A 57,671-nucleotide genomic window follows, 5' to 3' on the forward strand; every position below is an offset into this window, starting at 1 on the left:
CTTCAACCGCGACGCGACTGGCGCGGCCCGATTTTAGTGCAAGTTGGCGGATGCGATTAGCCGCGGAAGAGCGACAGGATCGACTGCGACGAACCGTTGGCGATCGACAGCGCCTGGATGCCGAGCTGCTGCTGGACCTGCAGGGCCTGGAGACGGGTCGATTCCTTGTTCATGTCGGCATCGACGAGCTGGCCGACACCGCGATCGATGGAGTCCATCAGGTTCGAGGTGAAGGTCTTCTGCAGGTCGATACTGCTCTTGGCGGCGCCGAGCGTGGTGGCGGCGTTGGTCATGGCCTTGAGCGCGGCATCGACGACGTTCATCTGCTGCGCGATCTGGCTATCGCTGGCGGCCGTGCCACCCGAGAAGATAGTCAGCGAGGCAACCGAATAGGTGTCGGTAACCGCTGCGGCAGCGCCCAACGTCGGTGCCGAGGCCGTGGCAACAGCAGCGCCCGTGGTGCCGAGGCGGGCCGTGTCGAGAATGCCCTTGGCGGTTGGTGCCGCGCCGGCATCGTACAGCTTGATGCTTTCCACATTGACATCGATCGTGGAGATCGAAGCCGCGCCGGTCGCGTCGCGGTTGAAGGCCGAAACAATCTTCACGTCGGCCGCGGTGCCTGTCGCAGTGGACACCGAAAGCATGTTGGTGCCGGAGAAGGTGGCGCCATCGGCGTAGGCCTTCAACTGGTTCTGAAGGGCGGCGATTTCGACCTGGGTCTTTTCCTTGGAGGCGTCCGTCTGGCCGTAGGACGCGACCAGCTTAGTCTTGATCTGGTTGATCGTATCGATCGCGCTACTCATGCCGGTATAGGCTGTGTCGACCTTAGAGGCGCCGAGGCCGAGAGCGTCCGAAACGGTGGACATTGCCTGGTTGTCGGAGCGCATCGTGGTGGCGATCGACCAGTAAGCGGCGTTGTCCGAAGCCTGCGAGACCTTGTAGCCGGTCGAGATGCGGGCCTGGGTGTCGGTGAGGGATTTGCTGGTGGCGTTGAGGCTCTGCAGGGCCGTCAATGCGGCGCTGTTCGTCATGATGCTGGACATGGTACTCGGACCTTGATTTTACAGGTATTTTTTACATACCGGCTCTACCGGTATGACGGTGCGGCATCATGCCCATGATCTCTCAAAATTGATCACCCGCCATCTGCGAGCGAATATGCGGGCAAGTCCCTACCAAAGGGCTAAACCGGACGGTTAATCGAAAATATATTGCTGGGATTTCGAGCCGGCGCCGCAGGGTCAGTTGAAGGAGCGCACCAGGCTGCCGACAAGCAGGTTCCAGCCGTCGATCAGGACGAAGAACAGGATCTTGAACGGTAGCGACACCACTGTCGGCGGCAGCATCATCATGCCCATCGCCATGGTGATGGTGGCGACGATCAGGTCAATGACGAGGAATGGCAGCACGATCAGGAAGCCGATCTCGAAACCGCGCCGGATCTCCGAGATCATGAAGGCCGGCACCAGGATGCGCAGGTCGACGGTGTCACGCGAAACGGTCTGTCCGCGCTCGCGGGCAAGGTCGGCGAAGAGGTCGAAATCCTTGTCACGCACATTGTGCAGCATGAAGGTGCGGAACGGGTCCGAAATCTTGTCGAAGGCTTCGGTCTGGGTGATCTGGTTGTCCATCAGCGGCTTGACGCCGGTGTTCCAGGCCTGATCGAAGGTCGGCGCCATGACATAGAAGGTCATGAACAGCGACAGCGAAATCAGGATGAGGTTCGCCGGTGTCGACTGCAGGCCGATGCCGGCGCGCAGGATCGAGAAGGCGATGACGAAACGGGTGAAGCTGGTCACCATGATCAGCAGGCCTGGCGCCACCGACAGAACGGTCAGCAGGCCGAACATCTGGATGATGTAACCGACGGTGGTGCCGTCAGCCTTGCCGATGCCGCCGAGATCGAGTTGCTGGGCCGTCGCGATGGAGGTGGCGGCGGCGATCATGGCCGTGGCGAGAAGGAACTTTCTCATTCGAGCAGCAATGTCCTGATGAGTACCTGTTTGGCGTGACCCTGGCTGCGGATCGCGGCGCGTTCTTCGAGGTCGGCCTTCAGGTGCTGGTAGCCGCTGGCCCCCTCGATCTGATGCATCTTCAACGTGCGCACCAGGGCCAGAAGGTCCTGGTGGATGTCATCAGACATTGCCTGTGGCTGCGGCCCGTCATAGACGACGGACACCTCCATCCTGATCCAGGTATCGGCAGGCGAGGCGATGTTGGTGGTGATCGGCGCCAGCACGACAAGCATCGGGCCCAGGCCTGGCTGCTCGGCCGCGGCGGGCTGCATGATCTTGCCTTCGTTCTCAGGCGCGACCGGTACCGACGCCGGTGCGCCGACGCCTTTGAGATAACCGCCGGACATCCAGCCCATGCCAATGGCGGCCGCCGTCACAAGCAGCAGCAGGCCGGCCTGGATGGCAGGGGAGGGACCCTTGCGTGGCTGAACCTGTTCGATATTTGCCACGGCGCCCTGCTCCGATCCTAGAACGGAAGAACCTGGTCGAGAATCTGCTGGCCGTAGGCAGGCTGCTGGACCTCGGTGATGCGACCGCGTCCGCCGTAGGAGATGCGGGCCTCGGCGATACGTTCGTAGGGGATGGTGTTTTCGGCGCCGATATCGGCCGGCCGCACGATGCCGGCGAGCGTCAGCACCCTGAGCTCGGCGTTGACGCGCACTTCCTGCGATCCGGTGATCATCAGATTGCCGTTGGGAAGCACATCGGTGACGATCGCCGCGACATTGAGCTCAAGCGTCTCCGAGCGCTTGATCTCGCCGTCGGCAGTCGTGTCCGTGGTGGAGCTGAGAGCCCCAGCGCCCTTGCCGGCGGTGCTCCACTTGTCCCACTGCGCGCTGAGGTCGTAACCGAGTTTGCGATTGGCGGTGCGGCTCCTGTCGTTCTGGTTCTTGAAGTTGGCCCGATCGTTGATCTTGATCTTGACCGTCAGGATGTCGCCCTGGGACAGCGCCCGCGGGTCGGTGAACAGCCGGCTCTGGCGGTCGTCCCACAACGAGAATTTCTTGACTGGCGCGGGCGGCGTTTGCGGATAGCGATAGAGGGAGCCGGTACTGCCGCCATCGATGCCGGAGCCGACCGGGGACAGAGCCGGCTCCCTGCCGACCTCCTTGAGGTTGGTTCCGCAACCCGACAGCACGGTGACCACGCACAGGACAAGCATTTTCCGGATCATGACGGATCTACCCTTCGGGCTGCGCTGGCCATAATGCCGGTGAGCGTCGCCGCCGCCTTCTGGTCCATTTCGTTGAGGATGACGCTCGCCTTGCGTGTATCGAGCTTCATCAATATGGCCGCAGCCAGATCGGCGTTGACGATGGCCAGCCGCTCGGCGGCGGCGTCGGGCTTCATGCCGGCGTAGATCTGGACGACGCCGTCCTCTGCCCGGGCCAGGAAAACCTCGCGTCGCTTCAGCCAGGTCTCGTATTCAGCTTTCTTTGCATCGAGAGCTTTCATGCGCTCGTCAATGCCGGCCTGGAGCTGCTTCAGTTCCTCCGCCTGCAGGACATAGCGGCGGTCGCGGGCGGCGTCGGCGATGTTTGAGCAGAAGCGCTCGATCTCGCTTTGGTCCGGCGCCTTTTCCCGCGTCAATTGCTGCGGCGCCGCTGCCACCGGTGCCCCCGGCAGGACCTGGCGGACCGTCTCCTCGCCGCGCGCAGTGTCGCCGGCAAAGGGCAGCGTCGCGAGAATAGCGGTCGCGAGCAGGATCGCGGCTTTGCGGTGTCTGCCGTCATGGCGTGGGAAGGAGCGCGTCATCGGCATCGCCTATTGCAGAACCAGGTCGGCCTGCAGAGCCCCGGCCGATTTGATGCCCTGCAGAATGGCGATGATGCCATCCGGCTTGACGCCGAGGCGGTTGAGGCCGGAAACGAGGGTCTGGAGATCGGGTCCGTCAAGCACGGCAACGCGGGCGTCGGGTCGGCTGGCGTCGATGGCGGTGAATGGTTCGATGGCGGTCTCGCCCTTGGAGAAGGGCTCGGGCTGGACGACGCGCGGCGCTTCGGTGATGCGTACGGTGAGCGTGCCGTGGCTGATGGCGACCCGTGAGATCTTGACGTCATTGCCGATGACGATGGTGCCGGTGCGCTCGTCGATCACGACACGGGCCGGCGTGTCGGATTCGACCACCAGATTCTCGATTTCGGCATAGAAGCGCGCCGCCGAGACACCCTTCGGCCTTCTGATCTGAACGGTGCGCGAATCGCGCTCGGCCGCCACCCGCATGCCGAAGCGCTGGCCGGTGTAGTCGTTGATGGCGTCCGCGATGCGGATAGCGGTCGAGAAATCGGGATTGCGCAGTTGCAGCGTCAGGACCGCCTGATCGTCGAACTCGGCCTGGACAGCACGCTCGACGATGGCGCCGTTCGGCACGCGGCCGGAGGTCGGCACGCCTTGCGTCAGCTGCTCGGCCTGTCCCTGGGCGGTAAAGCCGGACACGATGACCGAGCCCTGGCCGACGGCATAGATCTCGCCGTCCGCCGCCTTCAGCGGCGTCATGATCAGCGTGCCGCCGGAAAGCGAGGTCGCGTCGCCCATCGAGGAGACGTCGATGTCGATGCGGGCGCCCGATTGCACGTAGGGCGGCATGTTGGCGGTGACGATGACGGCGGCGACATTCTTGGCGCGCGCACTGCCGCCTTCGGTGGCGATGCCGAGATTTTCGAGCATCGCGCGGATCGACTGTTCGGTGAATGGCGAGTTGCGCAGGCTGTCGCCCGATCCGGCAAGGCCGATGACCAGGCCGTAGCCGACGAGCTGATTGTCGCGCGAACTCTGCAACTGGGCGATGTCCTTGATGCGCGCGGCCACCTGGCCCGGCGGCAGCGAACTCGGCCCGGTCGAAACCCGGAACATGCGGCTGGTGGTGGCCGGATCATATTCGGGATCGTTGTAGACGCCGCCATTCTTGGCGGCGAGCTCGCGCTTGGCCTTCGACGTCAGGCCGTCGGCCAGCGCCGGCTGCAGGCCAAGCACGGCTGCCAGCATCAGGGTAAGCCCGCGTATCATGACGCGCTGACCTGGATGGTTCCGTCCGCCATCACCGTGCCGGACAGGATTTTGCCGCTGTCGATGTTGCGAACCTTGACGAGGTCGCCCGGGGCTCCCGGCTGCAGCGTCACGGCGGTGGCCGAGATCGTCAGCCCGCCGGCGATGAAGAAGATCTGCACGGAAGCACCCTGTTCGACCAGCCAGGCCTCGCGGATGGCGGTGGAAGGAATGTAGCGGCCGGGCAGCAGCGTGCGCTTGGCGACCTTGCCATCCAGTTCTTCGGCCCGCGTGGCGACCGCCTCCGGCTTGTGCTTGCCGACGATAAGGGTGACCTGTTTCAGGGCAGCCAGGTTGATGGTCTCGCCGGGATAGATTACCCGGCTCGGAATAAGCACCACCTCGCCGCCAGCTTGATTGCTGGCGATCCGGGTGGCCGATTGGTTGGCCGACTCCTGGGCAAAAGCCGGCATCGTGCCGGTCACCAGCGCAAGGATGAGCGCGGTGCGGCGGAATGCGGACAGAAGGCCGGGCGTCGACATCATGCGTTACCTGATGTTCTTGGAGACCACGGAGGCCATGTCGTCGGCGGCCTGGATGACCTTGGAGTTCATCTCATAGGCGCGCTGCGCCGAGATCAGCTCGGTGATTTCCTTGACCGGGTCGACGTTGGAGGCTTCGAGATAGCCCTGCTGGATGGTGGCAAAGCCGGGATCGCCCGGCACGCCGACATTCGCCGGCCCCGAAGCCGTGGTTTCCTGGAACAGATTGTCGCCGAGCGGCGCCAGGCCGGCCTCGTTGGCGAAGTTGGCGATCTGAAGCTGCCCGAGGTTCTGCAGGTCGGTCTGGCCGTCGATGCGGGCGAAGACCTGGCCGGTCTTGTTGACGATGACCTCGACGGCATCCACGGGAACATTGATTGCCGGAATGACGGCAGCGCCGTCGACCGTCACGAGCTGGCCGGTGGCGTTGGTGTTGAGAGCTCCGGCGCGGCTGTAGAGCGTGCCGCCGTCGGCACCCTCGATCTGAAACCAGCCCCTGCCGGTCAGCGCCAGGTCGAAACTGTTGCCGGTGCTGGTCAGTTCGCCCTGGGTGTGCACGTTGCGCACGGCCGTCGTCTTGACGCCGAGGCCGATCGAGACGCCCTCCGGCACCAGCGAGGCGTTGGAGCGGTTGGGCACGCCTTGCGTGCGGTCGACCTGATAGAGCAGGTCGGAGAATTCGGCACGGGCGCGCTTGTAGCCGGTGGTGTTGATGTTGGCGATGTTGTTGGCGATGACTTCCAGATTTGTCTGCTGGGCATTCATGCCGGTGGCGGCGATGGCGAGTGCTTTCATGGCGGAATTCCTCAGATGCCCATTCGGCTGACTTCGAGATAGGCGGAAACCACCTTGTCGCGGATGGCGACGGCGGTCTGAAGCGCCTGCTGCGCGCCCATCACGGCGTCGACCACCTGACGGGTGTCGGCGTCGCCCTTGAGCGCCTGCAACGATACCTGCTCGGCATTCTGCAGCGTGTTCACGGTCTTGGAGGCTGCCTGGCTCAGCGCCTCGGCGAAGGAGGTGCCGATGGTGCCGCCGGCCGAAGGTGTCGCGCCGCCCTGGAGCAGGCTTGTGGCCGCGTCGTCGCCGCCGATCGACGGCTTGAACTGAAGCGCTCCGATACCGCTGATCATTACTGGTTCCTCATCAGGTCGATGGTCATGGAAATCAGGTCGCGGGCCTGCTTGACCACCTGAAGGTTGGCCTCGTAGGAGCGGTTGGCCTCGGTCATGTCGGCCATTTCGATCAGCACGTTGACGTTGGGCATCTTGACGTAGCCCTTCTCGTCGGCGGCCTCGTTGCCGGGCTGGAACTCGACTGGAAAGTCACTGGGATCTCGATCGATCGAGTTCACTGCAACCGTTGAACTGCCGGAGGCCCGGTCAAGCTCAGAGACGAAGCTGATGGTCTTGCGGCGATAAGGATCGGAGCCGGGCGCGGTGCCGGTCGACTGGGCGTTGGCGAGGTTTTCGGAAACCACGCGCAGGCGCTCCGACTGGGCGCCGAGGCCGGATGCTGCGACTTTGAGGGCTGCGGTCAGTGCGTCCATGGTCAGCTCTTCACCGCCATCATCATCATCGTATGAAACGCCTTGACGATCGCTGTGTTGAGCTCGAAGGAGCGGCGCACCTCGCCGGCTTTCAGCAACTGGTCTTCCAGAACGACCGAGTTCTTGGACGGCATGACGACGCCGTCATTCTCCTGCGGCTTGATGGTGAAGCCGGCATTGGTCGCCGCATTGCCGAGATGGCCGGCCTGGGTCGCCTGCAGCGATACGGCAGCGCGGTCGAGCACCTTTTCGAATGGCTCGACATCGTTTGCCGTATAACCTGGCGTGTTGGCATTGGCGATGTTGCCGGCGACTGCCGACTGGCGCACGGCCAGCCATTGCGCTTGCTTGGCGGCGAGGTCGAAAAGGGAAACGGGCTCCATGGGAATCTCCGAGCAGGTACCCAGAGACTAGGCCGCCAGTCTTGCGCGGGCCTTGCGGATGGCGGGAGCCGGAGATCGTTTATCTGGAGAGTTCGATCACCCGGTCGGCACTGGTGACCATGACCCATTTGCCGTTGCGCTGCTCGATGGAGGACACCTGACTGGAGTCAGGCAGTATCGAGCCGCGCTGGACGATCCAGAGGCCAGCGTCGTCCTGGATCATGGCACGGCCGTTAGCGACATGAACCATGCGGAATTTCGCCGCGTCGGCCGGAAACGGTTGCTCGTCGGGTGCGGCTGCGGGATTGACATCGTCCCGCACCGTCCCCGTGGCAAGAAGATCGAGATTGGCCGCGGGAATATCCTTCGCCGTCAGCGGCGCGCTGCGTTCCGCGACCACGCCGCCGCCCGCTCGCCCGGAATTGGAGCCGGTGCCGCCGAACTTCATCGCCTGGACGCCAAACTGGTCCTGGTTGAAGAAGATGTACCAGGGAAACAGGGCGCAGATCAGGCCGAGCGTGATGCCGAGCGCGGCTATGACGAAATCGCTGCGTCGGTCGGACTTCTTCTTCAGTCGGGGAAACGGTGCCTTTGGCGGCTGCGGCCATTCGGTGCGCGGGAACAGCCCGTCGATCAGCGAGTCGCGGCTGGCCTGCGTCATCTCGGCAGCCACCGCCTGGGGAGCCCGGGGCAGAGCGGGTTCGACGGGCCTGGCCAGATCAGGATCGGCTTTGCCAGCCCGTGGCAGGATTGGCTTGACGGCTCTGGCCAGAACGGCCTCGGCTTTGGCTGCGATGGCACGGGCAGCCTTTGCCTTGGCGGTTCTCGTTTCGTCAGCCTCGGCTTGCTCCACGGCGTTGGCCTCGGCGATCATGTCGCGCAGGATGCGCTCGGTATATTCGCGTTCAGTCTCCGGCATCGGCGTTCAGCTTGCTCTTGAGGTGGCGGGCGAGATCGGAGAACGGGTCGGTCGACGGGCGATCCTTCGGCGCTTGCGTCAGCGCCTCATAGATCAGCGGCACCTGGCGCACGGCGATGTCCAGTTCGGCATCGGCGCCCCCCTGATAGGCCCCAAGCAACCGGATATCGCGCGTGTCCTCGAAGCGCGAGATCATCGACTTCAGCCTTGTCACCAGCGCGCGCTGTTCTACGCTCCAGGCCTTTCCGGCCAACCGCGATATGGACGACAGCGGGTTGACGGGGGGATAGCGACCCTGTTCGGCGATCGTGCGATCGAGCACGACATGGCCGTCGAGGATGCCGCGCACGGAATCGGCGACCGGATCGTTGTGATCGTCGCCGTCGACCAGCACGGAAATGATGGCGGTGATGGATCCTTTGCCTTCCCCGCCCGGCCCGGCGCGTTCGAGCAGCTTGGGCAGTTCGGTGAACACCGAGGCCGGATAACCGCGCGCGACCGGCGGCTCGCCGGTCCCCGTCGCCACCTCACGCAGGGCGTGGGCGAAGCGGGTGATCGAATCCAGCACCAGCAAAACGCGATGCCCCTGGTCGCGGAAATGCTCGGCGACGCGCATGGCGGTGTCCGGCGCACGCCGGCGCATCATGGCGCTTTCGTCGCTGGTGGCGACGACGGCGACGGTCTTGGCCATGCTGTCGCCGATAGTATCCTCGAGGAATTCACGGACTTCTCGGCCGCGTTCGCCGATGAGCGCCACCACGACAGTATCGAATGCGTCGGCGCCGGCGAGCATGGCGAGCAGCGTCGACTTGCCGACGCCGGAGCCGGCAAAGATGCCGAGGCGCTGGCCGAAGCAGAGCGGCGTGAAGATGTCGATGACCTTGACGCCGGTCATGAAGGCAGTGCCGACGCGTTGCCGCGCCATGGCTCCTGGCGTCGTCTGGGCGCCGCGCGATGTGTCGTCTCCCCGGGCGAGCGGCGGGCCGCCATCGATCGTCCTGGTGAGTGCGTCGATGGTGCGGCCGCGCCACGAGGCATGCGGCGCCACCACGAGCGGACCTCGGCGGAAAACGGCATCACCGATGCCGGAATCGGCGCTGCGTTCGAAGGGTGCCACGACGGCCTCGTCGCGGCCGATCTTGACGATCTCGCCGCGCCGCGCACCGGCATCGCCGCGCTGCTCGACGATGTCGCCCAGCCTGGCGAAGCCGGAAAGGCCGTGCACCTTGTAGTGCGTGGGCGTGACTTCGATGACGCGGCCGCCGCGCTTGAGCAGCGCCTCGGCGTCGGCGAAACGCCGCCAGACCCGTTCCAGCGCGGCAAGCCGGTCTTCCGGCGCCGGCTGGAGTTGTCTTTCGAGTGCGCGCAGGGATGGCTGGTCGAGCGACATGGATTATTTCGAGCCGAGCGTCTTGATCGCCTCGTCGGTGGAGGAGTCGGTCTGCCGCATCAGGGCGGCGGTGTTCTCGAAGGCGCGCTGGACCATGATCAGCCTGGTGATCTCCAGCACCGGATTGACATTGGACTCTTCGAGAAAACCCTGGGCGACGCCGATATCCGAGCGATCGGTGACAGGCTCCGGGGTGCGTGCCGGAACGATGCCGGAATTGCCGTAGCGGACGAAGTTCGGGCCTGGGTCGAAATTGTAGAGTCCGATCGAGCCGACAAGCTGATCCTTCTGGCGCAACGAACCATCGGCCCCGGCCTTGGGTGGGCCGTTGCGGGGATCAAGCTGGATCGGCGAGCCGCCGGCATCGAGCACCGGGTGGCCCTCGATCGACATCAGCTCGCCGTTCTCGTTCATCGAAAAGCGGCCGTCGCGGGTCATGACGGTGCCGACCGGCGTCTCTATGGCAAACCAGGCATCGCCCTGGACGGCGAAATCGAAGGGATTTCCGGTCTCGCTCAAGGCACCGTGGGCGCCGGAAAGGTAGGTCTTGCCCGGGGAGGCGAAGGATACCGATTTCTGCCCGGTGCCGGAGACGACGTCCTCGAACTTCACGCCGGTAGCGCGAAAGCCGATCGTCGAGGCGTTGGCGACGTTGTCGGCGATGGTGTCGAGGCGCCGCTCGAGCGCGATCTGCGACGAAAGGGCGACGTACAGGCTGTCCCGCATGATGGTCTCAGAACCTCAGTTTCTGCATGGCCATCATCAGGTCGGTGGAGATGCCGACTGTGAGTGGCTGGGCAAACAGCACGCTGACCGAGGTGACGGCCGATGAAGTCGGGTGGTTGATCTCGTACATGCTGGTGAAGCGGGTCAGGAACTTGCCGAGTTTTTCGGGGTCGGAGAAATCCGAGATGTCGAGTTTTTGCTCGAACAGCTGCGCCTGCTTGTCGACATCGGCGGTGGCGAAGGAATCGGGCAGGCCGAGCACGGTGCGCACGACACTGGCAAGCGCGGTGTCGGCCAGCACGTCATACCAGCTGGTGATGGTTGGGGCCTTGCGATCGAAGTAAAGCGCCAGCCGCACACCCTGGTTGGCCTGACCGGCATCCTCTTCGAGGGTCTGGCGCATGTATTTGTCGACGGTCGGCTGCTGCGCCGGATTGATGGTGGTGGTGTTTTCGCCATAGGCCTCGAAGTTGAAGGCGGAGGCAAGCGCGGCATAGGTCTTGTCCGTCATCTTGTTGGCGAGGCTGTCGGGATCGCGGACGCCGCCCTGCAGAACCCGCTTGATGAGATCCTTGTCCTCCGTCGCCGAGTCGAGACCGAATGACGCCAGCGCGTATGTGTAGAGCCGGTTGTTCGACATCAGATCGTCGATCGACTTCACCTTGGTGATGTTGGCGAGATAGTATGTCGTCTCGCCCTTCACATAGGCCGAATTGGGATCGAGGCCGGCGATCTGCGCCTGGATGGCATAGTTCTTGGTCACCAACTGCTGTGTCTTGTTGTAGATGGTCGCATCGGCGCCGTTGGCGGCGAAGTTGAAGGCGCTGACGAATTCGGCGTAACGCTTGTCGGTCAGCTTGTTGGCGAAGCTGTCGGGATCGGAGACGCCTTCCTTGAGTGCCTTGACCATGAAGGCCTTGGCGTAGTCCATGTCCTCCAGCCCGTAGGCCTTCATGGCATACTTGAACAAACGGTCGTTTTTGACGAAATCGTCGATCGATTTCACCTTGGTGATATTCGCGAGATAATATTTGGTGTCGCGATCAACCACGGGCTGCTGCTCGATCCTGTCGATCGATTTTGAAATATCCTTGGTGATGAGCTGGTAGCTGGTAAAGGTATTGAGCAAAGACGTGCCTCCGGCCGAAGCTATGCCGGCACAATACCCCTACTTCCTTGCGCGAAACTGAATCGCTTCCAAGCCCTCGATTCAAGCCTCACACAAGGCACGGGGACTATCCCTAGCTCCTGATGTGAAATGCGGAAGGACCTGTCGTGGGCATTCTGATTGGACTGGTGGTAACGCTCGGCTGCGTCCTTGGCGGCTTCATGGCCATGGGCGGCCATCTTCACGTGCTGATCCAGCCATGGGAGGTCGTGATCATCTGTGGTGCGGCTTTTGGCACCTTCCTCGTTGCCAATCCGATGAAGACGGTCAAGGACACCGGCAAGGCCATTCTCGAAGCCTTCAAGCAGGCGGTGCCGAAGGAACAGGACTATCTCGAGACGCTCGGCGTGCTGCACTCGCTGATGCGCGAGCTGCGCTCGAAATCCCGCAGCGAAGTCGAGGCGCATATCGACAATCCGGAAGAGTCAGCGATTTTCCAGGCGTTCCCAACCGTGCTGCACAATCATGACCTGACGCATTTCATCTGCGACTACTGCCGTATCATCATCATCGGCAATGCCCGCTCGCACGAGATCGAGGCGCTGATGGACGAAGAGATCCAGACCATCAGGTCCGACAAGATGAAGGCCTATCACGCGATGGTGGCGGTGGGCGATGGCCTGCCGGCGCTCGGCATCGTCGCCGCCGTGCTCGGCGTGGTCAAGGCGATGGGCGCGCTCGACCAGTCGCCGGAAATCCTCGGCGGTCTGATCGGTGCCGCACTTGTCGGAACGTTCCTCGGCATCTTCCTGTCCTATTCGGTGGTCGGGCCGGTCGCCACCAAGATCAAGACGGTGCGCGAGAAGAAGAACCGCCTCTATATCATCGTCAAGCAGACGCTGCTGGCCTACATGAACGGCGCGCTGCCGCAGGTGGCGATCGAGTTCGGCCGTAAGACCATCTCGTCCTATGAACGGCCGACGATCGATGCCGTCGAGCAGAGCACGATGAATACCGGCACCGTCGAAAAGAAGGCCGCCTGAACGATGCGCGATAGATCGGTCCCAGCACTGTCATGACCAGTCCGGGCAGCCCAGCGGAAGCGCGTTCGCTGATCATCGAGCGTCTGGTCGGCGACAGCGGCGAGGCCGCGCAGGTCATCGACGCAGGCCGCGCCATGGCCGAACGCGCCGTACCGCTGTTGCAGAAAAGCCTGACCAGCGAGCTTGGCGTTCCGGTCGTCGTCGACCTCAAAGCGATCGAGGTCAGCCGCGTTCCCGAGGCGCGTTCGCGTGCCGGCGACACGTTTGCCATGACCGTGATCGGCTCGTCGGCGTCCTCCGATGCGATGACCCTGGTGATCGATGCTCCGGCGATCGCGATCATGGTCTGCACGCTGTTCGGCGGCGACCCGGATCTGCCGGCATCGCCGATCGAACGCGATCTGTCGCAGATCGAAATCGATGTTTCGACCATGGTGTTCCAGCAGGTCGCGCAGGCCCTCAACGGATCGGGAAAGCGCTCGCTCGACCTGCGCCTGCCCGCGCCGCGAGCAATGTCCGGCACCGAGGCGAAGCGGTATGTGCTGCGCGATGGCGCGGCAATCCGCATCGTGCTTGGCATCTCGACGCCGGCCGATAGTGGCACCGTCACGGTGACGATGCCGCAGCGCGTCGTGCTGGCCAGCCGCGACGGAGCCGTGCCTGTCAGCGACGACGATCACGGCCCCAGCTGGCGCGCCCGCTTTTCGGAAGAGGTGATGCGCTCCACCGTGGCGCTCGAGGCCACGATGCCGCTGGCGCGGCTGACGCTCGGCGATCTCGCCGGTTTCGAAATCGGCGACGTCATCGAATTCGAGGAGACGGCCCAGTCCCAGGCGCGTCTCAGCGCACGGGGCAAGACGCTGTTCGTATGCGAGTTCGGCAAACTGGGACAGAATTACACCGTCCGGATCAGGCATCCTTACGACGCCGGGCAGGACTTTATCGACGGGCTGATGCCGGCTGCCGCCGGACGCGCCTGAGCATTTGGAGACGATCATGGCCAAAACCAAGGCGGAAGCCGACCTCGACCAGCCGGACGAGCAACTCGATCGCGCCATCGAAGAGTTGCGCGGTGTCCTGCATGAAGAGGAGCAACGCCCCGATGCGGCCTTCAGGGCGGCCTCATCAGCCAATTCGAGCGTGATCATGAACATCCCCGTCGATGTCCAGATCATCCTCGGCAGCACCGAGATGCCGGTCTCCGATCTGATGGCGCTGCAAAAAGGGTCGACCGTGGCGCTCAATCGCCGCATCGGCGAACCTGTCGACGTCGTGGTCAACGGCCGCAAGATCGCGCGCGGCGAGATCACCGTGCTGGAAAGCGATCCGTCGCGGTTCGGCATCAGGCTGACCGAAATCATCGCCGGCACGAAGGGCGCCTAGACATGGTTTGCGGGGCTTGCCGGTGGCAGCGGAGGCGAGTGGCATGACGACGCCGGTGACCTTGACCCGCGCGCAGAAGGCGGCCGCCATACTTGTGGCGATGGGCAAGCCGTCGGCCAGCCGCCTGCTGAAATTCTTCAAGCAGGAAGAACTGAAGGCCCTGATCGAGGGCGCCCGCCTGCTGCGGACGATTCCGCAAAGCGATCTTGAGCGCATCGTCGCCGAGTTCGAGGCCGAGTTCACGGAAGGGGCGGGATTGCTCGATTCCGCCGACAGGATGGACACCATCCTCAACGAATCGCTCTCGCCCGAAGAGATGAGCGCGATCATGGGCGACAAGAAATTCGAGGTCGCACCGGAAGGCCCGCCGCCGATCTGGCCCGAACTCGAAAAGCTCGAACCGGCGCGGCTTGGTGCCTTCCTGGCCGGCGAGCATCCGCAGACGGCGGCCATGGTGTTGTCGAAGCTGGCGCCGCAGGTGGCGGCCAACGTGCTGCTGACACTGACCAAGCCGATGCGTGGAGAAATCATCAAGCGCATGGTGACGATGGCCAATGTTCCCGACGCTGCCGCCAGGATCGTCGAAAACCGGCTGCGCACCAGCGTGCTGGCGGAAACCTCGACCAAGGACACCTCGGCCGGGCAGGCGCGTGTCGCCAGCGTTCTCAACGAACTCGACAAGCCGCTGCTCGAGGAAGTCATGCAGGATCTGGAAGCCGCCGGCACGCCTGATCTCGACGGTGTGAGGGCCCGCCTGTTTGCTTTCGACGATTTGCCGCTGCTCACCCAGAAAGCGCGGGTGCTGCTGTTCGACGGGCTGTCGACGGAGTTGGTCACGCTGGCCCTGCGCGGCACTTCGGCCGCACTCGCAGAATCGGTGCTGTCGGCCATCGGCGCCCGCTCGCGGCGCATGATCGAAGCCGAACTCGGACAGGGCTCGGACGGGGTCCCTCTCGCCGACATCACGGCGGCCCGCAAGACGATCGTTACGACGACGATCCGGCTGTCGCGCGAAGGCGCCTTCGAACTGCCCTCGACCCAAGACGCCGCCTAAGGCCGCGCCATGGCTGACGCGGTCGACAAGGATTCGAAAACCGAAGAGGCGACGGAAAAGAAGATCCGCGACACCATCGAACAGGGCAAACTGCCCCATTCGCGGGAGACAGCGCTCCTTGCCTCGTTCGTTGCCATCCTGGTGTTCACCGTCTTCTACGCCAAGGATGCGATCATCGATCTCGGCATGTTCCTGTCGATGTTCCTGGAGAAGCCGGAAGCCTGGCCGATGGATACCGAGACCGACGTCATCGCGCTCTACAAGATCGTCCTCCTCGAGGTTGGCCGCGCCGTCCTGAGCCTGATGGTGCTGCTGACCGTCGCCGGCATCGGCGCCTCGGTGTTCCAGAACATGCCGCAATTCGTAGGCGAGCGGATCCGGCCGCAACTCTCGCGCATTTCGATCGCCAAGGGATGGAACAGGCTGTTCGGCATCCAGGGTTGGGTCGAGTTCCTGAAGTCACTAGGCAAGGTCGGGTTTGCCATCGTCGTGCTGAGCTTCACGCTGTCGGAAGACCACCGAAAGCTGCTCGCCGGGATGATCACCAATCCGGTCGCCTTCGGTCTCGTCATCCGCGGCATCGCCGTCGACATCCTGGTGGCGATCGTCTTCGTCATGGGGCTGATCGCGGCAATCGACATCGTCTGGTCGCGCTTCCACTGGAAGCAGGATCTGCGCATGAGCAAGCAGGAGGTCAAGGACGAGTTCAAACAGTCCGAGGGCGACCCGATCGTCAAGTCGCGGCTGCGCTCGCTGGCGCGCGACCGGGCCCGCAAGCGGATGATGACGGCGGTGCCGCGCGCGACGCTGATCATCGCCAACCCAACGCACTTCTCGATCGCGCTGAAATATGTGCGCGACGAGGACTCGGCACCCATGGTGCTGGCCAAGGGGCAGGATCTGGTGGCGCTGAAAATCCGCGAGATCGCGCGGGAACACAACATCCCGGTCTTCGAGGACGTGGCGCTCGCCCGCTCCATGTACAAGCAAGTTTCGGTCGATAGTGTGATCCCGTCACAATTCTACCAGGCCGTCGCCGAACTGGTGCGGATCGTCTACTCGAAAAAGGCTGAGCGCAGACAGATTTCATGAACCGGCAACCACACGCAAAATCTCGCGAGATCATCGTCGCCAGCGCCATCGAGCAGGTGGTGGGGGAACTCAGGCTGATCGATGTCGCCGACTACATCGCCTTTATCCGGCTGGAGCATTTCGCGTGCCTGTCGGACCTGGTCGATTCAGCGGTCGAGTTGTTCTTCATGCCGGGCACTCTGCGGCTCGGCCATGGCGGCGAGGCGCATGTCGACTGGAGCGGCAGCCCGCGCATCGTGCTCGATCTGGAACTGAGGCCGCCCGGCGTCACCGTCTATTTCCAGCTGACGCTGAGCGAGCTCGGCGCTTCGGTGGCGGTCAACTACGTGTCGTTCGAGAAGCCGGGCGAAGACCCGGAGCACAATACGGCGCTGCTCGAGGCGGTGATCGAACAGGCGCGCATCCGCAAGGTCGAGCCGCTCGCCTATCGCTGACGTCGGTCGCTATCGAGCTGCCTGTCGAAAACCCCTATTCGATCAAGCCCAGCCGCAGCGCCTTGGCCACGGCCTGGTTGCGATTGACGGCGTTGAGCTTCTGGGTCGATTGGGTCAGATACTGGTTAGCGGTGTGCACCGATAGTTTCAGGAGCCGCGCGATCTCTTCGCTGGTGTTGCCGTTGGCGGTCAGCTTAAGGCATTCGAGCTCGCGCTTGGAGATTGCCCGCATGCGGCCGGTATCGCCCGGACGGATGCGGGCGACGGCGGCGAACAGCGAAAAGCAGCGGGCGTGTATTTCGTAGAGCGCATCCTGCTGCAAGGTCATCTCCGAGCCCAGGAATACGACAAGACCGCATTGGCCGCGGTCGGCGTGCACGGGAAAAGCGATGCCGCTGGTTCCGGGCACCAGCGCCGCCATCTGCTCGGTCCAGGCGAGAGTGGTAAACAGCTCCGCCATGGCAAGGACGCCGTCATCCGTCCACCAGCGCGGTTCGGTCGAGAGGCGGGTGTGGCGCACGATCTCCTCGCCGTTGGCGCCTGAGATGAACTTGGTCGCCACGGCAATGCCCGGATAGTCGGAATCAAAGCATGGCACGAGCCGCGCCCGCTCGGGCGAGGGGCTTACGAAGAAGAGGCCGAAAGCCGAGGCATTCATGTCAACGGCGATCCAGCGGCAGCGGCGCACGGCATCGGGAATGGTGACCGCGTGATGGGTTTCGGAGCCAAGGGTGAAGGCTCCGAACGGGTTGCGCTGCTCGTTGAAAAGGGCTTCGGCCGTTTCCTTGATATCGGCGTGTTTCAAATGATGCCGCTCCTGATCGCCGTGGCGATGGCCATCGCGCGGTTGCTGGCCGCGAATTTCTGGATGGCGTGGGTGATGTAGCTGTTGACGGTGTTGGAGGAGACGCCAAGGATGACGGCGACCTCGTCGGTGGTCTTGCCTTCGGAAACCCAGAACAGGCATTCGCGCTCCCGATCCGACAACGGATCCTGCATGGCGGCAGCGGCAATCAGTTGCGGGATGTGCGAGAGCGCGTAGCAGCATTTCAGTTGCGCCCGCATCAACGCCGGCTGGTCGATGCTGCCGGCGGTCGCCGCAGAGAACAGGGCGAACAGGCGCTGGCGACCGACATTAAGGCGCAGCGAATAGATTTCGGCATGGCCGAGCACGTCGAGAAGGCGGGCTTCCTCTCCGGTGATCAATCCGTCTGTTTCTGGTGCCCGGGATGCCACGAGCGGATGTGGACGGATACCTGGCGCGACGGTGAGCGCGCCTTGCGCGAGCCCGGCGATCAGCCGCTTGCCGATCAGCTCGATGGCATCGAAAATCCAGTTGGAGGAGACGATGCGCGCATCGTTGCGGTCCTGGTCGTGGACAATGGCGACCAACATGTAGCTGTCGGCCCCGATCTCGGCGGTCAGTTGCATGAAAAAGCTGGTGAGATCGCCGCGCGACGTCAGGCGCGAGCCCAATGTGTCGGATTGAAGAAGTGCGGCGGGACTGCTCATTCTTGTTGCTTTTGGCCGGAATCGTTTCTGCTGTCCGGATGCTGGGAGCCAGCCGCCGAACCCGAATACGCATTACTTTGACGAAGACACACGCGTGGCGCAGGGCTGCGCCGAACCAAATCCCGAATCCATTCAGGGAACGCGAAGCCGTCCGCGTCTGGTGCCGGAAAAGCTCCGGAACAAGAGACTTTGGGTGGTCGCCGCGCCCCCCAAGGACCGGCTGATTCGGTTCTAATCTACCCGCAGTTGAATCTGACATCAAACGCGATTTGACAAAATCGAATCCGGGGGACTCAGGTGCGACTCAGAGGTCGGTCTTCGCGCCTCGGACAGAAGACCGGACGCGAAAATCTTCGGCGGCCATTTCGGCGGCCGGTCGATTTCGCCAGGCTCGGGAGCATTGAACAGATGGGCGCGCCGGTTGCCGTGCCGAAGGCTGGTGCCTTGGCCCGATAGTGGGAACCGGGCGATATTGCCGCCCGGTCCCGGCCGTCCCTTGCTTATGCCTGTCGTTGTCCCAAAACCGCTAGATGCTCCTGGACGACAGGCATTTACCGATCCTCGAACCCGGTCAGCACGCCGACCGCGTTGATGCCGATCTCCTCGACGGCATAGCCGCCTTCCATGACGAACAGCGTCGGCAGGCCGAGCCCGGCGATGCGGCGGCCGATCTTGGGATAGTCCGATGTCTTCAGCTTGAACTGGCTGATCGGGTCCTTCTCGAACGTATCGACACCCAGCGAGACGATGACGACATCCGGTGCATAAGCGGTGAGCCTGGCGCAGGCATCCTCGAGCGAGGCGTTCCATGCATCCCAGTCGGTGCCGAAGGGCATCGGATAGTTGATGTTGAAGCCTTCGCCGGCATCCGCGCCGCGTTCGTCGGCATGGCCGAGGAAGAACGGGTACTCGACCATCGGATCGCCATGCAGATTGAGCACCTGGACGTCGGCACGGTCGTAGAAGATCTCCTGCGTGCCGTTGCCGTGGTGATAGTCGACGTCGAGGATCGAGATGCGTCTGGCGCCCTGGTCGCGGAACCATTGCGCGGCGACGGCGGCGTTGTTGATGTAGCAATAGCCGCCCATAAAGCCAGCCCCGGCATGGTGGCCGGGCGGACGGCAGAGCGCGAAGGCGGAAGCCTCGCCATCCTTGACCAAGCCGGCGGCGGTCAGCGCCACGTCGTAGGAAGACTTGATCGCCGTCCAGGTACCTTCGACGAAGGTGGCGCCGGCATCGAAGGAATAATAGCCGAGCAGGGCGTCGATGCGTTTTGGCGGCACGTCGCCGCGCAGGCCGCGCGTCGGCCAGGTGAAGGGCATCGCCGTGCCCGTGAGGCCTGCTTCCAGCCATTGCGGCCAGACTGTCGGGAGAAAGTCGATATAGTCCGATTTGTGGATGCGCTTGGCGGCGGCGAGGTCATGTTCGTGCGGCGCGATGATGGGACCGAGTTTCTCGCTTTCGACCCGTGCCTTGATGAATTCGGCCCGCGATGGCTTTTCGAAACCCGGCACGATGGCTGATGTGACCAGTTCCATTTGGCCGGCATGGCCGGCGTGCAGAGGGGAGAAAACAGTCTTCATAAATTCCTCTCGAAGTGTGAAATCAGTCAAGATTCAAGATTGAGATAAGGGCTCACCAGAGCGAGCCACATTCTTTCCACATCGTCCTCGATGAGGTCGTATGTCTTGCGGTCTCTTTTCAGCCCGACAAGCCGGCAGGCGTGCCCGACGTCCATCATCAGCACGCCGAGCCGGCTGGCGATCTTGTTTTCAAGCGCCGGGTTCACATGCTGCAGCCATGCGGCGTAGAGCGCGATGATCTGCTCGTCATATTCGTTTTGGATCGGCCTGAGGTCGGCGTTGCCTGAAATGGCCTCGATCACCGGCATCAGGCTGGCGTTTTCGAGGTAGAGTCTGGACGTGTCGATGAAGAGCTTGCGCACTTCGCGCCGAAACTCTTCACGGTTGGTGGGCGGGGCGACCTTGATACGCTTGGCGATCACCTCGGGGAAGGATGACAGCCAGCGCCGGGCGAGGTCCAGAAGAATGGCTTCCTTGTTGGGGAAGTATTGGTAGATCGAACCAACCGACAAGCCTGCGCGCTGCGCAATGGCGAGCGTCGTCGGCGTCTTGGTTCCTTGCTCCCGCGTCAAGACCAGCGCTGCGTCGAGAATCCGGTCGACCACCTTGCTGGAGCGTTGTTGCCGCGGCTGTTTGCGCGGTTCGAGCGCTATCCTGGTTTTGCGGTCGAGACTGCGCTTCACGGCTTGATGTCCTCGTTCCCCGCCCGGTCTCAACATGGTGGGAGCTTGCTGTCCACAATACATTCCAGATTCGGTATGTTGACAAACGCGAATAATCAGTCGCATTCTTTATCCACGCTGCCTCTTGGGATGACAAGGGGAATTTCCAAGACAGCGCGCTGGCATTCTTTTTCGTCCCATGGCGCCGCTCCGGTGGAGTGGCAGGTCGTTGGACAAGAGGTTGTCGGTCTCAGTCAGTCGTCAAAAGCGCGGAGTCGCGATGTCTGTCACAGGTGCGGGTCACAATGCGGATCTGATCGTCATCAATGGTCGTGTACTGACCATCGACGACGACAATCCCACCGCCGAGGCTGTCGCCGTCAAGGATGGCGCAATCGTCGCCATCGGCAGCCGCGCCTCCATCGAAGAGTTCAAGGGACCGGCCACCAGGGTCATCGACGCCAAGGGCGGTTCGGTGGTCCCGGGGTTCATCGAAGCCCATATGCATCTGTTTTCGGGCGGGGCTGAACTTGCCCACCTTCAACTCACCGGTATTCATGGCTTCGAGGCGCTGCAGAAGGCGATCCGCGACTATGCGCCGACCCGGCCCGACGCGAAGATGCTGGTCGGCCAGGGCGTCGACTACACCGTGCTCGGCAGCGAGCGCGTGACGCGCCATCACCTCGACGCCATTTTGCCCGATCGCCCGTTCTGCATGGCGGCGCCCGACCATCACACCATGTGGGCCAACACCAAGGCGCTGGAAATGGCCGGCATCCTGCAGGGGCGCACGCTTGGTCCGGGCAATGAGATCGTCATGGGTGACGATGGTCTGGCCGCCGGTGAATTGCGCGAAGGCGAGGCCTTTGGCCCGGTGCTCGATCTTGCCGGCGAAGGCCGGGTGCGGCTGGGGCTGTCGACCGGCGGCGAGCCGGACCCGATGCCGACGACGGCGGAGCGGGACGCCGACCGCGACATCATGCGGCGCGGGCTCGCCTGGTGCGCCCGCCACGGCATCACCTCGATCCAGAACATGGACGGCAATCTCTATCAGCTTGAGCTGCTGGCCGAGATCGACGCCGAGGAAGGCTTGCCCTGCCGCGTCAAGATCCCGTTCCACTACAAGAATTTCATGACGCTCGACATGCTCGACAAGGCCTCTGATATGGCCGAACGCTACAACAGCGAATGGCTGTCGTCGGGCATGGTCAAGGTGTTCTACGACGGCGTTCTCGATTCCTGGACAGCTGTCATGGTCGAGCCTTATGCCGACCGGCTCGACTGGGTGGGCGAGCCGCTGTTCACGCCGCAACAGTTCATCGATCTGGCCGTCGCGGTCGACAGACGCGGGCTGCAGATCGCCGTGCATTCGATCGGCGACGGCGCGGTGCGCGCGGTGCTCGACGGTTATGAGGCGGCGCAGAAGGCGAACGGCAAGCGCGACAGCCGTCACCGCGTCGAGCACATCGAGGTCACCACCACCGCTGATGTGCCGCGTTTCGCCGAACTCGGCGTCATTGCCTCCATGCAACCGCCGCATCCGCCGGGCGCAATGGATTTTCCACTGGAGCCGACGGTATCGCGCATCGGACCGGCGCGCTGGCCGCTGAGCTATGCCTGGCGGACCTTGAAGGATGCCGGCGCGCATGTCGTCTTCGCATCCGATTGGCCGGTGTCGCCGATCGATCCGATCCTGGGCATTCAGGCGGCGGTGTTGCGCAAACCGTGGGCAGAAAGCGACCCGGACCAGAGTTTCTCACTGCATGAAGCGATCGCCGGTTACACGATCGAGGGCGCCTATGCCGAATTCGCCGAGCACCGCAAGGGCACGCTGAAATCAGGCTACATGGCCGATCTGGTGGTTTTGTCGATGGATATCGAGAACACCGCCCCGGCCGACCTGCACAAGGTGCGGCCGGTGACGACGATTTGCGGCGGCAAGGTCACCTATCAGGCCTGACTATGGCATGGGGCTTGCAGGCCTCAATGACTGATTGAACTGTGACCCAATGCCGGGCTTGCCAACCCACCGGCCATGTGGTCACATCGAACAGGGGAAAAGCTCCGCCAGCAAGAGCGGGGTCAACAGTGAGGCGTAATCGTGCCGGACAAACCGGATCGGAATGCGATTGAAGTAGTAAACGTCAGAAAAATTTTCGGATCAGGTGAGGGGCAGGTAGCTGCCCTCGACACGGTCTCGGTATCTATCCGCGAGAACGAATTCTTCACGTTGCTGGGGCCATCCGGCTGCGGCAAGACGACGTTGCTCAGGCTGATCGCCGGCTTCGACTTTCCAACCGCCGGTGAGATCCTGCTCTACGGCCAGGACATCGCGCCGCTGCCGCCCTTCAAGCGGCCGGTCAACACCGTGTTCCAGTCCTACGCGCTGTTCCCGCATATGACGGTGGCCGACAATATCGGCTTTGGCCTGGAAATGCTGGGCAAGCCGAAGGCCGAGATCAAGGCGCGCGTCGCCGAGATGCTGAAGCTGGTCAAGATGGAAGCTCTCGCCGGCCGCCGCACCGGCCAGATTTCCGGCGGCCAGCAGCAGCGCGTGGCTCTGGCGCGGGCGCTGGCGCCGCAGCCGAAGGTGCTGTTGCTCGACGAACCGCTGTCGGCGCTCGACTTCAAGCTGCGCAAGGACATGCAGATCGAATTGAAACGACTGCAGCATGAGACCGGCATCACCTTCATCTTCGTCACCCATGACCAGGAAGAAGCGCTGACGATGTCGGATCGCATTGCGGTGATGTCGGCGGGCAAGATCCTGCAGGTCGGCTCGCCGTGGGACATCTACGACAAGCCGGCGGAGCGCTTCGTCGCCGACTTTATCGGTGAAACCAACTTTCTCACCGCCGCGGTCTCGAACATCGGCAATGGCAAGGCGCGCGCCACACTCAAATCCGGCGCGACCATCGAGGCGACCGTTGCCGAGGGCTTCCAGCCGAAGGACAACGCCACTGTGGTGGTGAGGCCCGAGCATGCCAAGCTGACCAAGGACAAGGGCGAATTGTCCGGCACTGTCGACAACATCGTCTATTTCGGCACCGACACTCATATATATGTGCGGCTCGACAGCGGCGAGGTCTTCACCGTGCGCCAGCAGAACACGCGCAGCGCGGGCTGCGGCTTCGAGCGCGGCGACAAGGTCGGCATCGTGATCGGCAATGACGCCGCGCAAGTGGTGAGGGACTGATGGCGAGCGCGGAAGAAGTCGCCAAGGAAGCCGAACGCAGAGATATCCGCGATCGGTGGGTGCTGTCGGCGCCGGCACTGATCATCATCTTCCTGGCGGCGTCCGGCCCGCTGCTGATCGTCGTGATCTATTCCTTCCTGACGCCGGGCCCCTATGGCGGCGTGGTGTGGAAATTCTCCACCGATGGCTGGCTGTCGGTGCTGTTGCAGCGCGACATCTTCGACGACACTCTGGCCTTCGCCGATGCGCATTTGTCGATCTTCTGGCGTTCGATAAGCCTGTCGTTCTACACCACCGTGCTGACGTTGTTCTTCGGCTTCCCCACAGCCTATTTCATCGCCACGCGACCGCCGAAGACGCGCGAGGTCTGGGTTTTCCTCGTCACCATTCCGTTCTGGACTAATCTCCTGATCCGCACCTTCGCCATGCAGCAGGTGATCCGCAACGAAGGGCTGGTCAACACGGCGCTGATGGCGCTCGGCATCATCAAGCAACCGCTGCAGATCATGAATACCGACGCGGCCATCTTGCTCGGCATGATCTATGTCTACCTACCTCTGATGGTGCTGCCGATCTACGCCTCGATGGAGAAGCTCGACTTCCGGCTGGTCGAGGCCGGATATGACCTCTACGCCGGTCGCTGGCAGGTTCTGCGCCGCATCGTCTTCCCGTTGATCAAGCCCGGCGTCATAGCCGGCTCGATACTGGTCTTCATTCCCTCGCTTGGTGCCTATGTCATTCCGCGGGTGCTGGGCGGCGGCAAGAACATGATGCTCGGCAACCTGATCGAACTGCAGTTCGGCGCGGGCCGTAACTGGCCGCTTGGCGCGGCCATCTCAATTACGCTCATGGTGCTGGTGATGATCGCGCTCCTGTTCTACGTGCGCAACGCATCCCGGTCGGAGGGAGCCCATGGCTAAGCGTCCGTTCGACATCCAGGCGCAACCCGGCTTCGGGTTCATGGCGCTTCTGACCTTCTTCGCGCTCTATCTGCCGATCGCGGCGCTCGTCACGTATTCGTTCAACACGGCGGATTCGCTTTCGCGCTGGGATGGCGTCTCACTGCGCTGGTTTATTTCGGCCTGGCACAATTCGGCTGTGCAGGACGCCTCCGTCCGCTCGCTCGTGCTGGCAGTCTCGGCCGCCGCGCTATCGACGATCGCCGCCACCATGGCTGCTCTGGCCACGACCCGCACGCGGCCCTATCCCGGCCTTACCTTCAAATACGCCTTCATCAACCAGCCGCTGATGGTGCCGGAGATAGTCACCGGCGTCGCGCTCCTGATCGTGTTCTCGCGCATCAAGGTCTGGACCGGTTACTCAGGACTCGGTTACCTGATCGCCGCCCACACCGCCTTCTGCATCCCGTTCGCTTACCTGCCGATCCGGGCGCGGCTGGACAGCATGGACCTGACGCTGGAGCGCGCAGCCGCCGACCTATACGCCACGCCCTGGAAAGCCTTCCGTTTCGTGACGCTGCCGCTCTTGAGGCCGGCCATCATCGCGGGCTTCATGCTCGCCTTCGTCATTTCGCTCGACGATGTGGTCATCACCGAATTCGTCAAGTCCGGCGGCCAGGATACGCTGCCCACCTACATGCTCGGCCAGTTGCGGCGCGAAACGAGCCCGGAAATCAATGCGATCGCCACGGTATTTCTTGCGCTGTCGGTGGTGCTCGTAACCGTGTTCTACTTCGTCAATAGGCGCAAGCCATAACCAACGATTGCCAAACGGGAGAATAGCAATGAAATGGAAGACCACGGCTGCCACGGCGGTATTCGCAATGTTTGCCTTTGCGGGCAGCGCGTATGCGGAAGGCGAACTCAGCATCTTTAATTGGGGCGACTACACTAGCCCCGAGATGATCAAGAAGTTCGAGGATACCTATAAGGTCAAGGTGACGACCACCGACTACGACTCCAACGACACCGCGCTAGCAAAGGTACGCGCCGGTGGTCATGGCTTCGACATTGTGGTGCCGTCGGCCAACTACGTGCCGATCTGGGTGAAGGAAGGGCTTCTGCTTGAGGCCCGGCCCGACCAGATGGAGAACTTCAAGAATGTCGACGAGCGCTGGGTGAACGTTCCCTGGGATCCGGGCCGTCATTATACGGTTCCGTGGCAGTGGGGCGTGACCGGCATCGGCGTCAACACAAAGGTCTATGACGGCGACATCAACACCTCGGCCATCTTCCTCGATCCGCCGAAGGAACTGGTTGGCAAGATCAATGTCGCGCCGGAAATGAACGACGTGCTGTTCGCCACCATCAAGTATCTGGGCGGCAACTGGTGCACGGACGACAAGGAATTGCTCAAGAAAGTGCGCGACAAGCTGGTGGAGGCCAAGCCGAAATGGCTGGCCATGGATTATAGCGTGACCGATAAGCTACCGGCCGGCGACTATTCGGCCGTCTACTACTGGAACGGCGCCATCATGCGCTCGCGCATCAAGAACCCCGACATCAAGTTCGGCTACCCGAAGGAGGGCTTCCCCTTTTTCATGGACAGTGTTGCCATCCTCAAGGATGCCAAGAATGTCGACAACGCCAAGCTGTTCATGAACTTCATCATGGATCCCGAGAACGCCGCCATGATCTCCGCCTTCGCCAAATATGCCAATGGCATCAAGGGCTCGCAGGCATTCTTGCCAGCCGACATGAAGGATGCGCCCGAACTGGTGGTACCGCCAGAACTGGAGAAAGCGGGCGAGTTCCTCACCCCTTGCTCGCCCGAGGTGCAGCAACTCTACACGCGCATCTGGACGGACGTTCAGAAATAGCGGCACTCCGCCTTCTTCCGCGCGAGTTGGAAGACGGCGGGTCAAGGGCCGTGTGAGGGGTAGCGCTGAATTCGCAGCGTTCGCGCCGCCCCTCACCTGGCCTGCCGGCATTGCTCTTCGCCATGGCGTCGGGCGTTCGTCACTCGAAAGGCCCAATCGGGGGCTTTTTCGTCCGCTGTGCAGACCGCCCTCATTCAAGTGAACTGAAGAGCGGCATGCGGCGGCAGGGGATTCTCATGCAGTCATACCGCAACAGCGACGCGCGGCCGCCGATCATGCAGGGCTCGCCGCCCGCCATGGTACCGCCGAAGCTCGACTGGGACCGGCCGCCGTGGAACCGCTGGGCGTTCCAGCACATCCGTGAAATTCTGCCGACCGCCGAAGTCTGGCGCGGCAATGGCCATCGCCACCGCTTCGAACGCGCCGAGGTTGATCTCGACGGGCTGGCGGTCGAGGACAGCGAGGGCATGCCGACGACGCTCGCCGGGTTGCTCGACGAGACCTATACGGACGGCTTTCTGGTGCTCAAGGACGGCAAGGTCGCCTATGAGCGCTATTTCAACGGCATGGATGAGCGCACGCTGCACTTGTCGCAGTCGATGGCGAAGTCCGTTACCGGTTCGGTGTTCGGCATACTGGTCGGGCGCGGCCTGATCGATCCGGCCAGACTGGTAACAGATTACCTGCCGGAACTCGGCGTTACCGGCTGGACCGGCGCCAGCGTCCAGCATGTGCTGGACATGACCAGCGGCGTCCGTTTCTCAGAGGAATATACCGACCGCTATTCCGACATCGGCCAGGTCGATGTCGCCACCGGCTGGAAGCCGGTGCCGCCGGACAGCGATCCGGCCTTTCGTTGGCCCTCGCACATGTTCGAGCTGATCCTCGGCTTGAAGGACACGATCCGCCCGCACGGGGCTCAATTCGAATACCGCTCGATCGAGACCGACGTGCTTGCCTTCATCATGGAGCGGGTGACGGGCAAACGGCTGCCGCAGGTAGTTTCGGAAGAACTCTGGCAAAAGCTCGGCGCTGATGAAAGCGCCTGCTTCACGGTCGATAGCGCCGGCTATGCGGTGGCCGACGGTGGCTTCAACGCGACGTTGCGCGACTATGGCCGCTTCGGCCAGCTGATCCTCGACAATGGTGGCGGCGTCGTGCCGGCCGGCTGGGTCGAGGCGACGCGCAACGGCAGGCATGGGCCGGACTTCAGCCCCAGCCTGCCGGAGGGCAGCTATCGCAACCAGTTCTGGATCGAGGATCCGCGCTCGCGCGCACTGATGTGCCGCGGCGTGTTCGGTCAGATGATCCATATCGACTGGAACACCGGAATGGTCGTGGTGAAGCTTTCGACCTGGCCGGATTTCGCCAATGGTGCCTATTCCATAGCGACGCTGAAGGCCGTGCACGCTATCGCCACGGCACTTCGCTGAGCCCCCACAAAGAAGAAACGACCCGGAAGGAAACGCCATGACCGGCAAGACCGTGTTCGAGACCCGCTATGGCTTCCGGCGCAACCAGGTGGTGCTCGCCAACTGGCGCGAGAACCCCTTCAACCGGTGGTCGTTCCAGAACCTCGGCGAACTGGTGCCGACCGCCCGCGTGGCGGCGACGTCGGGCGTTGTCGAAACCCCCGTGCGCGATATGGGCGGCCTGCTCGGCGAAAAGGTCGCGATCGCCGGCACATCGGAGACAGTGGCTGAATTTCTCGCGCGTTCGAGCACCGACGCACTGACGGTGATGAAAGACGGCAAGATCGTCGGCGACTGGTTCGCCCCGCATATGGATTTCGGCGCCCGCCACATCATCTTTTCGATCAGCAAGTCGCTGACCGCCATCATTGCCGGCATTCTGGAAGGCGAGGGCGTATTCGACCCGGAAGCGCCGGTGACGGCCTACATCCCTGAAGCCGCCGGCTCTGCCTATGGCGATTCGAGCGTGCGGCATGTGCTCGACATGAGCGTCAGCCTCGATTTCGAGGAGGCCTATCTCGATCCGGAGAGCGCTTTCGCCCGCTATCGTCGCGCCACGCTGTGGAATCCGGGCGGCGGCACGGAGAGCCTGCGCGAATTCATTTTGACCTTGCAACGCCTTGCAGAGCCGCATGGCCAGACCTTCCGCTACCGCTCGCCGAATTCCGACCTGCTCGGACTGCTGCTCGAGCGCGCGTCGGGCCAGCGGTTCACCGACCTGATGCGCGAGAAGCTGTGGCTGCCGCTCGGCGCTGTCAGCGAAGCCTCGATCGGCGTCGACATGGAAGGCACGGCGCGCACGGCCGGCGGTATTTCGGTGACGCCGCGCGACCTGGCGCGTGTTGGCGAGATGATGCGGCAAGGCGGGGTGGCCAATGGCCGCCGCATCGTGCCGGAAGCCTGGGTCCGCGATACGGTTGCTAGCGGCGGCAGTTCCGACGCTTGGCAGCGCGGCGCGATGCAGCCGCTGTTCCCGAAGGGCCGCTATCGCAACAAATGGTACCAGACGGGCTTGCCGAACGGCGCCTATTGCGGCATCGGCATTCATGGCCAGTGGCTGTATGTCGATCCCAGGACCGAAGTGGTGATCGCCAAGATGTCGTCGCAGCCCGAGCCGGTCGACGATCCGCTCGATGTCGAAATCGTCGCCTTCTTCGAGGCGCTGAGCCGGATGGTCTGATCCTCGCCTGGCCGCCACATTAGCGCGCGCTTTCCTGTGGACCCGCCGGGCTCATGGAAACGCGGCGGTTGGCGGACCGGACGTCTGCGCCTATGGTCGCCGCTCTTTGGACGAGAGCAGGTACGACATGGCATCCGACATCAAGCGCATTGCAGCCATCATCGCGGCCGAGATCAGCGCGCGGCCCGAACAGGCGGCCGCGGCGATCGAACTGCTCGATGAGGGCGCGACAGTGCCGTTCGTGGCGCGCTACCGCAAGGAAGTCACCGGCGGGCTCGACGACACGCAATTGCGCGATCTTGCCGAACGCCTTGCCTATCTGCGCGAACTCGATGCGCGTCGCGACACCATCCTTGGCTCGATCCGCGAACAGGGCAAGCTGACCGAGGAGCTTGAAGGCAAGATCGTCGCCGCCAGCACCAAGGCGGAACTTGAGGACATCTACCTGCCCTACAAGCCCAAGCGCCGGACCAAGGCCGAGATCGCCAGGGAGCGCGGGCTGGGGCCGCTGGCCGAAGCCATCCTGGCGAACCGCTCATTGCTGCCTGCCGAACTGGCGCTGGCCTATGTCAGCGAAGAGGTGGCCGATACCAAGGCAGCGCTCGAAGGGGCGCGCGACATCCTGTCGGAACAATTCGCCGAGAATGCCGATCTGGTCGGAAAATTGCGCAGCTACATGAAGGAGCGCGCCTTCATGCGCGCCAGGGTGGTCGACGGCAAGCAGGAAGCCGGTGCGAAATTCTCCGACTATTTCGACCATGTCGAGCGCTGGGCAAATGTGCCGAGCCATCGCGCGCTGGCGATGCTGCGTGGCCGCAACGAGGAAGTGCTGTCGCTCGACATCGAGGTCGATGCCGATGATACGTCGCCGGTGAAGCCGGTCGAGCGGATGATAGCCAATGCCTATGCCATCGGAGGCAGCCTGCCGGGTGACCGCTGGCTGATGGAGGTGGCGGGCTGGACCTGGCGGATAAAACTGTCGCTGCACCTGACTCTCGATTTGATGCGCGACCTGCGCGAGCGGGCCGAGGAAGAGGCGATCCATGTGTTCGCCCGTAACCTCAAGGATTTGCTGCTGGCGGCGCCCGCCGGTTCGCGCGCCACTATGGGGCTCGATCCCGGCATCCGCACCGGCGTCAAGGTGGCGGTGGTCGACGGCACCGGCAAGGTGCTGACCACGACGACCGTCTACCCGTTCCCGCCCAGGAACGATGTGCGCGGCACGCAGGCGGAACTCGCCAAGCTCATCCGGCTGCACAAGGTCGAGCTGATTTCGATCGGCAACGGCACCGGCAGCCGCGAGACGGAAAAGCTGGTCGCCGAGATGCTGTCCGACATGCCGGCGGATGGTGGTCCGAAGCCCCTGAAGGTGATCGTCAGCGAGGCCGGCGCCTCGGTCTATTCGGCATCGGCGACGGCGGCGGCGGAATTCCCCGGCCTCGACGTGTCGTTGCGCGGTGCCGTCTCGATTGCCCGGCGGCTGCAGGATCCGCTGGCAGAACTGGTCAAGATCGAGCCCAAATCGATCGGCGTCGGCCAGTACCAGCACGATGTCGACCAGTACCGTCTCGGCCGCTCGCTGGAAGCGGTGGTCGAGGACGCGGTCAACGCCGTCGGCGTCGACCTCAACACCGCCTCGGCGCCGCTGCTGGCGCGCGTTTCAGGTCTCGGCGCGTCTCTGGCCGACGCGATCGTTGCGCATCGCGATGCGACCGGGCCGTTCGCCAGCCGGAAGGATCTGCTCAAGGTGCCGCGGCTCGGACCGCGCGCCTTCGAACAATCCGCCGGCTTCCTGCGCATCGCCAATGGCAGCGAGCCGCTCGATGCCTCGTCGGTGCATCCGGAGGCCTATGGCGTGGCGAAGAAGATCGTCGCCGCCTGCGGGCGCGATGTGCGGTCGCTGATGGGCGATAGTGCCGCGCTGAAGGCACTCGACCCGCGCGTCTTCGTCGACGAGCGTTTCGGCCTGCCGACGGTGCGCGACATCCTGGCGGAGTTGGAAAAGCCCGGTCGCGACCCGCGCCCAGGCTTCAAGACGGCGACCTTCGCCGACGGCATCGACGACATCAAGGATCTGAAGCCCGGCATGCTGCTTGAAGGCACGGTCACGAATGTGGCCGCCTTCGGCGCCTTTGTCGATATCGGAGTGCATCAGGACGGGCTGGTGCATGTCTCGCAACTGGCAGACCGGTTCATCAAGGACGCGCATGAGGTCGTGAAGGCCGGCGATGTGGTCAAGGTGCGGGTCGTCGACGTCGACATCAAGCGCAAGCGCATCGCGCTTTCCATGCGCAAGGATGGCGGCGAGGGTGGCGCACCGCGTGGCGGGCTACGCGACAATGGTGGCGGCAGGCCGGCACCACGTTCGCCGGCACCGCAGCAACGTCAGCCGGAGCGGCCGGCACAGCAAGGCGCATTCGGTGCTGCCTTGGCGGATGCGCTGAAGCGGAAGTAACTACCACGCCAGAACGGCCGGCTCCTTCTCGACCTGGCCCAGCAGCCAGTCGCGAAAACTGGCGACCGGCGGATGGCCGCGCTTGTCGTGTGGGACGACGAGATAGTAGGCGCTGCGGCTTTGCATGGGCCGGCCTGGCGCCGGCACCAGCTGGCCGCGCTGCAGTTCGCCTGCAATGAGGATCAGCGGCAGCAGCGCCACGCCGAGCCCCGCCATGCAGGCCTGGGCGGCGGTGCCGAACTGCTCGAACTGCATGCCCGGTCCGGTCGGCGCGCTCAGGCCCTGATGCTCGAACCATTCGGTCCAGGCGCCAGGACGCGTCGCCATGTGCAGCAGCGGCAGGCGGCCGATATCGGCCGGTGAGGCGATGGCGCGGCCGGCGAGGAATTCGGGCGACACGACCGGCGCCACGGTTTCGCGCACCAACAGTGTCGAGTCGGCCTCGGGCCAGTCCGGCAGGCCATAGTGGATGGCGGCATCCAGCCTCTCCCTGGCGAAGTCGAAGCGGCCGACGCGGGTGACGAAATTGATGGTGATATCGGGATTGTTTTCTACGAAATCGGGGATCATCGGCATCAGCCAGCGCGTGCCGAAGGTCGGCAGAATGGCAAGGTTCAGGATGCCGCTATGCCGATTGCTCATCAATCCAAGGGCTGCGTCACGCAACTGGCCAAGTGCTGAACGCACCGCCTCGGCGTAGATTTCGCCCGATGTCGACAGCCTGACATTGCGGCTGTCGCGTTCGAACAGCCGGCGGCCGAATTGGTCTTCAAGCGATCTGATCTGCCGGCTGACTGCGCCTTGGGTCAAATCGAGCTCCTGGGCGGCAGCGGTGAAACTGCCCAGCCGGGCCACAGCCTCGAAGGCGGCAAGGGCGCTTATGTTGGGCAAAAGGCGGCGTTGTACACTCATGATCCATTCCTAGAGCTCATTGATCGGTGAATCAATTTCGTTTGATTTTTTCGAGACGCAGGCCGATAGAACGGGCCAACATTTTGCTTCATGCATGTCATCGTTTTGAGCGACATGCATTGGTTTGGGAGAAACGCGATGGCCGCCGACAAGAACGCATTCGTCTGGGAAGATCCGTTCCTGATCGAGGGCCAGCTTTCGGAAGACGAGCGCATGGTGCGCGACGGCGCGGCCGCCTTCGCCGCCGACAAGCTGGCGCCGCGGATCGAGGACGCCTACCTCAACGAAACTTTCGATACCGCGATCTTCCGCGAAATGGGCGAGGCCGGCCTGCTCGGCATCAACATCCCCGAGGAATTCGGCGGGCTTGGCGCGAACTACGTCACCTATGGGCTGGTCGCGCGGGAAGTCGAACGTGTCGACTCGGGTTATCGCTCGATGATGTCAGTGCAGTCGTCGCTGGTGATGTATCCGATCTACGCCTATGGCTCGGACGAACAGCGCAGGAAGTACCTGCCCAAGCTTGCCAGCGGCGAGTGGATCGGCTGTTTTGGCCTGACCGAGCCGGATGCCGGCTCCGACCCGGGCGGCATGAAGACACGCGCCGAGGGGACAGCCAACGGCTACAAGCTGTCCGGTTCGAAGATGTGGATTTCCAACGCGCCGGTCGCCGACGTGTTCGTTGTCTGGGCGAAGCTGAAGGGCGAGAACGGCAAGGACGAGATCCGTGGCTTCGTGCTGGAAAAGGGCATGAAGGGGCTTTCGGCGCCGAAGATCGGCGGCAAGCTGTCGCTGAGGGCGTCGATCACCGGCGAGGTGGTGATGGAAGGCGTCGAGGTCGGCGAAGACGCGCTGCTGCCCAACGCAAAAGGCCTTGGCGGACCGTTCGGCTGCCTCAACCGGGCTCGCTTCGGCATTTCCTGGGGCTCGATGGGCGCCGCCGAGGATTGCTGGCACCGCGCCCGCCAATACGGTCTCGATCGCAAGCAGTTCGGCAAGCCGCTGGCCGGCACGCAGCTCTACCAGAAGAAGCTGGCGGATATGCAGACCGAGATCGCGCTTGGGCTGCAGGCATCCTTGCGCGTCGGGCGACTGCTGGATGAAGGCAAGATGGCGCCGGAAATGATCTCGATCGTCAAGCGCAACAATTGCGGCAAGGCGCTCGACATCGCCCGCCAGGCCCGCGACATGCATGGCGGCAACGGTATCCAGATCGGCTACCACGTCATGCGCCACGCGCAGAACCTGGAGACGGTCAACACCTATGAAGGCACGCATGACGTGCATGCGCTGATCCTGGGACGGGCGCAGACGGGGATACAGGCGTTTTTCTGAGCCGGCAACCGTTGCTTAAATTAGGTGCACCGCAACATCTCTGCTTGGAGAATGGTCGCCAGATGTGTCAGGGTTCAGCGAAATCGTTTGAAACGCTGAATTCCGGGGCTCCATGGCAATTCTGGCAGCTGTCTACCACCTGACCCACTACAAGTACGACCGGCCGGTGGTTCTCGGGCCCCAGATCATCAGGCTGCAGCCGGCGCCGCATTCCCGCACCAAGGTGCTGAGCCATTCGCTCAAGGTCGAGCCGGCCAACCACTTCGTCAATCTGCAGCAGGACCCCTACGGCAACTTCCTAGCCCGCTTCGTGTTTCCGGAGCCGGTGACGGAGTTGAAGATCGAGGTCGACCTCGTCGCCGACATGACGGTCTACAATCCGTTCGATTTCTTCGTCGAGCCGTCGGCCGAGGCGTTTCCATTCGAGTATCCGGAAGAAATCCGCGACGATCTCGCCATCTATCGCACGCCGGAACCGGCGGGACCGCTGCTGTCGGCGCTGCTGAACACCATTGATCGCAGCGCCCCCAATACCGTCAATTTCCTCGTCGACCTCAATGCTCGGCTGCAGCGCGAGATCGCCTATATCGTGCGGATGGAAACCGGCGTGTTCTCGCCGGAAGAGACCTTGGCCGCGAAAAAAGGGTCGTGCCGGGATTCGAGCTGGCTGCTGGTGCAGATCCTACGCAACCTCGGCATCGCCGCGCGCTTCGTTTCCGGCTACCTGGTCCAGCTGAAGCCCGATCTGATCGCGCTCGACGGTCCGCCGGGAACGGCGACAGACTTCACCGATCTGCATGCCTGGTGCGAGGTCTATCTTCCCGGCGCCGGCTGGATCGGCTTCGATCCGACCTCTGGCCTGCTCACCGGCGAAAGCCATGTGCCGCTGGCGGCGACGCCGCATTTCCGCAACGCGGCTCCCATTTCCGGCTTGGCAAGCTTCGCCAATGTCGAATTCGGCTTCGAGATGCGGGTCGACCGCATCGCCGAACATCCGCGCATCACCAAGCCATTTTCGGACGAAAGCTGGCAGGCCCTTGATGCGTTGGGCAACAAGGTCGATGCAGCGCTTGCCGCCGGCGACGTGCGGCTGACGATGGGCGGCGAGCCGACTTTCGTGTCGATCGACGATTTCGAGTCGGCCGAGTGGAATACCGCCGCCGTCGGTCCCACCAAGCGCGAAAAGGCGGACGAACTGATCCGTAAACTGCGCGAGCGCTTCGCGCCCGGCGGCTTTCTCCACTACGGGCAGGGCAAATGGTATCCGGGCGAAAGCCTGCCGCGCTGGACCTTTTCGCTCTACTGGCGTGCCGACGGCCAGCCGGTATGGAGCGATCCGTCCCTGATCGCACGCGAAAAGAGCGAGGCCGATATAGGCCCGAAGCAGGCCGAAAGCCTGCTCACCGCGATTGCCGGCGAACTCGGCATCGACAAGGCCATGGTCAGCGAAGCCTATGAGGATCCGGCCGAATGGCTGCTCAAGGAAGGCAAGCTGCCCGACAATGTCGATCCGTCCAACTCCAGGCTGGAGGACCCGGAAGAACGCAGCCGCATGGCGAAAGTGTTCGAACGCGGGCTGACCAAGCCGTCCGGCTATGTGCTGCCGGTGCAGCGCTGGAATAGCCAGGCATCGGATCCGCGCTGGCGCTCGGAAAAATGGAAGACGCGGCGCGGCCGGCTGTTCCTGGTACCCGGCGATTCACCCGTCGGCTACCGCCTGCCACTCGGCACGTTGCCCTATGTGCCGCCGGAGCAATTCCCCTACATCGTGCCGGTCGATCCGTCGCTGCCACGCGGACCGCTGCCCGCGCGTGAAGCCATCCTGCCCTCGGCGGCTCCGGCTGAACTGGAAGGTGCCGACGAGATGGCGCGCCGCCAGCAAGCGGCATCGTTCACCGCTGCGACCGGCCAGCAGGACCGGGTCGAGCAGGAGATCACCGAGATCGGCGGCGCGGTGCGCACCGCGCTTTCGGTCGAGCCGCGCGATGGGCGGCTTTGCGTGTTCATGCCGCCGGTCGAGGCGCTGGAAGACTATCTCGAACTGGTCGCTGCGGCCGAGAACGCGGCGAAGGCGATCGGCCTTCCCGTGCATATCGAGGGCTACGGCCCGCCTCACGATCCGCGCCTCAACGTCATCCGCGTCGCGCCTGATCCCGGCGTCATCGAAGTCAACATCCATCCTGCTTCCAACTGGCAGGATTGCGTGGCGACGACGACGGCGATCTATGAGGAAGCGCGGCAGACACGGCTTGGCGCCGACAAGTTCATGATTGACGGCCGCCACACCGGCACCGGCGGCGGCAACCATGTCGTGGTCGGCGGTGCGACACCCAATGACAGCCCGTTCCTGCGAAGGCCGGACCTGCTGAAGAGCCTGGTGCTGCAATGGCAGCGCCATCCGTCGCTGTCCTATCTGTTCTCCGGCCTGTTCATCGGGCCGACCAGCCAGGCGCCACGCTTCGACGAGGCGCGTCACGACTCGCTCTACGAGCTTGAGATCGCGATGGCGCAGGTACCGCATCCGGACCGGGGCAACGCACCCTTGCCATGGCTGGTCGACCGGCTGTTCCGCAATTTGTTGACCGACGTCACCGGCAATACGCATCGTTCGGAAATCTGCATCGACAAACTGTTTTCGCCGGACGGACCGACCGGTCGGCTGGGACTGGTTGAATTCCGCGGTTTTGAGATGCCGCCCAATGCGCGCATGAGCCTCGCGCAGCAACTGCTTGTCAGGGCGATCATTGCCCGCGCGTGGAAGAGCCCGCTCGATGGCCGCTTCGTGCGCTGGGGCACGTCGCTGCATGATCGCTTCATGCTGCCGCATTATGTCTGGGCCGATTTCCTCGACGTGCTCGACGACCTCAAGCTCAACGGCTTCGAATTCAGGCCCGAATGGTTCGACGCCCAGCTCGAATTCCGCTTCCCGTTCTGCGGTCAGGTTCAGCATGCCGGCATCAAGCTGGAACTGCGGCAGGCGCTCGAACCCTGGCATGTCATGGGCGAGCAAGGCGCGATCGGCGGCACCGTGCGTTTCGTCGATTCCTCGGTCGAACGGCTGCAGGTCAAGACCGAAGGGTTGAATCCGGAGCGCCACGCGATCGTCTGCAACGGCCGCATCGTGCCGATGAAGGTCACTGACAATCGCGAAGTGGCGGTGGCGGGTGTCCGCTTCAAGGCCTGGCAGCCGGCATCGGGCCTGCATCCGGCGCTGCCGGTCAACACGCCGCTGGTCTTCGACATCTATGACCGCTGGTCGGGACGTGCGGTCGGCGGCTGCGTCTACCACGTCGCCCATCCCGGCGGGCGCAATTACGACACCTTTCCGGTCAATGGCAACGAGGCGGAAGCTCGGCGGCTCGCCCGCTTCGAACCGCGCGGCCATACGCCATCCGCCTATGTGATCCGTGAAGAACAACCGGCGGAAGATTTCCCGATGACCCTTGACCTTCGGCGGCCGGCAAGACTCTGATCAGCGATGGCAAAGGGGAATCACAAGAGGGGACGCGGCAAGCCGCAGACCCACAGCCTGCTGGAGCACTACCAGCCGATCGACGGCGTCGTCGACGAGATGGTCGATGCGTCAGGCAATCCTCGCCCGGCCTGGAAGCATTTTGTCGAGGCGCTCGAGGAACTTGGCGCTGAAAAGCTCGGCCAGCGCTTTGCCCGCGCCGACCAGTATCTGCGCGATGCCGGCGTTTATTACCGCGTCTATGACAAGGCCGGTGCCAATGAGCGCGAATGGCCGCTGGCGCATGTCCCGGTTCTCATCGAGGAGAGCGAGTGGGCCGCGATCAGCGCCGGCCTCGTGCAGCGCGCCGACCTGTTCGAGGAAACCATCGCCGATATCTACGGGCCGAACCGGTTGGTCGAGAAAGGCATCCTGCCGGCGGGATTGATCGCCGCCAGCCCGGAATATTTGCGGCCTGTCGTCGGCACCAGGCCGGCCGGCGGCCACTTCCTGCATTTCTGCGCCTTCGAACTCGGCCGCGGGCCTGATGGCCGATGGTGGGTCCTGGGTGATCGCACGCAGGCGCCGTCCGGCGCCGGTTTCGCACTGGAAAACCGCGTCGCCACCACACGCGCGCTGTCCGACATCTATGGCGAGATGCATGTGCACCGCCTTGCCGGCTTTTTCCGCCGTTTTCGCGACGCGCTGATCGGCATGGCCAAGGAAACCGACGGCCGCGTCGCCATCCTGACGCCGGGGCCGCTCAACGAAACTTATTACGAGCACGCCTACATCGCCCGCTACCTCGGCATCATGCTGCTCGAAGGCGAGGATTTGACCGTCTCCGGCAGCCGGCTGATGGTGCGCACAGTTTCCGGCCTGATGCCGATCAGCGTGTTGTGGCGGCGGCTCGACGCCGCCTTCGCCGATCCGCTCGAACTGCGCGCGGATTCGCAGATCGGCACGCCGGGCCTGGTCGAGGCGATACGCCAGGGCGCGGTTGCTACCGTCAACGCGCTGGGCTCCGGCCTGATGGAGACGCGCGCGCTGCTTGCCTTCCTGCCCAAGATTTCACGGGCCTTGCGGGGCGAGGAATTGCTGCTGCCAAGTGTCGCGACATGGTGGTGCGGGCAAGCAACCGAACGCGCGCATGTGCTGGCCAACATCGATCGCATGGTGATCGGGCCGGCGCTGTCGACGAGGCTTGCCTTCGAGGACGACGATTCAACGAAGCTAGGCTCGGCTCTGTCGGCCGGGGAGCGGGCGGAACTGGTGGCGCGCATTGAACGTGATGGCGGCGATTTCGTCGGCCAGGAAGCGGTGACGCTTTCGACGACGCCCGTCTATGTCGGCGGCTGGCTGGAGCCGCGGCCAGCGAGCCTGCGCGTCTACCTGGCGCGAACGCCGGAGGGCTGGACGGTGATGCCGGGCGGTTTTGCCCGTATCGGCCTGTCGCTCGACCCGACGGCGATCGCCATGCAGCGTGGCGGCCAGGCGGCGGATGTCTGGGTTGTCAGCGACAAACCGGTGGAGCGCGAGACGCTGCTGCCGCAAGAAGGCGACAGTTTCAGCCGCACCAGGCCCGGCAGCCTGCCCAGTCGCGCGGCGGAGAACCTGACCTGGCTCGGCCGCTATATCGAGCGCTCGGAAGACACGGTGCGTATCCTGCGCGCCTACCATGTGCGGCTGGCCGAAACCTCCGACCCGGATATGCCGCTGCTCGCCGACATCAGGGATTATCTCGAACCTTTCGGCATCGATGTGGAGACGGCGATCCCGTCAGGGCTGATTGGCACGCTGGATAGTGCGGTCTACAGCGCCGGGCAGATCCGCGACCGCTTCTCGCCCGATGGCTGGCTGGCGCTGAAGGACCTGTCGAAAACCATCCATCAGTTCGCAACGACGGTCGCGCCCGGCGACGACGCGACCCGGGCGATGACAGTCATCCTGCGTAAGCTCGCCGGCTTTTCCGGTCTGCTGCACGAGAACATGTACCGCTTCGCCGGTTGGCGCTTCCTCGAGATCGGCCGCCGGCTGGAGCGCGGTATCCAGATCTCCCGCACGCTGGCGCGGCTGACCAGCGCCAAGGCGCCGGACGGCGCGCTCGATATGATGCTGGAAATCGGCGACAGCGTGATGACCCATCGCCGCCAATATCCGGTGCAGGCCGGTCGGCGCACGGTGATCGACCTGCTGGCGCTCGATCCGCTTAACCCGCGCTCCATCCTGTTCCAACTTGAAAGGCTGAAGGCCGAAATCGGCCTGTTGCCGTCGCTCGGCGGGGAGGGACAAATGTCGCCGGCGGCGAAGGAAATCCTGCAGCTCAACACCCAGATCGCCATCAAGGAGCCTTCGGATATGACGGCAAAGGCGCTGGACGACCTCGCCTATGAAATCGGCGGCCTCTACAACAGCCTCGCCAAAGCCTATTTCGGCTAAGCAGGTTCCGCAAAAGTGTCGCACGGGTTTTGCGACAAGAACCTGCGCAAAGGCAGAAAAATAGAACATGCTCTACGATATCAGGCTTCATCTGCATTACGATTACGCTGCGGCGGCCGGCGGCGGTCGTCATCAGGTGCGCGTACTGCCGTCGACGATATCAGGCGTGCAGCGTGTCATCGCCGCATCCCTGTCCTTTGCGCCGGCACCCAACGAGCGTTCCGACTTTTCCGATTTCTTCGGCAACAACGTGACCTCGATCGCCTTTCGCGACGCGCATGACGCGCTCGACATCAGGATGAGCGCCCGCGTGTCGGTGTCTCGGCCCGAGCCCGGGCTCGACGTGTCGCCCGATATCGCCCGGCTGAGGCAGGAGCTCGCCGCGATGCGGTCTCTGGCACCTGATGCACCGCACCACTTCCTGACGGCCAGCACCCATGCCGGCATCGACGATGCGATCACCGCTTACGCACGCGACAGCATCGCCGGCTCTGCCGCCGGCACGGCCGTGAGCCTGTGCAATCGCATCCATCGCGATTTCACCTATGACGGCGAAGCGACAACGGTGCGGACCCGGGCCAGTGATGCCTTCAAGTTGAAGCGCGGCGTCTGCCAGGACTTTTCACACATCATGATCGCCGGCCTGCGCGGGCTCGGTATTCCGGCCGGCTATGTCAGCGGCTTCTTGCGCACCATCCCGCCGAAGGGCAAGCCCCGGCTGGAAGGCGCCGATGCCATGCATGCCTGGGTCAAGGTCTGGTGCGGGCGCGATGCGGGCTGGCAGGAATTCGATCCGACCAACGGCATGCGGGCCAGCAACGACCATATCACCGTCGGCCACGGCCGCGACTATTCGGACGTGGCGCCGATCGTCGGCGTGCTCAAGACCACGGGGGGACAGGTTGGCGAGCAAGCTGTCGACGTCATTCCGGTCGTGCTCGAAAGAGCCTGAAGCAGGTCGTACACGCAGCGGTATTTGCGCCGCAATTCGGGATGGACAAGTATTCGTTTCGGGGTGACGGTAGTTGTATCTCAAGCGCATGGCGCGAGGTTTTGTAATTGAGAGCAATCAGCGTCGTCATTCCTGCCTGTAACGCGGCGGCGACCATTGCTGCAACGCTGGCATCGCTACGCAGCGAGGCCGAGATCATCGGCGAGATATTGCTGGTCGACGATGCGTCGACCGATGGCACGGCAACCATCGCGCGGGAGGCCGCGGCACAACTCTCGTTGCCGCTGCGCGTGCTGTCGGCCAAATGCCGCGATGCAGGCGGTGCCCGCAATTTGGCGCTGGCCGAAGCGGTCTATTCCTGGGTCTACCTGATCGATGCCGACGACCTGCATCTGCGGGGCGGGTTGCGCGCACTGCTCCGCAAGGCCCGGGAGCAGCCGGAGGCCGACATGATCGTGGGTGCCTACCGGCGACGGGTGAACGGCCAGGACCGGCAGATCAAGATGCCGAACGGCTATCAGGCTGCGTGCCTGGCAAATGCCTCGGCCTATGTGAAAGGCGACATACGTTCGGTCGCCGTGGGCAGCGTTCTGGCATCGCGGACCCTGATCGGCGAGACGCGGTTCCCCATCGGAATGGCCTATGACGAGGACACGCTGTTCTGGGCACGGCTGATGAGCAAGGCATCGCTCGCCATGGTCTCGCAACCTGTCATGGTCTATGAGGTTTCGCCGGTACGTTCCGATGACCGCTTTGCCCTCAACCCGGTGCGGCGCTTTCTGGACTGGCGCCGGGAACTGCGCACACTCACCGACTGCAACATCCCGTTGTCGGCGCTCAAGGCCAGGGAAGGGCTTGTCGCCCTCAAGATCGCCCGGGTCCACTATGCGCGCGGCGATCTGGGCACCGCGGCGCGCTTCCTGGCGGTAGCCGCGGCCGCGCCGAAGCGGCGCTCTGAAGCTTGGCGCTGCCTGCGCTACAGGTTCAAGCTCGCGGCGCGGCGGCGTTTGTCGGCGCCGCCGATCAAGCTGCAAGGCGCTCTGTAGGCGCCGGCCAGCGCGATATCGGCGCGAGGCGCTTTTCGGACGGCGGGTGGAACCAGGGGTCGGCCAGTGGCTTATCTACGGAATTCGCGTGGAGCCGACATGTTGCAAAAATCCGGATTGTCGCCCGGCCGACCGGCTGGCGAGGACGCTGTATCGCCAGATGGTGCGCCCAAAAACGGGGCACAAAGCTCGGCCGACCATGCGTCGCTTAGCTATGTCAGTGATGCCGAGCCCGGTATCCGGCGGCTGAAAACAGGCAAGGGGTTCTCCTACAAGGGACCGGACGGAGGAACAGTTTCGGCCACTACCAGGGCCCGCATCGAGGCGATCGTCATTCCGCCGGCCTGGACGGATGTGTGGATTTCGCCGGACGCGGACGGCCATATCCAGGCAACCGGCAGGGACCAGCGCGGACGCAAGCAATATCGCTATCATCCGCAATGGGCCGAAGAGCGCGATGGGGCCAAATATTCGAGCCTGGTTGCTTTCGCCGAGAGCCTGCCGGACCTGCGGCACAGGATCGACAGCGATCTGCGCCGTCGTGGCCTGCCGTTCGAGCGTGTCGTCGCCGCGGTCGTCTGGCTGCTCGACAACACGATGATCCGCGTCGGCAATGCCGCCTACGCCCGCGACAACAAGAGTTTCGGGCTGACCACGTTGCGCGACCGGCATGTGGATATTGTCGGTTCAAGCCTGCGCTTTGCCTTCAAGGGCAAGTCGGGCAAGGAGTGGAAGCTGAAGCTGGTCGACCGCCGCATCGCCAGGATTGTGCGCGGCGCGCAGGACCTGCCAGGCCAGAAGCTGTTCCAGTATCTCGATGAGGACGGCAACAGGCGGCCGGTCCGCTCCGAGGACGTCAACCGCTATATCCGTGAGGCGGTCGGTGACGCCTTCAGTTCGAAGCATTTCCGCACCTGGGGCGGCACCATTCACGCCGCGTCGCTGTTTGCCCAAACGGAACTGCCGCAAAGCCAGGCGCAGCGAAACAGGGCGATGAACAGCGTCATCGACAAGGTTGCCGAGCGGCTGGGCAATACGCGTGCCGTCTGCCGCAAATGCTATATCCATCCGCGGGTCTTCGAAGCGTGGTCCGAAGGGCGGTTGCTGAATGAAATGGCGCAAGCCAACAAACGCAAACGCTCCATCGATGGTCTCGATGACGAGGAAGCTCTCGTGCTGCGATGGCTGAAACTGGGAGAAAGCTGACCGGCGCGGCTGGCCGTGGCCAAATCCGTCCACATCTGGATTTTTTTATCGACGTCGTGTCGGGATCGGTCTTACTGTTTCGTCCTTTGACAGAGAAAAGGACCAGCCATGCTCTACGCAATCCTCTGCTATGCCTCCGAAGATGTCGTCTGCTCCTGGAGCAAGGCACAGGACGATGAGGTCATGGCCAATCTCCTCGACGTTCAGGACAAGTACGCCAAGGCTGGTCGGCTCGGCCCGGTGGCACGGCTTCTGCCGACGACCGCCGCGACGACCCTGAGAAAGGTCAAGGGCGAATCGGTCGTCATCGACGGGCCGTTCGCCGAGACCAAGGAACAGTTCCTCGGCTTCTACACGCTCGAATGCGCCGATCTCGACGAGGCGGTGGAGTTCGCTCGCGAGCTTTCCGAAGTCAACCCGAGCGGCGGCTCCTATGAGATCCGGCCGGTCTCGATCTTCAATCCCGCCAAGGTTTCCGCATGACCGAGATGGCCTGGATAAGCTCCGCGATCAGCGCCGCCCGCCCGCAGGCGATGGGTGCGCTGCTGCGTTATTTCCGCGATCTCGATACGGCGGAGGAAGCTTTCCAGGACGCGTGCCTCAGGGCGCTGAAGAACTGGCCGCAGAACGGGCCGCCGCGCGACCCGGCGGCGTGGCTGATCTTCGTCGGCCGCAACAGCGGCATCGATGCGGTGCGCAAGCGCGCCAAGCAGGCGCCGATGCCGGAGGAAGACCAGGTTTCGGATCTGGAGGACGCCGAGAGCGATATCGCAGAGCGGCTGGACGGGGCGCACTACCGCGACGACATATTGCGGCTGCTGTTCATCTGCTGCCATCCTGATCTGCCGGCAACGCAGCAGATCGCGGTGGCGCTGCGCATCGTCTCCGGTCTTACGGTCAAGCAGATCGCGCGCGCCTTCCTGGTTGGCGAAAGCGCCATGGAGCAGCGCATCACTCGCGCCAAGGCGCGCATTGCGGATGCCGGCGTGCCGTTCGAGACGCCGGGCGCGGTCGAGCGGTCGGAACGCCTCGCCGCCGTCGCCGCCATGGTCTACTTGGTCTTCAACGAGGGCTATTCGACCAACAGCGGCGAGGCGCCGGCCCGCGCACCGCTGTGCGAGGAGGCGATCCGGCTGGCACGGCTCCTGCTGCGGTTGTTCCAGACCGAGCCGGAGATCATGGGGCTGACGGCGCTGTTGCTTCTGCAGCATGCGCGCGCACCGGCCCGTTTCGACGAGAGCGGCGAGATCGTGCTGCTCGAAGACCAGGATCGCAGCCTGTGGAGCCGCAAGATGATCGATGAGGGGCTGGCGCTGGTCGACAAGGCGCTACGCCATCGCAAGCCCGGCCCCTACCAGGTGCAAGCGGCGATTGCCGCATTGCACGCGCGGGCCGAAAGGGCCGAGGATACCGACTGGAACGAGATCGACCTGCTCTATCGCTTGCTGGAGCAGATGCAGCCGTCGCCGGTGGTCACACTCAACCGGGCCGTCGCGGTCTCGAAGGTGCGTGGACCGGCGGAGGCGCTGGCCATGATCGAGCCGCTGGAAGAACGGCTTTCCGGCTATTTCCATTTTTTCGGCCTCAAGGGGGGCCTCTTGATGCAGCTCGACCGGGGCGACGAGGCGCGCGTCGCCTTCGACCGCGCCATAGCGCTTGCGAACACGGCGGCGGAAGCTGCCCATATCCGCATGCATATCGACCGGCTGATCAGGGACGGTGCGGTACGCCCAGCGGCAAAAAAGGCAAACTGAGCGCCATCTGCCCCATCTGGCTCAATCGTGCAGTTTGGGCTTAGACCATGCCGGGGTGGTGATTTTCCCTTGAAACGAGTAATGCCACGCGATGATCGTGCCTGAGGTGCCTTTGTGCACGCGGGCAGCATGGCGCCAGGCTTTGACCGGCATGCCTTTTGTGCATGTCGTTGTTCCAAAACCGGGGGCACTTTTGGCGACATGCATTATGAGCGACGGGATCTGAAAGGGACAAGAATGACGATAGACAAGGAAACGACCGAACTGCTGGCGAAACTGGGTGTGGCCGAGGAGACGCTTGTCGGCGGCGACCTGATCGTGCGCAGCCCGGTGACGGGCGAGCAGATCGCGGCGCTGAGGACGATCTCGCCGGCCGAAGCGGCTAAGACCATCGATGCCGCGCACAAGGCCTTCCAGGCCTGGCGCATGGTGCCCGGCCCGCGGCGTGGCGAACTGGTGCGGCTGCTGGGCGAGGAGCTGCGTACGCACAAGGCCGAGCTTGGCCGGCTGGTCTCGATCGAGGTCGGCAAGATCCCGTCCGAGGGCCTCGGCGAAGTGCAGGAGATGATCGACATCTGCGATTTCGCCGTAGGCCTCTCCCGGCAATTGTACGGCCTGACCATCGCCACCGAGCGCCCGGGCCATCGGATGATGGAAACCTGGCATCCGCTCGGCGTCGTCGGCGTCATTTCCGCCTTCAACTTCCCGGTGGCCGTGTGGTCGTGGAATGCAGCCCTGGCACTGGTCTGCGGCGACGCAGTGGTGTGGAAGCCGTCGGAAAAGACGCCGCTGACCGCACTTGCCTGCGAGGCTATCTTCAAGCGTGCGGTCGAGCGCTTCGGCGCGGACGCACCTGATGGCCTGGCGCCGGTGCTGATCGGCGACCGCGCCGTCGGCGAGATCCTGGTCGATCACCCCAAAGTGCCGCTGGTTTCGGCAACCGGCTCGACCCGCATGGGCCGCGACGTCGGCCCGCGGCTGGCCAAGCGCTTTGCGCGCGCGGTGCTGGAACTCGGCGGCAACAATGCCGGCATCGTCTGCCCGACCGCCGATCTCGACATGGCGCTGCGCGCGATTGCGTTTGGAGCGATGGGCACGGCCGGCCAGCGCTGCACGACGTTGCGGCGCCTGTTCGTGCATGACAGCGTCTACGACGCCTTGGTTCCGCGCCTCAAGAAGGCTTACGAGAGTGTGTCTGTCGGCAATCCGCTGGAGACCTCCTCGCTGGTCGGGCCACTGATCGACAAGGCGGCCTTCGACGCCATGCAGAAGGCGCTGAAGGAAGCCGCTGCCCATGGCGGCAAGGTGACCGGCGGCACGCGGGTCGAGAACGGCCATCCGGATGCGTACTACGTGCACCCGGCGCTGGTCGAAATGCCAAGCCAGGTGTCACCGGTGACGGAAGAGACCTTCGCGCCGATCCTCTACGTGATGAAATATTCGGACTTCGACGCGGTGCTCGACGAGCACAATGCCGTGGGGGCAGGCCTGTCCTCGTCGATCTTCACCCGAGACCTGCAGGAATCCGAGCGTTTCCTGGGTGTCGACGGATCGGATTGCGGCATTGCCAATGTCAACATCGGTACCTCGGGCGCCGAGATCGGCGGTGCCTTTGGCGGCGAAAAGGAAACCGGGGGCGGCCGCGAGAGCGGCTCCGACGCATGGAAGGCCTATATGCGGCGCGCTACAAACACGGTGAACTATTCCAAGGCGCTGCCGCTCGCCCAGGGCGTGTCATTCGATATCGACTGAAAGGCTCGCCGGCTTGGGCATCCCCGCACGGGGGATGCCGCACCGGTCAGCTGCCTGCCGGCGAGTCGAAGGCCTTGACGAACGCGACATCGATGATAGCCAGCTTGACGGCCTGGGCGGTCATGTATTCCCGGTAGAAATCGCCCGACACCCACATCACCGAATTGCCGCGCTGGCCAAGCCAGCCAACGCTGCCGAGGTCTTCGGCATCCCGCAGTTTGCGTGCCAGGTGGGTTCGCGACAGCTTGAGCCATTTGGCGAAATCGCCGATCGAGACGACGCCGGTCGGTATTTCAGCGAGGCCGGCATGGTCGGGATCGACGCCCGATATCAGCCAGTCCATGACGACGCCGCCATTGTTGAGCCAGGTGAACAGCGAAAAGGTCTGCCTGGGCTCGCGCACGGGGCTGGAGGAGATCAGGCCGTCGGCCACCAGCGGCTGCACCCTGGCGAGAGCATCGGGCCGCTCCAGAAACGTCGCCAGACGGTTCGCACCGTCGAGACTGTCCAGCGTGTGCAGGTGCGCCATCATCCAGCCGGCAACCGTCTCCAGCGTGTTCACCGTTGGCTGAATGGGGCGGATGCGGCCGTCCTGTGTTGCCGGCAGGTGCTCGATGAAATTGTAATGCAGCATCTCCTTGAGGAAGGCGTCGGCGGTGTTGCGGCTGGCGACGGAATTCTCCCGGATGACGTCGATGAAACGCGCCGCCGTCAACTGCTTGCGGTAATCATCGGGCTCCCGTCTGAAATGCAGGGCGAGGCCGATATGCGCCATCAACCAGCGCTGCTGGGTGGCAAATATCGAGGCAAGCCTGGGGTTCATCCCATAGGCCTGGATCATCGCCTGCGCCTGGGCACGGACACAGCGATGCAATGCCGGGCGACCGGCAATATGGTCAAAGGTCTGCGTCATTCCCCCCATGTTCCGATCCAGCCTTACGGCCACGAAGACGCAGATCACATTTTCAGCCTTCACGGCCCGTGTCCAGACGCGCCCTGTCTATAACAGGTTATGATCGCCAGGAGACAATGTTCTCGGTCCGGGCAGATGTCGATCGCGCCGACCCTCAGCGGTCTTCCGGGACTGGAAAACAGGCGGCGAATGCCGCATCGACAATGGCCAGCTTGGCGGCCTGGACGGTCATGTACTCCTGGTAGAAGGTGTTCGACACCCACATCACCGAATGGCCGCGCTGGCCGAGCCAGCCGATGCTGCCGAGTTCCTCGGCAGCGCGCAGCTTGCGGGCGAGGTGGGTCCGCGACAGCTTGAGCCACTTGGCGAAATCTCCGATCGAAACCACGCTGGTCGGAATCTGGTCCAGGCCGGCATGATCGGGGTCGATGCCCGACATCAGCCAGTCCATGACGATGCCGCCATTGTTGAGCCAGATGAACAGGGAAAAGGTCTGGTTGGGCTCACGCACCGGCTTGGAGGCAAGCAGGCCGTCCGCTACCAGAGGCTGCAGCCTGGCAACCATGTCGGGCCGCTCAAGGAATCTGGCCAGCCGGTCGGCACCATCGAGATGATCCAGCGTCTGCAGATGAGCAAGGACCCAGCCGGTGAAAGTCTGCACGGTTGCCGCCGTTGGCTGCAAGGGGTGCGTGCGCCCGTCGCCACCCGAAACATACTCGGCGACATGATAGTGCAGCATCTCCTTGATGAAAGCGTCCGCCGTGTTGCGGCTGGCCACCGCGTGCTGGTGTACGAACTCGATGAAACGCGATACCGTCAGCTCCTTGCGGCGGTCGTGCGGATCGCGCCTGAAATGCATGGCAAGGCCGACATGACCCATCAGCCAACGCTGCTGCGTGGCGAAAATGGAAGCCAGTCGCGGGCTCGTTTCATAGATGTCGATCAGTGCCAACGACTGTGCCTGGACACAGCGATGCAGGGCCGGATGGCCGGCAATGTCTTCCAGATTCAGCGCCTTCCTCCTCATGTTCCGAGTTAACTCCAACAGCGGAGTCGCGTCCACATTTTCCAGCCTTCGACAGCTGTGTCCAGAGGCACCGAATGCGAAGAGCAAGCCCAACCCGAACATGGGCCGGCCACGACCGGTTCATGGTGGGGTCCGCTAACCGGTTGGTCGCCGACCAGGGCAGGTTCCATGGCGACGACGATCCCCTATCCTATGGCTACACCTATTCTGCCTCGGCAAAGGTGTTGCTCTGGTCGGGGTGCTTGACCGCGCGACCGGCGACAACGTGGGCAGCTACGACATCAGCTATGTCAGCGCCGATTTCAGCATCGGCAGGCGTGCGGTGACAGTCACGGCCAATTCGGGCCAGGGCCAGATTTACGGCGATGCCGACCCCTCCTCCTATGGCTACACCAGCACCGTCTCGGCAGTGGTGTGGGCTTGGTCGGCGCTCTCGATCGCGCCTTGGGAGAGAACGCCGGAGCCTACACCATCGCCCAGGGCGGCATCACCAACGCCGCCAATTCGAACGGCGATATCACCTATGACCTAATGCCATGGCCGCTTGGGACCGCAGCCTCTGGCACCAGCGACCGAAGCGGTCGACATAGATGTAGATGATCGGCGTCGTGTAGAGGGTGAGGATTTGGCTCAGGATCAGCCCGCCAACGATGGCGATGCCGAGCGGCTGGCGCAGCTCGCTGCCATCACCGAGGCCGATGGCGAGCGGCACTGCGCCAAACAGCGCCGCCATGGTCGTCATCATGATCGGGCGAAAGCGCAGCAGGCAGGCTTGGCGGATCGCATCATGCGCCGATTTGTTCTCGGTGCGCTCCGCGGCCATCGCGAAGTCGATCATCATGATCGCGTTCTTCTTGACGATGCCGATCAGGAGGATGATGCCGATCAGCGCCATGATCGAGAACTCGATGTCGAACAGCGTCAGCGTCAGCAAAGCGCCTACGCCGGCCGAGGGCAAGGTGGAGAGGATGGTCAGCGGGTGGACATAGCTCTCGTAGAGAATGCCGAGCACGACATAGACGGCGATCAGCGCGGCAAGGATCAGCAGCGGCTGGTCGGAAAGCGAATCCTGGAACACACGGGCCGTGCCCTGGAAACCGCCATGGATGGTGGCGGGCATGCCGATGCGATCCGCCGCCGCGTTGATCGCGGCCACGCCGTCGCTGAGTGCCACGCCAGGCGCCAGGTTGAACGACAGCGTGGTGGCGACGAACAGACCCTGGTGGTTGACCGAAAGCGGCGTGCTGCCGGGGCCATAGCTGGCCAGTGACGACAACGGCACCATCGTCTCGGTGCCGGTGCTGACGGCCGATCCGGTCGAGGCGGCGGTCTTGCCGGTGCTGGTGATCGAATTGGTCGCCTGGTTGCGCGCGGCGTCGGTCGCCGCGGACGTGGCGCTGCTCGACTGCCCCGGCGTGACGAACGTGCCGGCGACAGCGTTGCTCGCCTGCGAACCATGCACCGAGCCGCCCGAAGTGCTGACATAGACCTGTTTCAGCGCTTCAGGGTTCTGCCAGTATTGCGGCGCCACCTCCATGATGACGTGGTACTGGTTGCGCTGGACATAGATGGTGGAAACCTGGCGCTGGCCGAAGGCGTCATAGAGCGTGTTGTCGATCTGGCCGACGGTGATGCCGAGCCGCGTCGCGGTATCGCGGTCGATGACGATGTCCGCCTCCAGCCCCTTGTTTTGCTGGTCGCTGTTGACGTCGGTGAGCTTCGGCTCGGTCTGCAATGCCGCTGCCAGTTTGGGAGCCCACTGCGCGAGTTCGTCGAAATTGTCGCCCTGCAATGTGTACTGATACTGGGCGTTCGACTGACGCCCGCCGACGCGGATATCCTGCACCGCCTGCAGGAAGAGCCTGGCGCCCGGCACCACAGCCAGATCGCGCCGCAGCCGCGCGATCACCTGGTCGGCGGAGACCTTGCGCTCGGCCAGCGGCTTCAGCGACACGAACATCGAGCCGGAATTGGTCTGGCCGCCGCCGGTGAAGCCGACCGCAGCGTCCACGGCCGGGTCCTTGCTGACGATGCCGGCGAATTGGCTGAGCTTCTGCGACATCGACTGGAAGGAGGTCGCCTGGTCGGCCTGGATCGAGCCGGTCAGCCGGCCGGTGTCCTGCTGCGGGAAGAACCCCTTGGGGATGGTGACGTAGAGATATCCGTTGAGGCAGAGCGTCGCGGCGAGCACTGCCATGACCAGCAGCGGGTTATCCAGCGCCCAGGACAGCGACCGGCGGTAGCCTGCCAGCATGGCGTCGAAGATGCGCTCGCTGAAGCGGTAGAGGCGGCCGTGCGTGCGTTCCCCTTCGGGGCGCAGCAGGATCGAGCACATCATCGGCGTGGTGGTCAGCGAAACGGCGAGCGAGACCAGGATTGCGGCCGACAGCGTGATGGCGAATTCGCGGAACAGCCGGCCGACAATGCCGCCCATCAGCAGGATGGGGATGAAGACGGCGATCAGCGACAGGCTCATCGACAGCACGGTGAAGCCCACCTCCTGCGCACCCTTGATCGCCGCTTCGATGCGACCCATGCCGGCCGAGATGTGGCGGGAGATGTTCTCCAGCACGACGATTGCGTCGTCGACGACGAAGCCGGTGGCGACCGTCAGCGCCATCAGCGACAGATTGTCGATGCTGAAGCCGAGCAGGTACATGGCGCCCAGCGTGCCGACCAGCGACACCGGCACCGCCACAACAGGCACCAGTGCGGAGCGCACGTCGCGCAGGAAGGCGAAGACGACCAGGATCACCAGGCCTATGGCGATCATCAGCGTCTGTGCGACTTCCCAGAGCGAGGCGCGGATGGTGGTCGAGCGGTCGACCGCCCGCGACAGGTCGATGGCCGGCGAGATCGCAGCCCGCAGCGAGGGCATCAGCGCCTTCACCCGGTCCACCGTGGCGATGATGTTGGCGTTGGGTGAGCGGTTGAGGATGATCAGCACGCCCGGCTTGCCATCGACCAGACCGGCATTGCGGATGTTCTCGACGGAATCGTTGACCTGACCGACGTCGGAAAGCCGCACCGGCGCGCCGTTGCGATAGGCTACCACCAGCGAGCGATAGGCGTCCGCATGGTTGGCCTGGTCGTTGGCGTATATCTGATAGCGCTGCGAGCCGAAATCGATGGCGCCCTTCGGACTGTGGGCATTGGCCGAGGCGAGCGCCGCCCTCACGTCCTCCAGCCCGATGCCGTAATCGTAGAGCGCCTGCGGATTGAGCTCGACGCGCACCGCCGGCAGCGAGCTGCCGCCGACCGACACTTCGCCGATGCCGTCGACCTGCGAGAGTTTTTGCGCCAGCACGGTGCTGGCGGCATCGTAGAGCTGACCCTTGGACAGCGTGTCCGAGGTGAGCGTCAGAATGAGGATCGGGGCGTCGGCCGGATTGACCTTGCGATAGGTCGGGTTGGAATGCAGGCTGGACGGCAGGTCGGCGCGCGCCGCGTTGATCGCGGCCTGGACATCGCGCGCCGCACCGTCGATGTCGCGGTCGAGGCCGAACTGCAGCGTTATGCGTGCGCTGCCGACGCTGCTCGACGAAGTCATTTCGTTGACGTCGGCAATCTCGCCGAGATGCCGTTCGAGCGGGCTGGCAACCGTGTTCGCCACCACCTGCGGGCTGGCGCCCGGCAGCGATGCCCGTACCGAGATCACGGGGTAGTCGACCTCGGGTAGCGGCGCCACCGGCAATTGCGGAAACGCCACCAGTCCGGCCGCCAGCAGGCCGAAGGTCAGCAGCGTTGTCGCCACCGGCCGCCGGATGAAGGGAACCGACAGGTTCATGGCTCGGCGTCCGCACCATAGGCACGGGGAAGGCTGGGCTCGATGACTTGCAGGCGCGCGGCAAGGCGATCGAACCAGAGATAGATGACCGGCGTTGTGAACAGCGTCAGGAGTTGGCTGACGAGCAGGCCGCCGACGATGGTGACGCCCAAGGGATGGCGCAGTTCAGAGCCGACGCCGGTGCCGAGCATCAGCGGCAGCGCGCCCAGCATCGCCGCCAGCGTCGTCATCAGGATCGGGCGGAAGCGCAGCAAGCAGGCCTGGTAGATAGCCTCGCGCGGCGCCATGCCTTCATTGCGCTGCGCGTCGAGCGCGAAGTCGATCATCATGATGGCGTTCTTCTTGACGACGCCGATCAGCAGGATGATGCCGATGATCGAGATGATGGTCAGGTCCTCGCCGGCGATCATCAGCGCCAGCAGCGCGCCGATGCCGGCCGAAGGCAACGTCGACAGGATGGTGATTGGGTGGATGAAGCTTTCATAGAGCACGCCGAGCACGATGTAGACGGTGATCACCGCGGCCAGGATCAGAAACAGCGTGTTGTCGAGCGAAGCCTGGAAGGCGCGCGCCGCTCCTTGAAAATTGGTGATGACGCTGAGCGGCATGCCGATCTCGCTCTGCGCCTGCTGGATCGCGGTGACCGCTTTGCCGAGCGACACACCAGGCGCGAGGTTGAACGAGACAGTGGTTGCAGGGAACTGCCCCATATGGGTGATCTGCAGCGGTGCCGTGGCGACATGGGTGCTGGCGACCACCGAGAGCGGCACCGGGCTGCCGCCGCTCGATGACGGCAGGTAGACCGAAGACAGCGCCTTCAGCGAATCCTGCAGGGACGGATCGGCTTCGAGAATGACCCGGTACTGGCTGGATGTGGTGAAGATGGTCGAGACGATGCGCTGGCCGAAGGCGTCGTAGAGTGCGTTGTCGATTGTCGCCGGCGTGATGCCGAAGCGTGCGGCCTGGTCGCGATCGATGTCGACGAAGACGGCGAGGCCGGCATCCGACAGGTCGCTGGCGACGTCGGCGACCTCAGGCAGCGTGTTGAGCTTAGCCAGCAGCTTCGGCGTCCATAGCGTCAACTCGTCCGGATTGGCGTCCTGCAGCACGAATTGATACTGCGTGCGGCTGACCGTGCCGTCGATGGTCAGGTCCTGCACAGGCTGCATGTAGAGGGTGACATCAGCCGTCGCGACGGTGGCCTGCTTCAGGCGGGCGATAACCTGCGTGATATCGGCGGTGCGTTCTTCATGCGGCTTGAGGTTGATCAGGATGCGGCCGACATTGAGCGTGGTGTTGGTGCCGTCGACGCCGATGAAGGACGACAGGCTGTCGACATCGGGATCCCTGAGGATGACGGCGGCAAGCTGCTGCTGACGCTCGGCCATCGCGGCATAGGATATGGACTGCGGCGCCTCGGTGATCGCCTGGATGACGCCGGTGTCCTGCACCGGGAAAAACCCCTTGGGGATGACCACGTAGAGTGCCACCGTCAGCACCAGCGTGGCAGCCGCCACCAGCAGCATCAGCGTCTGCCGGTCGAGCACCCAGGTCAGCGCTTGGCCGTAGCCCCGGATCACCCAGTCGAAGAAGTCGCGGCTGGCGCGCTGCAGGGCGTTTTCACGTACCGCCGACATCGGCTTGAGCAACCTGGCACAGGCCATCGGCACCAGCGTCAGCGACACTATCGCCGAGATCAGGATGGTGGTGGCCAGCGTGATGGAGAATTCGCGGAACAGCCTGCCGACGACATCTCCCATGAACAGCAGCGGGATCAGCACCGCGATCAGCGAGACGGTCAGCGAGATGATGGTGAAGCCGATCTGCTGCGAGCCCTTGAGCGCCGCCTGCAGCGGCGTATCCCCTTCCTCGACATAGCGCGCGATGTTCTCGATGACGACGATAGCGTCGTCGACAACGAAGCCGGTGGCGATGGTCAGCGCCATCAGCGAGAGGTTGTCGAGGCTGAAACCGAACAGGTACATGATACCAAGCGTGCCGACCAGCGACAGGGGCACCGAGAGGCTCGGGATGAGCGTGGCGCGCGCGCTGCGCAGGAAGACGAAGATGACCAGCACGACCAGCAGGATCGAAAGCGTCAGTTCGTACTCGACGTCGCGCACCGAGGCGCGAATGGTGGTCGTGCGGTCGGTCAGCACCTTCACATCGACGGCGCTGGGCAGCGAGGCCTGCAAGCGCGGCAGCAGCGTCTTGATGCGGTCGACCACGTCGATGACGTTGGCGCCGGGCTGGCGCTGGATGTTGACGATGATCGCCGGCGTGCTGTTCATCCAGGCCGCCAGCCTGTTGTTATCGGTGGCGTCGACCACATCAGCAACATCGCTCAACCGCACCGGCGCGCCATCCTTGTAGGCAACGATCAGCGAACGGTATTCGTCGGCGCTCTTCAGCTGGTCGTTGGCGTTGATGGTGTAGGCCCGCGACGGCCCGTCGAAATTGCCCTTCGGCGTGTTGACATTGGCGCTGCCCAGCGTGGTGCGCAGATCGTCGAGATTGAGACCATAGGCTGCGAGCTTGCGCGGATCGGCCTGGACGCGCACGGCTGGGCGCTGGCCGCCGCTGAGGCTGACGAGGCCGACGCCCGGCAGCTGCGAAATCTTTTGCGCCAGCCGGGTGTCGGCAAGCTGCTGCACATCGCGCAGTTGCATCGTCTTGGAGGTGAGGCCCAGCGTCAGCACCGGCGCGTCGGCGGGATTGACCTTGGCATAGATCGGCGGCGCCGGCAGATCGGCCGGCAGCAGATTGCCGGCGGCATTGATGGCCGCCTGCACCTCCTGTTCGGCGACATCGAGCGAGATCGCCAGGCTGAACTGCAGCGTGATGACGGAGGAGCCGGCCGAACTGACCGAGTTCATCTGATTGAGGTTGGCGATCTGGCCGAGCTGGACCTCCAGCGGTGCCGTGACCGAGGACGTCATCACGTCGGGGCTCGCGCCGGGATAGAAGGTCTGCACCTGGATGGTTGGATAATCGACCTCAGGCAGCGCCGACACCGGCAGATAATTGTAAGCCAGTAGGCCGGACAGCATGATGGCAACCATGAACAGCGACGTCGCCACCGGCCGCAGGATGAAAGCTCGCGACGGGCTCATTGCTGTTGCCCGGACTCCGCCTGCCCCGACTCCGCGTGGCGATGCTTGCGGCCCTGGCCCTTGTGCCTGCCCGTGTCGTCCGGCTTCGGCGCATCAGGGGCGGCCTGCTCCGGTGCCTGCGCCCGTGGCTGTGGCGCTGACCCTGCTGGCGTAGGCGTTGAGGGCTGCGCAGGTGTCCGTGCTTGCCCGTCCTGCCGCAAATTGATGCTGGCGCCGTCGCGCAGCTTATCGGCACCATCGACGACGACGCGGTCGCCAGGGTTCAGGCCCGACAGGATCTCGACACGTTCGCCATTGGTGACGCCAGGCGTGACCTTGCGCACGGAGACGGTGCTGTCGGGGTTGACCAGATAGACAAAGGTGCCGGGCACGCCGCGCTGTATCGCGGCGATCGGAGCGATCGCCACGTCCTTGTGCTCGTCGACCAGCAACTCGACGTTGACGAACTGGTTCGGATAAAGCACGCGCGTTTCGTTGGCGAAGCCCGCTCGCAGCTTGATGGTGCCGGTGCTTGGGTCGATCTGGCTGTCGAAGGTTTCAAGCTGGCCGTCGGCGAGCTTCTTGCTGCCTGCGCGATCGTAGACGGAGGTAGGCAGCGTGGCGCCCTGCCGCAGGCGTTGCGCGATCGCGGGCAATTCATCCTCGGGCACGGTGAACAGCACGCTGATCGGCTGGACTTGAGTGATGATGACGATGCCGTTGGTATCGGCAGGGGTCACGTAGTTGCCCTGATCCACCTGACGCAGGCCGGCGCGACCGTCGACCGGAGCCAGGATGCGGCAATTGTCGAGATTGAGGGTCGCGGTCCGGACCATGGCCTGGTCGACCTCGATGGAGCCGGCATCCTGCGCCACCAGGGCGACCTGCGCGTCGAGCGTCTGGTGCGTCGCGGCGCCTTGCGTCACCAGCGTCTGGTCGCGTGCGAGATCGAGCTGGGCATCCCTGAGCATGGCCTGGTCGCGCGCCAACTGGCCCTGCGCCTGGTCGAGCGCCGCCTGATAGGGGCGAGGGTCGATTTCAGCCAGCAAATCGCCCTTGCTGACGTCCTGACCTTCCTTGAAGTTCACCTGGACGAGCGGGCCGGTGACCTGCGGCTTGACCGTGACGGTGGAGAGCGAGGTCACCGTGCCAAGCGCATCGAGGGTGACGTCCATCGTGCCTTTTTCGATCACGGCGGCGCCGATTGTCGTCGGCTGCGCGTTTCTTCTGCCGCCGGGCTGCCTGGCCTCGACATGCGGGCGCTGGTAGAGATAGGCGCCGGTGGCGGCGACAATGGCGACAAAGATCAGCCAGGGAATCCAGCCACGCGAACGACGTGGCACGACAGTCGTCTGCAGGGGGATTTCCAACTGCTGGTCCATGGCGGCATCTCTCACCCCCATCAACCAATATGGCCGAAACCGACCCAAGTCGAATTAACACTTGGACAGGTTTGAGCGGTGCCGGCCGGCCGATCCTTGCCGTTTTTTGCTGGGCACGGTCCGGTGCGCGTGCTGGCTACCACGAGTCGACGCGGTCCAGCATCGCCTCTCACGTCAGCGCTATTTCGTCAGCCGATCATGCCCGATGAAACCGGCTGGCTTTCGCCGGTTGCCCGATCTGGCATCAGCCGCAAACGCGGACCTCTTCGATCACCCTGTGGTGGTGGCGCCAGTGCCTGACCAGTTCGATGTGGCAGCGGTGATGCCGGTGGTGGCGGCGATATTCGCCGTACCGGTATCCGCCATTGTCATACTGAACATCCTGGTCGCCATCATACTGATTGTCGTAATAGCGATCGCGGTGGTGACGGCGAATAATGATCCCACTATCGGAATCGTCATCCGGCAAATATCGGTCGTCATCGTCGGACTGGATGGTCACGCTTGCCGCTTGCGTCGGCGCAGTGATCGCCGCTGTCGCGGCCAATGCCAACAGGCAAGCCAGAATCAGCTTTTTCATCTCGTCCTCCTGCGCGTTCGGGACATGTTAACTGGCGGAGGAACTGGGCGTTCCGCCTAATTTTACACACTTTGCGACGCGGAGGACATCAAGGCGTCATCGTCCACCCGTTCCAGGCGTACGAAGGCCGTCAGCGGCAGGTGGTCGGAGGTAACGCGCGAAAGCGGCGTGTCATGCGCGTTGATGGCGGCAATCATGCCGTGCCTGTTGGCCATGATCCGGTCGAGCGCCAGCAGTGGCAGGTTCGACGGGAAGGTGGGGACCGCCGGCGGCTGCGGGCCGAACGTTGCATGCAGCGTGTTGAGAGCGGAGCGGTTGCCAAGTCGCCATTCGTTGAGGTCGCCGAGCAGCAAGGTCGGTCTTTCGTCCGGGCTGTTCATCAGGTCGAGCACGACGCGCGCCTGCTGGGAGCGCGAGCGGCGCAGCAGGCCAAGATGGGCGGCGATGATGCGCAGCGTCTGGCTTCCGTCGAGGTCGATCTCCGCCACCACCGCGCCGCGCGGCTCCAGTCCCGGAAGCTTGATCTGGTGCACGTCGCGAACGACGCCCTTCTTGAACAGCAAGACGTTGCCATGCCAGCC

Annotated in this window: 51 protein-coding genes (1 of these 51 only partly in view); 24 read left to right on the forward strand and 27 right to left on the reverse strand. The window is 63.8% G+C overall.

What is annotated here, in order from left to right; all coding sequences use genetic code 11:
- Window positions 1–56: 56 nt before the first annotated feature.
- The 15 genes from EOB80_RS03440 to EOB80_RS03510 all read right to left on the reverse strand — a co-directional run bounded on the left by EOB80_RS03440 (window position 57) and on the right by EOB80_RS03510 (window position 11,638).
- Window positions 57–1,043 carry a flagellin gene (locus EOB80_RS03440; protein ID WP_127271439.1) on the reverse strand — a complete coding sequence of 329 codons (987 nt, stop codon included), beginning with the start codon at window positions 1,041–1,043 and terminating at the stop codon, window positions 57–59.
- Between the two features lie 198 nt (window positions 1,044–1,241).
- The gene (fliP, locus tag EOB80_RS03445) at window positions 1,242–1,973 is read right to left on the reverse strand and encodes a flagellar type III secretion system pore protein FliP (RefSeq protein ID WP_127290412.1); all 732 of its coding nucleotides are present in this window, start codon (window positions 1,971–1,973) and stop codon (window positions 1,242–1,244) included.
- Window positions 1,970–2,464, reverse strand: a complete 495-nt coding sequence (locus EOB80_RS03450) for a flagellar basal body-associated FliL family protein (RefSeq protein ID WP_127326673.1) — start codon at window positions 2,462–2,464, stop codon at window positions 1,970–1,972. The genes fliP and EOB80_RS03450 overlap by 4 nt, the downstream gene beginning before the upstream one ends.
- Window positions 2,465–2,481: 17 nt before the next feature.
- Complete coding sequence (gene flgH / locus EOB80_RS03455; RefSeq protein ID WP_127326674.1) at window positions 2,482–3,189, reverse strand: flagellar basal body L-ring protein FlgH; 708 nt, start codon at window positions 3,187–3,189, stop codon at window positions 2,482–2,484.
- A complete protein-coding gene (locus EOB80_RS03460) occupies window positions 3,186–3,776 on the reverse strand; it encodes a MotE family protein (protein ID WP_164762499.1) in 591 nt (196 codons plus the stop codon). Before EOB80_RS03460 ends, flgH begins: the two co-directional genes overlap by 4 nt.
- 3 nt (window positions 3,777–3,779) lie before the next feature.
- Window positions 3,780–5,021, reverse strand: a complete 1,242-nt coding sequence (locus EOB80_RS03465; RefSeq protein WP_127326676.1) for a flagellar basal body P-ring protein FlgI — start codon at window positions 5,019–5,021, stop codon at window positions 3,780–3,782.
- On the reverse strand, window positions 5,018–5,545 hold the full coding sequence (flgA, locus tag EOB80_RS03470) for a flagellar basal body P-ring formation chaperone FlgA (RefSeq protein ID WP_127326677.1): 528 nt from the start codon (window positions 5,543–5,545) through the stop codon (window positions 5,018–5,020). The genes EOB80_RS03465 and flgA overlap by 4 nt, the downstream gene beginning before the upstream one ends.
- A 3-nt stretch (window positions 5,546–5,548) precedes the next feature.
- Window positions 5,549–6,337 carry a flagellar basal-body rod protein FlgG gene (flgG, locus tag EOB80_RS03475; RefSeq protein ID WP_013529795.1) on the reverse strand — a complete coding sequence of 263 codons (789 nt, stop codon included), beginning with the start codon at window positions 6,335–6,337 and terminating at the stop codon, window positions 5,549–5,551.
- An 11-nt stretch (window positions 6,338–6,348) separates the two neighbouring features.
- Entirely contained in the window at window positions 6,349–6,675 is a 327-nt protein-coding gene (locus tag EOB80_RS03480) for a flagellar hook-basal body complex protein FliE (protein WP_127326678.1), read from the reverse strand.
- A complete protein-coding gene (flgC, locus tag EOB80_RS03485; RefSeq protein ID WP_013529797.1) occupies window positions 6,675–7,091 on the reverse strand; it encodes a flagellar basal body rod protein FlgC in 417 nt (138 codons plus the stop codon). The genes EOB80_RS03480 and flgC overlap by 1 nt, the downstream gene beginning before the upstream one ends.
- Window positions 7,092–7,093: 2 nt before the next feature.
- A complete protein-coding gene (gene flgB, locus EOB80_RS03490; protein ID WP_027038255.1) occupies window positions 7,094–7,474 on the reverse strand; it encodes a flagellar basal body rod protein FlgB in 381 nt (126 codons plus the stop codon).
- 79 nt (window positions 7,475–7,553) lie between these two features.
- The gene (locus EOB80_RS03495) at window positions 7,554–8,393 is read right to left on the reverse strand and encodes a hypothetical protein (protein WP_127326679.1); all 840 of its coding nucleotides are present in this window, start codon (window positions 8,391–8,393) and stop codon (window positions 7,554–7,556) included.
- Window positions 8,380–9,783, reverse strand: a complete 1,404-nt coding sequence (gene fliI / locus EOB80_RS03500; protein ID WP_127326680.1) for a flagellar protein export ATPase FliI — start codon at window positions 9,781–9,783, stop codon at window positions 8,380–8,382. Before fliI ends, EOB80_RS03495 begins: the two co-directional genes overlap by 14 nt.
- A 3-nt stretch (window positions 9,784–9,786) precedes the next feature.
- Entirely contained in the window at window positions 9,787–10,509 is a 723-nt protein-coding gene (gene flgF / locus EOB80_RS03505; protein ID WP_127326681.1) for a flagellar basal-body rod protein FlgF, read from the reverse strand.
- A gap of 7 nt (window positions 10,510–10,516) precedes the next feature.
- Window positions 10,517–11,638, reverse strand: coding sequence for a DUF1217 domain-containing protein (locus EOB80_RS03510; protein WP_127326682.1), 1,122 nt, complete (start codon window positions 11,636–11,638; stop codon window positions 10,517–10,519).
- A gap of 146 nt (window positions 11,639–11,784) precedes the next feature.
- On the opposite strand from EOB80_RS03510, the gene motA reads away from it, so the two are divergent.
- From motA to EOB80_RS03540, 6 genes are read left to right on the forward strand one after another with little or no spacing between them, the layout of a single operon-like run.
- The gene (gene motA / locus EOB80_RS03515) at window positions 11,785–12,660 is read left to right on the forward strand and encodes a flagellar motor stator protein MotA (protein ID WP_127326683.1); all 876 of its coding nucleotides are present in this window, start codon (window positions 11,785–11,787) and stop codon (window positions 12,658–12,660) included.
- Window positions 12,661–12,692: 32 nt separating this feature from the next.
- Window positions 12,693–13,640 carry a FliM/FliN family flagellar motor switch protein gene (locus tag EOB80_RS03520; protein WP_127269588.1) on the forward strand — a complete coding sequence of 316 codons (948 nt, stop codon included), beginning with the start codon at window positions 12,693–12,695 and terminating at the stop codon, window positions 13,638–13,640.
- A gap of 16 nt (window positions 13,641–13,656) precedes the next feature.
- A complete protein-coding gene (gene fliN, locus EOB80_RS03525; RefSeq protein ID WP_023809994.1) occupies window positions 13,657–14,043 on the forward strand; it encodes a flagellar motor switch protein FliN in 387 nt (128 codons plus the stop codon).
- 43 nt (window positions 14,044–14,086) lie between these two features.
- A complete protein-coding gene (locus EOB80_RS03530) occupies window positions 14,087–15,097 on the forward strand; it encodes a flagellar motor switch protein FliG (RefSeq protein WP_027038262.1) in 1,011 nt (336 codons plus the stop codon).
- Between the two features lie 9 nt (window positions 15,098–15,106).
- Entirely contained in the window at window positions 15,107–16,189 is a 1,083-nt protein-coding gene (gene flhB / locus EOB80_RS03535) for a flagellar biosynthesis protein FlhB (protein WP_127320968.1), read from the forward strand.
- A complete protein-coding gene (locus tag EOB80_RS03540; protein ID WP_127268991.1) occupies window positions 16,186–16,623 on the forward strand; it encodes a hypothetical protein in 438 nt (145 codons plus the stop codon). Before flhB ends, EOB80_RS03540 begins: the two co-directional genes overlap by 4 nt.
- 34 nt (window positions 16,624–16,657) lie before the next feature.
- Here the strand turns inward: EOB80_RS03540 and EOB80_RS03545 are convergent, their stop codons facing one another.
- The 4 genes from EOB80_RS03545 to EOB80_RS03560 all read right to left on the reverse strand — a co-directional run bounded on the left by EOB80_RS03545 (window position 16,658) and on the right by EOB80_RS03560 (window position 20,506).
- Window positions 16,658–17,428, reverse strand: a complete 771-nt coding sequence (locus tag EOB80_RS03545; protein WP_127326684.1) for a helix-turn-helix transcriptional regulator — start codon at window positions 17,426–17,428, stop codon at window positions 16,658–16,660.
- Window positions 17,425–18,135: a helix-turn-helix transcriptional regulator gene (locus EOB80_RS03550; RefSeq protein ID WP_127268993.1), complete on the reverse strand. Its 711-nt coding sequence runs from the start codon at window positions 18,133–18,135 to the stop codon at window positions 17,425–17,427. Before EOB80_RS03550 ends, EOB80_RS03545 begins: the two co-directional genes overlap by 4 nt.
- Window positions 18,136–18,686: 551 nt before the next feature.
- Window positions 18,687–19,718, reverse strand: a complete 1,032-nt coding sequence (locus EOB80_RS03555) for a histone deacetylase family protein (RefSeq protein WP_127326685.1) — start codon at window positions 19,716–19,718, stop codon at window positions 18,687–18,689.
- A 26-nt stretch (window positions 19,719–19,744) separates the two neighbouring features.
- Window positions 19,745–20,506 carry a TetR/AcrR family transcriptional regulator gene (locus EOB80_RS03560; protein WP_245466235.1) on the reverse strand — a complete coding sequence of 254 codons (762 nt, stop codon included), beginning with the start codon at window positions 20,504–20,506 and terminating at the stop codon, window positions 19,745–19,747.
- 154 nt (window positions 20,507–20,660) lie between these two features.
- Between EOB80_RS03560 and EOB80_RS03565 the strand changes: the two genes are divergently transcribed.
- The 8 genes from EOB80_RS03565 to EOB80_RS03600 all read left to right on the forward strand — a co-directional run bounded on the left by EOB80_RS03565 (window position 20,661) and on the right by EOB80_RS03600 (window position 31,462).
- A complete protein-coding gene (locus tag EOB80_RS03565) occupies window positions 20,661–22,340 on the forward strand; it encodes an amidohydrolase (RefSeq protein WP_127321801.1) in 1,680 nt (559 codons plus the stop codon).
- Between the two features lie 141 nt (window positions 22,341–22,481).
- On the forward strand, window positions 22,482–23,576 hold the full coding sequence (locus EOB80_RS03570; RefSeq protein WP_127326686.1) for an ABC transporter ATP-binding protein: 1,095 nt from the start codon (window positions 22,482–22,484) through the stop codon (window positions 23,574–23,576).
- Window positions 23,576–24,496, forward strand: coding sequence for an ABC transporter permease (locus tag EOB80_RS03575; protein WP_127268193.1), 921 nt, complete (start codon window positions 23,576–23,578; stop codon window positions 24,494–24,496). The genes EOB80_RS03570 and EOB80_RS03575 overlap by 1 nt, the downstream gene beginning before the upstream one ends.
- Window positions 24,489–25,292 (forward strand): ABC transporter permease, encoded by an 804-nt coding sequence (locus EOB80_RS03580; RefSeq protein WP_127268194.1) that lies wholly within the window; start codon window positions 24,489–24,491, stop codon window positions 25,290–25,292. Before EOB80_RS03575 ends, EOB80_RS03580 begins: the two co-directional genes overlap by 8 nt.
- Window positions 25,293–25,320: 28 nt before the next feature.
- Window positions 25,321–26,355 (forward strand): extracellular solute-binding protein, encoded by a 1,035-nt coding sequence (locus EOB80_RS03585; RefSeq protein WP_127268195.1) that lies wholly within the window; start codon window positions 25,321–25,323, stop codon window positions 26,353–26,355.
- Window positions 26,356–26,591: 236 nt separating this feature from the next.
- Entirely contained in the window at window positions 26,592–27,788 is a 1,197-nt protein-coding gene (locus tag EOB80_RS03590; protein WP_127326687.1) for a serine hydrolase, read from the forward strand.
- Window positions 27,789–27,825: 37 nt separating this feature from the next.
- Window positions 27,826–29,007 carry a serine hydrolase gene (locus EOB80_RS03595; RefSeq protein WP_127326688.1) on the forward strand — a complete coding sequence of 394 codons (1,182 nt, stop codon included), beginning with the start codon at window positions 27,826–27,828 and terminating at the stop codon, window positions 29,005–29,007.
- 127 nt (window positions 29,008–29,134) lie between these two features.
- On the forward strand, window positions 29,135–31,462 hold the full coding sequence (locus tag EOB80_RS03600; protein WP_127326689.1) for a Tex family protein: 2,328 nt from the start codon (window positions 29,135–29,137) through the stop codon (window positions 31,460–31,462).
- Here the strand turns inward: EOB80_RS03600 and EOB80_RS03605 are convergent, their stop codons facing one another.
- On the reverse strand, window positions 31,463–32,374 hold the full coding sequence (locus EOB80_RS03605; protein ID WP_127326690.1) for a LysR family transcriptional regulator: 912 nt from the start codon (window positions 32,372–32,374) through the stop codon (window positions 31,463–31,465).
- 138 nt (window positions 32,375–32,512) lie between these two features.
- On the opposite strand from EOB80_RS03605, the gene EOB80_RS03610 reads away from it, so the two are divergent.
- The 9 genes from EOB80_RS03610 (at window position 32,513) to EOB80_RS03650 (ending at window position 46,309) form a co-directional block, all read left to right on the forward strand.
- Window positions 32,513–33,709 carry an acyl-CoA dehydrogenase gene (locus tag EOB80_RS03610; RefSeq protein ID WP_127326691.1) on the forward strand — a complete coding sequence of 399 codons (1,197 nt, stop codon included), beginning with the start codon at window positions 32,513–32,515 and terminating at the stop codon, window positions 33,707–33,709.
- A gap of 112 nt (window positions 33,710–33,821) precedes the next feature.
- Complete coding sequence (locus EOB80_RS03615; RefSeq protein ID WP_127326692.1) at window positions 33,822–37,181, forward strand: transglutaminase family protein; 3,360 nt, start codon at window positions 33,822–33,824, stop codon at window positions 37,179–37,181.
- A gap of 6 nt (window positions 37,182–37,187) precedes the next feature.
- Window positions 37,188–39,599 carry a circularly permuted type 2 ATP-grasp protein gene (locus EOB80_RS03620; protein WP_127326693.1) on the forward strand — a complete coding sequence of 804 codons (2,412 nt, stop codon included), beginning with the start codon at window positions 37,188–37,190 and terminating at the stop codon, window positions 39,597–39,599.
- 67 nt (window positions 39,600–39,666) lie between these two features.
- Window positions 39,667–40,551, forward strand: coding sequence for a transglutaminase family protein (locus tag EOB80_RS03625; RefSeq protein ID WP_127270501.1), 885 nt, complete (start codon window positions 39,667–39,669; stop codon window positions 40,549–40,551).
- Between the two features lie 107 nt (window positions 40,552–40,658).
- Window positions 40,659–41,597 (forward strand): glycosyltransferase family A protein, encoded by a 939-nt coding sequence (locus EOB80_RS03630; RefSeq protein ID WP_127326694.1) that lies wholly within the window; start codon window positions 40,659–40,661, stop codon window positions 41,595–41,597.
- A 99-nt stretch (window positions 41,598–41,696) separates the two neighbouring features.
- Window positions 41,697–42,803: a DNA topoisomerase IB gene (locus EOB80_RS03635; RefSeq protein ID WP_127326695.1), complete on the forward strand. Its 1,107-nt coding sequence runs from the start codon at window positions 41,697–41,699 to the stop codon at window positions 42,801–42,803.
- Window positions 42,804–42,911: 108 nt separating this feature from the next.
- Window positions 42,912–43,286 carry a YciI family protein gene (locus EOB80_RS03640; RefSeq protein WP_127270092.1) on the forward strand — a complete coding sequence of 125 codons (375 nt, stop codon included), beginning with the start codon at window positions 42,912–42,914 and terminating at the stop codon, window positions 43,284–43,286.
- A complete protein-coding gene (locus EOB80_RS03645) occupies window positions 43,283–44,557 on the forward strand; it encodes an RNA polymerase sigma factor (protein ID WP_127326696.1) in 1,275 nt (424 codons plus the stop codon). Before EOB80_RS03640 ends, EOB80_RS03645 begins: the two co-directional genes overlap by 4 nt.
- Window positions 44,558–44,794: 237 nt before the next feature.
- Complete coding sequence (locus EOB80_RS03650; RefSeq protein WP_127326697.1) at window positions 44,795–46,309, forward strand: aldehyde dehydrogenase family protein; 1,515 nt, start codon at window positions 44,795–44,797, stop codon at window positions 46,307–46,309.
- Between the two features lie 46 nt (window positions 46,310–46,355).
- Here the strand turns inward: EOB80_RS03650 and EOB80_RS03655 are convergent, their stop codons facing one another.
- Both EOB80_RS03655 and EOB80_RS03660 read right to left on the reverse strand, forming a co-directional pair.
- On the reverse strand, window positions 46,356–47,222 hold the full coding sequence (locus EOB80_RS03655; protein ID WP_127326698.1) for a hypothetical protein: 867 nt from the start codon (window positions 47,220–47,222) through the stop codon (window positions 46,356–46,358).
- 154 nt (window positions 47,223–47,376) lie between these two features.
- Window positions 47,377–48,249: a hypothetical protein gene (locus EOB80_RS03660; RefSeq protein WP_127326699.1), complete on the reverse strand. Its 873-nt coding sequence runs from the start codon at window positions 48,247–48,249 to the stop codon at window positions 47,377–47,379.
- Window positions 48,250–48,514: 265 nt separating this feature from the next.
- Here EOB80_RS03660 and EOB80_RS03665 point away from each other — a divergent pair, with 265 nt between their 5' ends.
- A complete protein-coding gene (locus EOB80_RS03665) occupies window positions 48,515–48,781 on the forward strand; it encodes a hypothetical protein (RefSeq protein WP_164762500.1) in 267 nt (88 codons plus the stop codon).
- Here the strand turns inward: EOB80_RS03665 and EOB80_RS03670 are convergent.
- The 5 genes from EOB80_RS03670 to EOB80_RS03690 form a co-directional block, all read right to left on the reverse strand.
- Window positions 48,767–52,036, reverse strand: a complete 3,270-nt coding sequence (locus EOB80_RS03670) for an efflux RND transporter permease subunit (protein ID WP_127326701.1) — start codon at window positions 52,034–52,036, stop codon at window positions 48,767–48,769. The two genes, EOB80_RS03665 and EOB80_RS03670, sit on opposite strands and share 15 nt — an antisense overlap.
- Entirely contained in the window at window positions 52,033–55,149 is a 3,117-nt protein-coding gene (locus EOB80_RS03675) for an MdtB/MuxB family multidrug efflux RND transporter permease subunit (protein WP_127326702.1), read from the reverse strand. The genes EOB80_RS03670 and EOB80_RS03675 overlap by 4 nt, the downstream gene beginning before the upstream one ends.
- Window positions 55,146–56,510, reverse strand: coding sequence for an efflux RND transporter periplasmic adaptor subunit (locus EOB80_RS03680; RefSeq protein WP_127326703.1), 1,365 nt, complete (start codon window positions 56,508–56,510; stop codon window positions 55,146–55,148). The genes EOB80_RS03675 and EOB80_RS03680 overlap by 4 nt, the downstream gene beginning before the upstream one ends.
- 244 nt (window positions 56,511–56,754) lie before the next feature.
- Window positions 56,755–57,090 (reverse strand): hypothetical protein, encoded by a 336-nt coding sequence (locus EOB80_RS03685; protein ID WP_127326704.1) that lies wholly within the window; start codon window positions 57,088–57,090, stop codon window positions 56,755–56,757.
- A 62-nt stretch (window positions 57,091–57,152) separates the two neighbouring features.
- Window positions 57,153–57,671 carry the 3' portion of an endonuclease/exonuclease/phosphatase family protein gene (locus EOB80_RS03690; RefSeq protein WP_127326705.1) on the reverse strand. Its footprint extends 330 nt past the window's final position, so only the last 519 of its 849 coding nucleotides appear in the window; its start codon lies beyond the right edge, outside the window; the stop codon is at window positions 57,153–57,155.

Origin of the sequence: Mesorhizobium sp. M7A.F.Ca.MR.245.00.0.0 (assembly GCF_003997415.1) — a bacterium.
Taxonomy (GTDB): domain Bacteria; phylum Pseudomonadota; class Alphaproteobacteria; order Rhizobiales; family Rhizobiaceae; genus Mesorhizobium.

Coding starts and splice junctions, on each gene's coding strand:
- fliN (WP_023809994.1), top strand. CDS start 13,657: ATGGCCAAAACCAAGGCGGAAGCCGACCTCGACCAGCCGGACGAGCAA.
- EOB80_RS03615 (WP_127326692.1), top strand. CDS start 33,822: ATGGCAATTCTGGCAGCTGTCTACCACCTGACCCACTACAAGTACGAC.
- EOB80_RS03540 (WP_127268991.1), top strand. CDS start 16,186: ATGAACCGGCAACCACACGCAAAATCTCGCGAGATCATCGTCGCCAGC.
- EOB80_RS03675 (WP_127326702.1), bottom strand. CDS start 55,149: ATGAGCCCGTCGCGAGCTTTCATCCTGCGGCCGGTGGCGACGTCGCTG.
- EOB80_RS03565 (WP_127321801.1), top strand. CDS start 20,661: ATGTCTGTCACAGGTGCGGGTCACAATGCGGATCTGATCGTCATCAAT.
- EOB80_RS03605 (WP_127326690.1), bottom strand. CDS start 32,374: ATGAGTGTACAACGCCGCCTTTTGCCCAACATAAGCGCCCTTGCCGCC.
- EOB80_RS03440 (WP_127271439.1), bottom strand. CDS start 1,043: ATGTCCAGCATCATGACGAACAGCGCCGCATTGACGGCCCTGCAGAGC.
- flgC (WP_013529797.1), bottom strand. CDS start 7,091: ATGGACGCACTGACCGCAGCCCTCAAAGTCGCAGCATCCGGCCTCGGC.
- EOB80_RS03620 (WP_127326693.1), top strand. CDS start 37,188: ATGGCAAAGGGGAATCACAAGAGGGGACGCGGCAAGCCGCAGACCCAC.
- EOB80_RS03585 (WP_127268195.1), top strand. CDS start 25,321: ATGAAATGGAAGACCACGGCTGCCACGGCGGTATTCGCAATGTTTGCC.
- EOB80_RS03460 (WP_164762499.1), bottom strand. CDS start 3,776: ATGCCGATGACGCGCTCCTTCCCACGCCATGACGGCAGACACCGCAAA.
- EOB80_RS03575 (WP_127268193.1), top strand. CDS start 23,576: ATGGCGAGCGCGGAAGAAGTCGCCAAGGAAGCCGAACGCAGAGATATC.
- EOB80_RS03650 (WP_127326697.1), top strand. CDS start 44,795: ATGACGATAGACAAGGAAACGACCGAACTGCTGGCGAAACTGGGTGTG.
- flgA (WP_127326677.1), bottom strand. CDS start 5,545: ATGATGTCGACGCCCGGCCTTCTGTCCGCATTCCGCCGCACCGCGCTC.
- EOB80_RS03530 (WP_027038262.1), top strand. CDS start 14,087: ATGACGACGCCGGTGACCTTGACCCGCGCGCAGAAGGCGGCCGCCATA.
- EOB80_RS03645 (WP_127326696.1), top strand. CDS start 43,283: ATGACCGAGATGGCCTGGATAAGCTCCGCGATCAGCGCCGCCCGCCCG.
- EOB80_RS03550 (WP_127268993.1), bottom strand. CDS start 18,135: ATGAGCAGTCCCGCCGCACTTCTTCAATCCGACACATTGGGCTCGCGC.
- EOB80_RS03600 (WP_127326689.1), top strand. CDS start 29,135: ATGGCATCCGACATCAAGCGCATTGCAGCCATCATCGCGGCCGAGATC.
- flgH (WP_127326674.1), bottom strand. CDS start 3,189: ATGATCCGGAAAATGCTTGTCCTGTGCGTGGTCACCGTGCTGTCGGGT.
- EOB80_RS03555 (WP_127326685.1), bottom strand. CDS start 19,718: ATGAAGACTGTTTTCTCCCCTCTGCACGCCGGCCATGCCGGCCAAATG.
- EOB80_RS03495 (WP_127326679.1), bottom strand. CDS start 8,393: ATGCCGGAGACTGAACGCGAATATACCGAGCGCATCCTGCGCGACATG.
- EOB80_RS03635 (WP_127326695.1), top strand. CDS start 41,697: ATGTTGCAAAAATCCGGATTGTCGCCCGGCCGACCGGCTGGCGAGGAC.
- EOB80_RS03625 (WP_127270501.1), top strand. CDS start 39,667: ATGCTCTACGATATCAGGCTTCATCTGCATTACGATTACGCTGCGGCG.
- EOB80_RS03640 (WP_127270092.1), top strand. CDS start 42,912: ATGCTCTACGCAATCCTCTGCTATGCCTCCGAAGATGTCGTCTGCTCC.
- flgB (WP_027038255.1), bottom strand. CDS start 7,474: ATGGAGCCCGTTTCCCTTTTCGACCTCGCCGCCAAGCAAGCGCAATGG.
- EOB80_RS03655 (WP_127326698.1), bottom strand. CDS start 47,222: ATGACGCAGACCTTTGACCATATTGCCGGTCGCCCGGCATTGCATCGC.
- EOB80_RS03480 (WP_127326678.1), bottom strand. CDS start 6,675: ATGATCAGCGGTATCGGAGCGCTTCAGTTCAAGCCGTCGATCGGCGGC.
- EOB80_RS03670 (WP_127326701.1), bottom strand. CDS start 52,036: ATGAACCTGTCGGTTCCCTTCATCCGGCGGCCGGTGGCGACAACGCTG.
- EOB80_RS03680 (WP_127326703.1), bottom strand. CDS start 56,510: ATGGACCAGCAGTTGGAAATCCCCCTGCAGACGACTGTCGTGCCACGT.
- fliP (WP_127290412.1), bottom strand. CDS start 1,973: ATGAGAAAGTTCCTTCTCGCCACGGCCATGATCGCCGCCGCCACCTCC.
- EOB80_RS03580 (WP_127268194.1), top strand. CDS start 24,489: ATGGCTAAGCGTCCGTTCGACATCCAGGCGCAACCCGGCTTCGGGTTC.
- EOB80_RS03660 (WP_127326699.1), bottom strand. CDS start 48,249: ATGAGGAGGAAGGCGCTGAATCTGGAAGACATTGCCGGCCATCCGGCC.
- EOB80_RS03595 (WP_127326688.1), top strand. CDS start 27,826: ATGACCGGCAAGACCGTGTTCGAGACCCGCTATGGCTTCCGGCGCAAC.
- EOB80_RS03465 (WP_127326676.1), bottom strand. CDS start 5,021: ATGATACGCGGGCTTACCCTGATGCTGGCAGCCGTGCTTGGCCTGCAG.
- EOB80_RS03520 (WP_127269588.1), top strand. CDS start 12,693: ATGACCAGTCCGGGCAGCCCAGCGGAAGCGCGTTCGCTGATCATCGAG.
- EOB80_RS03560 (WP_245466235.1), bottom strand. CDS start 20,506: ATGCGACTGATTATTCGCGTTTGTCAACATACCGAATCTGGAATGTAT.
- flgF (WP_127326681.1), bottom strand. CDS start 10,509: ATGCGGGACAGCCTGTACGTCGCCCTTTCGTCGCAGATCGCGCTCGAG.
- flhB (WP_127320968.1), top strand. CDS start 15,107: ATGGCTGACGCGGTCGACAAGGATTCGAAAACCGAAGAGGCGACGGAA.
- EOB80_RS03685 (WP_127326704.1), bottom strand. CDS start 57,090: ATGAAAAAGCTGATTCTGGCTTGCCTGTTGGCATTGGCCGCGACAGCG.
- EOB80_RS03610 (WP_127326691.1), top strand. CDS start 32,513: ATGGCCGCCGACAAGAACGCATTCGTCTGGGAAGATCCGTTCCTGATC.
- fliI (WP_127326680.1), bottom strand. CDS start 9,783: ATGTCGCTCGACCAGCCATCCCTGCGCGCACTCGAAAGACAACTCCAG.
- flgG (WP_013529795.1), bottom strand. CDS start 6,337: ATGAAAGCACTCGCCATCGCCGCCACCGGCATGAATGCCCAGCAGACA.
- EOB80_RS03590 (WP_127326687.1), top strand. CDS start 26,592: ATGCAGTCATACCGCAACAGCGACGCGCGGCCGCCGATCATGCAGGGC.